Origin of the sequence: Vibrio hannami (assembly GCF_029589055.1) — a bacterium.
In the GTDB taxonomy this organism is placed as follows: domain Bacteria; phylum Pseudomonadota; class Gammaproteobacteria; order Enterobacterales; family Vibrionaceae; genus Vibrio; species Vibrio hannami.
Genome location: NZ_JARQZP010000007.1, coordinates 749,179 through 806,849, shown reverse-complemented (window position 1 = coordinate 806,849; position 57,671 = coordinate 749,179). Strand labels below are relative to the sequence as shown.

General features: G+C 42.7%; 61 protein-coding genes (2 of these 61 only partly in view). 37 read left to right on the top strand and 24 right to left on the bottom strand.

The features are described 5' to 3' along the window. Positions 1-392 carry the end of an ethanolamine ammonia-lyase subunit EutC gene (eutC, locus tag P7F88_RS18130; protein WP_277827002.1) on the top strand. 493 nt of this gene lie to the left of the window's left edge, so the window shows 392 of its 885 coding nt (coding positions 494-885); the start codon falls outside the window, past its left edge; it ends in the stop codon at positions 390-392. A 26-nt stretch (positions 393-418) separates the two neighbouring features. Here the strand turns inward: eutC and P7F88_RS18125 are convergent, their stop codons facing one another. Then, positions 419-631 (bottom strand): hypothetical protein, encoded by a 213-nt coding sequence (locus tag P7F88_RS18125; RefSeq protein WP_277827000.1) that lies wholly within the window; start codon positions 629-631, stop codon positions 419-421. Positions 632-934: 303 nt separating this feature from the next. Beyond that, entirely contained in the window at positions 935-2,095 is a 1,161-nt protein-coding gene (locus P7F88_RS18120) for an iron-containing alcohol dehydrogenase (protein ID WP_277826998.1), read from the bottom strand. A gap of 310 nt (positions 2,096-2,405) precedes the next feature. Here P7F88_RS18120 and P7F88_RS18115 point away from each other — a divergent pair, with 310 nt between their 5' ends. Then, positions 2,406-2,948, top strand: a complete 543-nt coding sequence (locus P7F88_RS18115; RefSeq protein ID WP_277826996.1) for a hypothetical protein — start codon at positions 2,406-2,408, stop codon at positions 2,946-2,948. A gap of 91 nt (positions 2,949-3,039) precedes the next feature. Here the strand turns inward: P7F88_RS18115 and P7F88_RS18110 are convergent, their stop codons facing one another. Genes P7F88_RS18110 through P7F88_RS18090 form a run of 5 tightly spaced genes read right to left on the bottom strand, consistent with a single transcriptional unit; the run spans position 3,040 to position 6,787 of the window. After that, positions 3,040-3,888, bottom strand: coding sequence for a sugar phosphate isomerase/epimerase family protein (locus P7F88_RS18110; protein WP_277826994.1), 849 nt, complete (start codon positions 3,886-3,888; stop codon positions 3,040-3,042). Between the two features lie 10 nt (positions 3,889-3,898). Beyond that, positions 3,899-4,687, bottom strand: coding sequence for a triose-phosphate isomerase (locus tag P7F88_RS18105; RefSeq protein WP_277826992.1), 789 nt, complete (start codon positions 4,685-4,687; stop codon positions 3,899-3,901). Next, positions 4,684-5,319, bottom strand: a complete 636-nt coding sequence (gene dhaL / locus P7F88_RS18100; RefSeq protein WP_277826990.1) for a dihydroxyacetone kinase subunit DhaL — start codon at positions 5,317-5,319, stop codon at positions 4,684-4,686. Before dhaL (P7F88_RS18100) ends, P7F88_RS18105 begins: the two co-directional genes overlap by 4 nt. Positions 5,320-5,321: 2 nt before the next feature. Continuing rightward, positions 5,322-6,320 (bottom strand): dihydroxyacetone kinase subunit DhaK, encoded by a 999-nt coding sequence (locus tag P7F88_RS18095; RefSeq protein WP_277826988.1) that lies wholly within the window; start codon positions 6,318-6,320, stop codon positions 5,322-5,324. A gap of 11 nt (positions 6,321-6,331) precedes the next feature. Then, positions 6,332-6,787, bottom strand: a complete 456-nt coding sequence (locus P7F88_RS18090) for an RpiB/LacA/LacB family sugar-phosphate isomerase (RefSeq protein WP_277826986.1) — start codon at positions 6,785-6,787, stop codon at positions 6,332-6,334. Between the two features lie 437 nt (positions 6,788-7,224). Here P7F88_RS18090 and P7F88_RS18085 point away from each other — a divergent pair, with 437 nt between their 5' ends. From P7F88_RS18085 to P7F88_RS26485, 16 genes are all read left to right on the top strand, one after another. Continuing rightward, a complete protein-coding gene (locus P7F88_RS18085) occupies positions 7,225-7,878 on the top strand; it encodes a GntR family transcriptional regulator (RefSeq protein ID WP_277826984.1) in 654 nt (217 codons plus the stop codon). A gap of 64 nt (positions 7,879-7,942) precedes the next feature. Next, positions 7,943-8,767 carry a transketolase gene (locus tag P7F88_RS18080; protein WP_277826982.1) on the top strand — a complete coding sequence of 275 codons (825 nt, stop codon included), beginning with the start codon at positions 7,943-7,945 and terminating at the stop codon, positions 8,765-8,767. 24 nt (positions 8,768-8,791) lie between these two features. Continuing rightward, positions 8,792-9,757, top strand: coding sequence for a transketolase family protein (locus P7F88_RS18075; RefSeq protein ID WP_277826980.1), 966 nt, complete (start codon positions 8,792-8,794; stop codon positions 9,755-9,757). Between the two features lie 64 nt (positions 9,758-9,821). Further along, positions 9,822-10,790 (top strand): sugar phosphate isomerase/epimerase family protein, encoded by a 969-nt coding sequence (locus P7F88_RS18070; protein ID WP_277826978.1) that lies wholly within the window; start codon positions 9,822-9,824, stop codon positions 10,788-10,790. An 83-nt stretch (positions 10,791-10,873) separates the two neighbouring features. Then, entirely contained in the window at positions 10,874-11,884 is a 1,011-nt protein-coding gene (locus P7F88_RS18065; protein ID WP_277826977.1) for a tripartite tricarboxylate transporter substrate binding protein, read from the top strand. 87 nt (positions 11,885-11,971) lie between these two features. After that, positions 11,972-12,805, top strand: coding sequence for a tripartite tricarboxylate transporter TctB family protein (locus tag P7F88_RS18060; protein ID WP_277826975.1), 834 nt, complete (start codon positions 11,972-11,974; stop codon positions 12,803-12,805). A gap of 46 nt (positions 12,806-12,851) precedes the next feature. After that, positions 12,852-13,025, top strand: a complete 174-nt coding sequence (locus tag P7F88_RS18055) for a hypothetical protein (protein ID WP_277826973.1) — start codon at positions 12,852-12,854, stop codon at positions 13,023-13,025. Then, positions 12,985-14,379, top strand: coding sequence for a tripartite tricarboxylate transporter permease (locus tag P7F88_RS18050; protein WP_277829221.1), 1,395 nt, complete (start codon positions 12,985-12,987; stop codon positions 14,377-14,379). The genes P7F88_RS18055 and P7F88_RS18050 overlap by 41 nt, the downstream gene beginning before the upstream one ends. Before the next feature lie 32 nt (positions 14,380-14,411). Then, the gene (locus tag P7F88_RS18045) at positions 14,412-15,374 is read left to right on the top strand and encodes a D-2-hydroxyacid dehydrogenase (RefSeq protein ID WP_277826971.1); all 963 of its coding nucleotides are present in this window, start codon (positions 14,412-14,414) and stop codon (positions 15,372-15,374) included. A 58-nt stretch (positions 15,375-15,432) separates the two neighbouring features. After that, positions 15,433-16,458 (top strand): aldose epimerase family protein, encoded by a 1,026-nt coding sequence (locus tag P7F88_RS18040; protein ID WP_277826969.1) that lies wholly within the window; start codon positions 15,433-15,435, stop codon positions 16,456-16,458. A 188-nt stretch (positions 16,459-16,646) separates the two neighbouring features. After that, positions 16,647-16,979, top strand: coding sequence for an MBL fold metallo-hydrolase (locus tag P7F88_RS26490; RefSeq protein WP_422128192.1), 333 nt, complete (start codon positions 16,647-16,649; stop codon positions 16,977-16,979). Next, positions 16,873-17,376: an MBL fold metallo-hydrolase gene (locus tag P7F88_RS18035; protein ID WP_277826967.1), complete on the top strand. Its 504-nt coding sequence runs from the start codon at positions 16,873-16,875 to the stop codon at positions 17,374-17,376. The genes P7F88_RS26490 and P7F88_RS18035 overlap by 107 nt, the downstream gene beginning before the upstream one ends. Positions 17,377-17,619: 243 nt before the next feature. Further along, positions 17,620-18,669 (top strand): polysaccharide lyase family 7 protein, encoded by a 1,050-nt coding sequence (locus P7F88_RS18030; RefSeq protein WP_277826965.1) that lies wholly within the window; start codon positions 17,620-17,622, stop codon positions 18,667-18,669. A gap of 198 nt (positions 18,670-18,867) precedes the next feature. Further along, a complete protein-coding gene (locus P7F88_RS18025; protein WP_277826963.1) occupies positions 18,868-19,458 on the top strand; it encodes a hypothetical protein in 591 nt (196 codons plus the stop codon). An 8-nt stretch (positions 19,459-19,466) separates the two neighbouring features. Further along, on the top strand, positions 19,467-19,787 hold the full coding sequence (locus P7F88_RS18020) for a GGDEF domain-containing protein (RefSeq protein WP_277826961.1): 321 nt from the start codon (positions 19,467-19,469) through the stop codon (positions 19,785-19,787). Further along, entirely contained in the window at positions 19,762-20,034 is a 273-nt protein-coding gene (locus P7F88_RS26485) for a GGDEF domain-containing protein (RefSeq protein ID WP_422128565.1), read from the top strand. The genes P7F88_RS18020 and P7F88_RS26485 overlap by 26 nt, the downstream gene beginning before the upstream one ends. A gap of 18 nt (positions 20,035-20,052) precedes the next feature. Here the strand turns inward: P7F88_RS26485 and P7F88_RS18015 are convergent, their stop codons facing one another. From P7F88_RS18015 to P7F88_RS18000, 4 genes are all read right to left on the bottom strand, one after another. After that, the gene (locus P7F88_RS18015; protein WP_277826959.1) at positions 20,053-20,553 is read right to left on the bottom strand and encodes a hypothetical protein; all 501 of its coding nucleotides are present in this window, start codon (positions 20,551-20,553) and stop codon (positions 20,053-20,055) included. A 94-nt stretch (positions 20,554-20,647) separates the two neighbouring features. Beyond that, positions 20,648-21,817 carry a GGDEF domain-containing protein gene (locus tag P7F88_RS18010; protein WP_277826957.1) on the bottom strand — a complete coding sequence of 390 codons (1,170 nt, stop codon included), beginning with the start codon at positions 21,815-21,817 and terminating at the stop codon, positions 20,648-20,650. Positions 21,818-21,845: 28 nt separating this feature from the next. Then, entirely contained in the window at positions 21,846-24,983 is a 3,138-nt protein-coding gene (locus P7F88_RS18005) for a hybrid sensor histidine kinase/response regulator (protein WP_277826955.1), read from the bottom strand. Further along, on the bottom strand, positions 24,973-26,451 hold the full coding sequence (locus P7F88_RS18000) for an extracellular solute-binding protein (RefSeq protein WP_277826953.1): 1,479 nt from the start codon (positions 26,449-26,451) through the stop codon (positions 24,973-24,975). The genes P7F88_RS18005 and P7F88_RS18000 overlap by 11 nt, the downstream gene beginning before the upstream one ends. 64 nt (positions 26,452-26,515) lie before the next feature. Here P7F88_RS18000 and P7F88_RS17995 point away from each other — a divergent pair, with 64 nt between their 5' ends. Together P7F88_RS17995 and P7F88_RS17990 are read left to right on the top strand one after the other, a co-directional pair. Next, positions 26,516-27,115: a winged helix-turn-helix domain-containing protein gene (locus P7F88_RS17995; RefSeq protein WP_277826951.1), complete on the top strand. Its 600-nt coding sequence runs from the start codon at positions 26,516-26,518 to the stop codon at positions 27,113-27,115. Continuing rightward, the gene (locus P7F88_RS17990) at positions 27,097-27,600 is read left to right on the top strand and encodes a hypothetical protein (protein WP_277826949.1); all 504 of its coding nucleotides are present in this window, start codon (positions 27,097-27,099) and stop codon (positions 27,598-27,600) included. The genes P7F88_RS17995 and P7F88_RS17990 overlap by 19 nt, the downstream gene beginning before the upstream one ends. On the opposite strand, the gene P7F88_RS17985 is transcribed toward P7F88_RS17990, so the two are convergent. The 3 genes from P7F88_RS17985 to P7F88_RS17975 form a co-directional block, all read right to left on the bottom strand. Next, complete coding sequence (locus P7F88_RS17985) at positions 27,539-28,345, bottom strand: Crp/Fnr family transcriptional regulator (protein WP_277826947.1); 807 nt, start codon at positions 28,343-28,345, stop codon at positions 27,539-27,541. The genes P7F88_RS17990 and P7F88_RS17985 overlap by 62 nt on opposite strands. Positions 28,346-28,465: 120 nt before the next feature. Next, the gene (locus tag P7F88_RS17980) at positions 28,466-29,677 is read right to left on the bottom strand and encodes an EAL domain-containing response regulator (RefSeq protein WP_277826945.1); all 1,212 of its coding nucleotides are present in this window, start codon (positions 29,675-29,677) and stop codon (positions 28,466-28,468) included. Continuing rightward, a complete protein-coding gene (locus P7F88_RS17975) occupies positions 29,670-29,873 on the bottom strand; it encodes a hypothetical protein (protein ID WP_277826943.1) in 204 nt (67 codons plus the stop codon). Before P7F88_RS17975 ends, P7F88_RS17980 begins: the two co-directional genes overlap by 8 nt. Before the next feature lie 130 nt (positions 29,874-30,003). Here P7F88_RS17975 and P7F88_RS17970 point away from each other — a divergent pair, with 130 nt between their 5' ends. Next, a complete protein-coding gene (locus P7F88_RS17970; protein WP_277826941.1) occupies positions 30,004-33,414 on the top strand; it encodes an ATP-binding protein in 3,411 nt (1,136 codons plus the stop codon). Then, complete coding sequence (locus P7F88_RS17965; RefSeq protein ID WP_277826939.1) at positions 33,387-34,790, top strand: PAS domain-containing protein; 1,404 nt, start codon at positions 33,387-33,389, stop codon at positions 34,788-34,790. Before P7F88_RS17970 ends, P7F88_RS17965 begins: the two co-directional genes overlap by 28 nt. A 128-nt stretch (positions 34,791-34,918) precedes the next feature. Here P7F88_RS17965 and P7F88_RS26480 read toward each other — a convergent pair whose 3' ends face one another. The 4 genes from P7F88_RS26480 to dhaK all read right to left on the bottom strand — a co-directional run bounded on the left by P7F88_RS26480 (position 34,919) and on the right by dhaK (position 38,207). After that, a complete protein-coding gene (locus P7F88_RS26480; protein WP_422128564.1) occupies positions 34,919-35,029 on the bottom strand; it encodes a hypothetical protein in 111 nt (36 codons plus the stop codon). After that, positions 35,017-36,420 (bottom strand): dihydroxyacetone kinase phosphoryl donor subunit DhaM, encoded by a 1,404-nt coding sequence (gene dhaM / locus P7F88_RS17960; RefSeq protein WP_277826937.1) that lies wholly within the window; start codon positions 36,418-36,420, stop codon positions 35,017-35,019. Before dhaM ends, P7F88_RS26480 begins: the two co-directional genes overlap by 13 nt. A 76-nt stretch (positions 36,421-36,496) precedes the next feature. Then, positions 36,497-37,123 carry a dihydroxyacetone kinase subunit DhaL gene (dhaL, locus tag P7F88_RS17955; protein ID WP_277826935.1) on the bottom strand — a complete coding sequence of 209 codons (627 nt, stop codon included), beginning with the start codon at positions 37,121-37,123 and terminating at the stop codon, positions 36,497-36,499. Between the two features lie 19 nt (positions 37,124-37,142). Next, entirely contained in the window at positions 37,143-38,207 is a 1,065-nt protein-coding gene (gene dhaK, locus P7F88_RS17950) for a dihydroxyacetone kinase subunit DhaK (protein WP_277826933.1), read from the bottom strand. A gap of 409 nt (positions 38,208-38,616) precedes the next feature. On the opposite strand from dhaK, the gene dhaR reads away from it, so the two are divergent. Genes dhaR through P7F88_RS17935 form a run of 3 tightly spaced genes read left to right on the top strand, consistent with a single transcriptional unit; the run spans position 38,617 to position 41,436 of the window. After that, positions 38,617-40,572 carry a dihydroxyacetone kinase operon transcriptional regulator DhaR gene (gene dhaR / locus P7F88_RS17945; RefSeq protein ID WP_277826931.1) on the top strand — a complete coding sequence of 652 codons (1,956 nt, stop codon included), beginning with the start codon at positions 38,617-38,619 and terminating at the stop codon, positions 40,570-40,572. Next, entirely contained in the window at positions 40,573-41,133 is a 561-nt protein-coding gene (locus tag P7F88_RS17940; protein WP_277826929.1) for a hypothetical protein, read from the top strand. A gap of 36 nt (positions 41,134-41,169) precedes the next feature. Continuing rightward, positions 41,170-41,436 carry a DUF5062 family protein gene (locus P7F88_RS17935; protein WP_277826927.1) on the top strand — a complete coding sequence of 89 codons (267 nt, stop codon included), beginning with the start codon at positions 41,170-41,172 and terminating at the stop codon, positions 41,434-41,436. Here the strand turns inward: P7F88_RS17935 and P7F88_RS17930 are convergent. Beyond that, positions 41,428-43,443, bottom strand: coding sequence for a sensor histidine kinase (locus P7F88_RS17930; protein WP_277826925.1), 2,016 nt, complete (start codon positions 43,441-43,443; stop codon positions 41,428-41,430). The genes P7F88_RS17935 and P7F88_RS17930 overlap by 9 nt on opposite strands. A 140-nt stretch (positions 43,444-43,583) precedes the next feature. Between P7F88_RS17930 and P7F88_RS17925 the strand changes: the two genes are divergently transcribed. The 5 genes from P7F88_RS17925 (at position 43,584) to P7F88_RS17905 (ending at position 47,054) form a co-directional block, all read left to right on the top strand. Then, positions 43,584-44,417 carry an AraC family transcriptional regulator gene (locus P7F88_RS17925; protein ID WP_277826923.1) on the top strand — a complete coding sequence of 278 codons (834 nt, stop codon included), beginning with the start codon at positions 43,584-43,586 and terminating at the stop codon, positions 44,415-44,417. Between the two features lie 55 nt (positions 44,418-44,472). After that, the gene (locus tag P7F88_RS17920) at positions 44,473-45,096 is read left to right on the top strand and encodes a LysE family translocator (RefSeq protein ID WP_277826921.1); all 624 of its coding nucleotides are present in this window, start codon (positions 44,473-44,475) and stop codon (positions 45,094-45,096) included. Between the two features lie 133 nt (positions 45,097-45,229). Next, positions 45,230-45,844, top strand: a complete 615-nt coding sequence (locus P7F88_RS17915; protein ID WP_277826920.1) for a hypothetical protein — start codon at positions 45,230-45,232, stop codon at positions 45,842-45,844. Positions 45,845-45,940: 96 nt separating this feature from the next. After that, a complete protein-coding gene (locus tag P7F88_RS17910; RefSeq protein WP_277826918.1) occupies positions 45,941-46,912 on the top strand; it encodes a serine hydrolase domain-containing protein in 972 nt (323 codons plus the stop codon). Next, complete coding sequence (locus tag P7F88_RS17905; RefSeq protein WP_277826916.1) at positions 46,887-47,054, top strand: hypothetical protein; 168 nt, start codon at positions 46,887-46,889, stop codon at positions 47,052-47,054. The genes P7F88_RS17910 and P7F88_RS17905 overlap by 26 nt, the downstream gene beginning before the upstream one ends. Positions 47,055-47,146: 92 nt before the next feature. Here P7F88_RS17905 and hpaR read toward each other — a convergent pair whose 3' ends face one another. Both hpaR and hpaA read right to left on the bottom strand, forming a co-directional pair. After that, positions 47,147-47,572, bottom strand: coding sequence for a homoprotocatechuate degradation operon regulator HpaR (gene hpaR, locus P7F88_RS17900; RefSeq protein ID WP_277826914.1), 426 nt, complete (start codon positions 47,570-47,572; stop codon positions 47,147-47,149). Between the two features lie 53 nt (positions 47,573-47,625). Then, positions 47,626-48,537 carry a 4-hydroxyphenylacetate catabolism regulatory protein HpaA gene (gene hpaA / locus P7F88_RS17895; RefSeq protein WP_277826912.1) on the bottom strand — a complete coding sequence of 304 codons (912 nt, stop codon included), beginning with the start codon at positions 48,535-48,537 and terminating at the stop codon, positions 47,626-47,628. Positions 48,538-48,764: 227 nt separating this feature from the next. Between hpaA and P7F88_RS17890 the strand changes: the two genes are divergently transcribed. The 4 genes from P7F88_RS17890 (at position 48,765) to P7F88_RS17875 (ending at position 53,024) form a co-directional block, all read left to right on the top strand. Continuing rightward, a complete protein-coding gene (locus P7F88_RS17890; protein WP_277826910.1) occupies positions 48,765-49,934 on the top strand; it encodes a p-hydroxyphenylacetate 3-hydroxylase oxygenase component in 1,170 nt (389 codons plus the stop codon). A gap of 241 nt (positions 49,935-50,175) precedes the next feature. Continuing rightward, positions 50,176-51,201, top strand: a complete 1,026-nt coding sequence (locus P7F88_RS17885) for a TRAP transporter substrate-binding protein (protein WP_277826908.1) — start codon at positions 50,176-50,178, stop codon at positions 51,199-51,201. Positions 51,202-51,204: 3 nt separating this feature from the next. Beyond that, on the top strand, positions 51,205-51,729 hold the full coding sequence (locus P7F88_RS17880; RefSeq protein WP_277826906.1) for a TRAP transporter small permease: 525 nt from the start codon (positions 51,205-51,207) through the stop codon (positions 51,727-51,729). Next, positions 51,726-53,024 (top strand): TRAP transporter large permease, encoded by a 1,299-nt coding sequence (locus tag P7F88_RS17875; protein WP_277826904.1) that lies wholly within the window; start codon positions 51,726-51,728, stop codon positions 53,022-53,024. The genes P7F88_RS17880 and P7F88_RS17875 overlap by 4 nt, the downstream gene beginning before the upstream one ends. A 92-nt stretch (positions 53,025-53,116) precedes the next feature. Here the strand turns inward: P7F88_RS17875 and P7F88_RS17870 are convergent, their stop codons facing one another. Continuing rightward, a complete protein-coding gene (locus tag P7F88_RS17870) occupies positions 53,117-53,770 on the bottom strand; it encodes a cupin domain-containing protein (RefSeq protein ID WP_277829220.1) in 654 nt (217 codons plus the stop codon). A 26-nt stretch (positions 53,771-53,796) separates the two neighbouring features. Further along, complete coding sequence (locus tag P7F88_RS17865) at positions 53,797-53,964, bottom strand: hypothetical protein (protein ID WP_277826902.1); 168 nt, start codon at positions 53,962-53,964, stop codon at positions 53,797-53,799. Positions 53,965-54,176: 212 nt separating this feature from the next. Here P7F88_RS17865 and P7F88_RS17860 point away from each other — a divergent pair, with 212 nt between their 5' ends. Beyond that, entirely contained in the window at positions 54,177-55,550 is a 1,374-nt protein-coding gene (locus P7F88_RS17860; protein WP_277826900.1) for a diguanylate cyclase domain-containing protein, read from the top strand. A 58-nt stretch (positions 55,551-55,608) separates the two neighbouring features. On the opposite strand, the gene P7F88_RS17855 is transcribed toward P7F88_RS17860, so the two are convergent. After that, entirely contained in the window at positions 55,609-55,887 is a 279-nt protein-coding gene (locus P7F88_RS17855) for a hypothetical protein (RefSeq protein WP_277826898.1), read from the bottom strand. A gap of 207 nt (positions 55,888-56,094) precedes the next feature. Here P7F88_RS17855 and sbmA point away from each other — a divergent pair, with 207 nt between their 5' ends. Together sbmA and P7F88_RS17845 are read left to right on the top strand one after the other, a co-directional pair. After that, positions 56,095-57,366: a peptide antibiotic transporter SbmA gene (sbmA, locus tag P7F88_RS17850; RefSeq protein WP_277826896.1), complete on the top strand. Its 1,272-nt coding sequence runs from the start codon at positions 56,095-56,097 to the stop codon at positions 57,364-57,366. Positions 57,367-57,522: 156 nt separating this feature from the next. Then, a protein-coding gene (locus tag P7F88_RS17845) for an FAD-binding and (Fe-S)-binding domain-containing protein (protein WP_277826894.1) crosses the window boundary here: on the top strand, positions 57,523-57,671 show its beginning. Its footprint extends 2,680 nt past the window's final position; the window shows 149 of its 2,829 coding nt (coding positions 1-149); its start codon is at positions 57,523-57,525; its stop codon lies off the right edge, out of view.

The following is a 57,671-nucleotide window of genomic DNA, read 5'->3' as shown; positions in this document are numbered from 1 at the left end:
GGTCACTGGCACCAATCACAATAGCCACGCAAGCCAGAGTAGCAATTGGAGACGATATCGGTGAGTGCCTGAATGCTAAGATAGTCTTGATCTTAATCGGAGAACGACCGGGGCTCACTTCACCAGACAGCATGGGGATCTATATGACATGGAGCCCCAAACGCGGCGCTAAAGAGTCGAGCAGGAACTGCATATCAAATATCCGCCCTGAAGGGCTCGGCTATGATGACGCGAGCAACAAAGCGTTCTACTTGCTGGGTGAATCCCTCAAGCTTCAGATCTCAGGTATTGAACTAAAAGATCGTTCGTCAGTGAGCGATGACAAAGCAGTTCCAGCCATTGAATCCGCTTCAACAGCTAACTTTATGATCGCTCAGGATATACTCAAGTAATGTAATTCAGGGCCAGATACTGATGTTCAGTGCCATCTGTCACTAACCCAACCACCGATTTCCTGATCGAAGTGGTGTCCAGAAAAATGGTGCGAGGTGAGGTCGTTTTTAATCTCTGGTCTCTCTGTCAACAACTGGTCAATGTGTTGGGTCATGGGGTCTTCACTTTGCCTGCGGCGCTGTCTTTCCACGGTCTCTTTGATCAACTGTAGGCGGTAACCTTTACTGTTTCTTTTCATCAGAATTTCCCCATGTTTTTGAAGTGGTAATTAAACATAGGAATGGATATTCGAAACGTCAAAATAGTCTAAATCACTAGTTAAAAAACAAAAGTAAGAATAAAAAACTAGATAATAATTAGGATAAAACGAGGTAAACAAACACAACCTGTTCAATATACGAACAATTTATGCACTCACACTTTTATTACATAAATATTAATTGCAAATATTTTAGAGACTATTTCTGTTTCTCATATATAAGAAACAGAAATATTTTTATTAAATATCCAGCAGCACACTATATAAGCAAACTCAAAAGACCTAACAACGACTCTCCAGCAACGCTATTATCTCGCTTTCTGATAGGTGAACCGGAGAGTTCTTATCTGCACTCTCTTTGGCGATTCTCGCGATATTAGCAGCGGTTATACCATAGTCCGATAGGCTTCCTGGAAGGTATTTCTCTCGCGATAACTTAAGAAACTCGATAAGTTTGTGACTGCCCTGGAGTTTGATTAAAGTGTCATTTTCATCTGAAATCAGATCAACTAACCTATCGAGCTTTTCACGCGTAATACACTCAGAAGGCAATTTTTCCACGATAAGTTGTAAGGTTTCAGGGAAAATCATCGCAACCGCAACGCCATGCGGGATATCAATCTCGCCACCAATGGGACCTGCAATCCCATGAACATTAACCAGGCCAGCATTTGCTAACCCAACACCGCTTAAGAAAGATGCGATAGCCATTTTTTCTCTTGCCTGAATATCTCTGGCTAAATCATTGCAAACGATAGGGAACACATCAAATGCATGTTGCAAGCCTTCAAGACACGCTTCGTCAGTATATTTAGTCGCTTTTGTTGAGATATATGCCTCAAGTAGTTGTGCTATTGCATCAAAACCGCAAGCCGCGGTGACCAAAGGCGGGCAACCTAAAGTTAAGAGAGGATCAAGGATAACCACATCGGGAATATAAGAATCATGACGAATCGACTTCTTATAGCTAACTTTACCTTGCTTTATGAACACGGCGTTTTTTGTTGCTTCACTACCTGTTCCCGAAGTCGTAGGGATGGCGTAAAACGGCACCTTTCTCGGTAAAGGCACTAAATCACCAATCCCTTCCAGATAACGCTCGAGGCCTCCTTCAGAAGTAAGCATCGCCGCAACAGCTTTTGCACAGTCGAGAGCACTACCACCACCGATACCCAAAACAAGATCTTGAGGCTCTTCCAGCGAGTCAACAATCGAGTCTACAACTTCAACTCTAGGTTCAGCGCTCACAACAAAACGGTTGAGTTTAATTTTAAGATCGCGGCACTGCTGTTCAAGCAGAGCATAGCTGGCACTTGAAACAAAATGACTACCTGTAACAAGAGCGATATTCTTGGCCCCTGATGGTAACTCATCAAAAACCTTGAGCAGAGAATTCTCACCGATAATCACTTTACTGCTGGTTTCTGTCTTTATTTTGATCATTCGTTATTCCTCGTTCTCCGTGGTGACGTGCTTTCTGCCAAGCCTATACTCAACTATCCATATTAACCTGTGCTCCCCTGCCCCATTTTGATGCAGATCGTACCATTAAAGAGCAGAGATAAATTCCCCATAATGAATATTTATGCAGAGTTATTAACCTAAAAATCAAAATCACTCCAGCACCAATCCCTAGTCATCAAAAAATGGACAAAATGAACCACCAAATAACTTTTCTCCATTTGTGGCACGCTAATTGTATTAGTTCATACGTTACCAATGTTTCATTAGTTGAATTTTAAGGATGTGAACTATGAGTGAATTTAGCTATTTAAAAGAAGAAAGCAGCACTAGGCTTACTAACAACCTGTTTGTAAAGAGCAATATCGAGCAGCGTATTAATGAACATCTGGTAAACGTGGCAAGCCAACAGGTTATCTTCTGTGGCAACGCTTCTGTAGCGTCTCAATTGAGCAGCCGATTCAATATCACTCTTGTTTACAGTGGCAACAAAGCACGACACCAGATTGCCGAAACCTATCCGGCGATAAGCAAGGTGTATAAATCAGATGTACTTGATTTTATTTTCTTTAACGCAGCACCAAACCTGGTTATCTCTTCAGATACGACGGTGAACTGGAGTCACTCGTTCCAGTACGAAAAACTGGTAAAAGCAATAGAGCGCAACCGTTACGACGTCACGATTGTCGAGTTCATTGACGAAGAATCTTCGTTAAAGCTGGTTAAACAGATAAAGTCTGCACTACCAAAACTAAGTGTTCAGGTAAAACAAACAACGACTGGCTCAGTACCTTGTTCTACGGTCATCGTTGAAAGAAGAAAGCTTCGACGCTGAGATAAATCGTTAAGATAAATCCCCCACCAATAATCCTGTGTATCGGGCTATCACTGATACACAGGATTATTTTTAATCAAGCGTGCAAACACTAAAAGCTGAAACACTCTTCTATTACCTGTACCGACCGACCCAACTTATCTTCTATCTCTGCTAAAGAAGGTACTTCAGATACGGGCTTGAGAACTGCGCTGCCATCCCTTTTTCGAATCAATGAAAATGGCGCTTCAATGCTAAAGAACGGCATCTCGTTGTTTATTAAAGCGTATTCAAACAGAGCCGGATATTCACATATCCCCTCACCTATCGCGCAGAAGTGATAATCTTCTCCATCAAGATGAAGATCTTTGATATGGATATGTTCTGCCGACTTGAGACTTCTTATACTGTCGAACAACAGGTCATTTTCTGGACGATGTGAAGCAAGGTTGCCCGGGTCAAAGTTGATACCTAAGGCTGCTGATTTACACTCACCTTTCACTACCTCAAAGTCATCAGAGTCATTGAGCATATAAGGCTTCTGGTCGCCAACATTCTCAATGAGAATTTGGATGCTGAAACCCTCTGCTGCACGAATCGCACTCTGAGCTTTACTCTGAAAGTCAGACAGATTGCAATCTCTTGGCGCATACAAAATCAACCTGGGACAATCGAGCATATTGGTTAACTGGACTCGTTTTAGCAGCAACGATTCACAGTTATCCAGATTCATATCGCAATGAGCTGCTAAAGAGGTACAACGCATGCCTCTTTCAAGCAATAACCTGCGAATATAACGAACATACTCCTCAGAGATACCATCTTCATCCAGTCCATGAACAGCCCCCTGAATCAATGCCAACTCAATGTTTTTCACACCCAGTGAACTTATCGAATCAAGTGCCTGATCGATAGGATAACCGGAGTATGCGACCGTACTGATGGAAAAGTTATCTTTCACACTGCACCTCCTAGCTAGTATATCGGGAAGCGATTGACAAAATTTCGGCATAGCCCTCCGGTTGCCAGGCTGCACGACCGATAAACAACCCATCGATGGTCGGCTGTTGAATAAGCTCCTCTGCGTTATCTTGATGAACACTTCCTCCATAGAGAAGCGTTACTTTGTTTGCATCAAGTTCTCCATACACGGACACAAGCGCATCATAAATAGCTTTCAGCCCCTCTTCTGCTTCATGAGGTGTTGCCGGAATACCGTTCTCGCCAATTGCCCATACAGGTTCATAGGCAACTAACACACGCCCAAGCTCAACTTTTTCTATACCGTAAAGCGCGATTTTAACCTGACGAACAATCGACTCTACCGACACACCCCACTGTTTTTCATCGGCTGTATCACCAACACAAACGAGTGGACTTAGCCCGCTGTCGAGCGTAGCCCTGACCTTTTTGTTTACCGTATCGTCGGTTTCACCGAACCAGTAACGGCGCTCTGAGTGACCAATCTCAACAATACTCGCACCGATATCTTTTGCCATCGCACAAGAGACTTCACCCGTGAAAGGCCCTGACTCTGCCCAGCAGATATTCTGAACACCAATACGGGTTGTTACGCTTTCTAGCTCCTGAGCAACTTTCTGTGCGTAAGGAAATGGCGGGATCAGAAAGCTCTGGATTTGATCAGGCAAATCGTTCAGTACTGGTAGAATTTGCTCACAAAACCTCTCCACCTCTGAAGAGGTCTTGTTCATTTTCCAGCTAGAACCGATCCATAGTTTTTTACCGCTGGATGTTTTCATGCTGCTACCTTTGAATGACAGTACTCAGCCATAAACTTCAGAATTAGAGACATTGATATTGCACCCGGATCTGGATGACCAAGTGAGCGTTCACCAAGGGTTTTTGCTTTACCTGTTGTCGCAATCATATCTTTGGTTTTTTCCACGCCGTTTTCTGCCGCTTCTGTCACGCCCACGATTGCTTCATCAAACTCAACACTGCTGAGTTCCTGTGCTTTTCTGACTGCTGGCGCAAGTGCGTCTATCATGGTCTTAGCGCCTTCACTTGCACCGCCTCGCTTGGAGATACCCTCTAGGCCCGCTTCTAAAAATCTGGCAAGCACTTCAGTCGTTAGTTGCTCTTCACCTTTAATCGCTTTGCCGCCTGCTCTGAAAAGCGTCCCGAAGATCGCACCAGAAGCACCACCCATTGTCGACATAAGTTTTGTACCGATTTTTACCATCGCATCGCCGACATCACTTGCCGAAAAGTTGTCGTCGAGCAACGCTACTACATTGCTAAAACCACGCTCTATACCCAAACCATGGTCACCATCACCAATAGTCTGATCATACTTAGTTAACATTGGTTCGCTCGCGACCATTCCTTTAGCGACCAGTTGCATCATTTCAATTGTTTCACGTGTGTTCATTGTTATTTCCTTAGAGCGAAAGAGTGACATGGGTTGTCGTAAAGACGGGTAAGCTGGTCATCGAGTTTAAACAACGAAATAGAGTAACCAGACATTTCCAGCGATGTGCAATATCCACCCACCAGGCTGTCGTGAATACCAATACCTTTTTCAGCCAGGTAATTGCTTACCGCGCGATTAGCAATCAACAATTCCATCTGGGTAGAAGAACCAAGGTTGTTAACCAGGACACAAACGTTGTCACCAGATTCCAGCTCCAACTCTTCAACCAATCTATCCATTAGCTGAGGTACCGTTTCATCGGTTGTCGATAATTTCGATTTACCTACACCTGGCTCGCCATGAAGCCCCATACCGATTTCCAGTTCGTCGTCTGCGATATCAAAGTTGAAGCTTTCATTTCTTGGAATAGCACATGGGCCTAGCGCCAGACCAACTGATGCTGTGTTTTTCAGCGCTTTCTCTGTTGCAGCAACAACATCGTCGAACTCTGCGTACAACTGGGCTGCTGCACCTGCTGCTTTTAGTACAAACAAAGCACCTGCGATACCACGTCGCTCAACTTCATTCTCTTTTGGCGCGGAGATAACGTCATCATTGATTCTAACTGTGTGACTCTTAATATCGTCATCTTCGAGTAACTCAGCTGCGATATCGAAGTTCATATTGTCACCAGCATAGTTGCCGTATACGAATATCACACCGTTTTCCGGGTTCAACGCATTACAAGCATCGGTAATAATGTCTGGAGAAGGTGCAGCAAAGACATCACCAACAGCAACCGCATCAGCAAGACCTTCACCAACATAACCGCCGTACATAGGTTCATGGCCTGCACCACCACCAGTTACGATAGCCACTTTAGCTGGATTAAAATCTTTACGGATGGCTGCCGTCACCGAACCCACTTGTTCCATATGTGGTGCGGCTACCATAAATCCATCAAACTGTTCTTTGGCTACTGCATCCGGATTATTAATTAATTTCTTTGGCTTTCTCATTGTTCACCTCGTTAACTAGCTTGTATTGCGCTTTCTAACTGCATGATTCTTTCTACTTTTGGCAGGGATGACTCATCGATCTGCTCAGCTTCCATCCATGCTTTTAAAATGGTTTTTGCCAGTTCAGGACCGATAACTCTGGCACCCATGGTGATAATCTGTGCGCCATTACTTTTTCTCGCTCTAACAGCAGAAAAAACGTCATGACAAAGCGCCGCTCTAATTCCGGGAACCTTGTTTGCCATAATTGATACACCTATTCCGGTGCCACAAATAAGCATTCCTCTTTCATGCTTATTATCTGCAACTGCGCGAGCAACTCTTTCCGCGACATCTGCATATAAATTAGATTCGCCATCTACAGCATCACTGTAATCTGTATATTCGTAACCTAAAGAAGATAAGTAGTTTTTTAAAGTTTCTTTCATTTCAACAGCTGCATCATCACAGCCAATAGCTATATTCATGATCATCTCGCCCTTGTTAATATAACGATTCGTTAATTAAACTAGATTAATTTAATTATTTAGGACAATTAAAAAGAGCAGCTATTTGAGGTTTATCACGAAATATATTTTATTTTATACATTAAAAAATACGTAAGTTAATAATATACACAATAGATCCAGTAATAATTAAATTAATAACAGATAATTAATTACATTTGATAATTATAAGATCTATTTAAAATATTAACGTACTTTTTTTGTACGTTAATATTTATTATAAAAACGTTTATTAGCGTGATTAACTTCAAATTTAAAAGTGATTGGCTAATCTATAATCTCCTCAACTTAACGAATAAATTAAAAAATTTATTAGCGTATGATTAGCAGAAGACACATGGCCTAGGGCTATAATAGAGGTAATAAGCACACTCATACGGATGTAGGTAGAAAGAAAAATGAAGTTATCAGAACAAGCTTACGGAACACTTAAGTCCATGATTCTAGAGAATAAATTTAGAATCAACGAACAATTACTAGTAGAAGACGCCGTAGAAATTTGTGGCTTTAGCCGAACACCAGTTCGAGAAGCCCTACTTCGACTTCAGGAAGATGGACTGATTAAACTTCACCCAAGACACGGTCTAAGAATCTGTGCAATGTCAAGAAGGGATGTTGAAGAGCTATACGAACTGATAGCGCATTTGGAAGTAACGGCAATTGAATTGTGTATTCAACATACTCTAACTGAAGATCAGATAAATAAGTTAAGAGAATATACATCTTTAATGCAGGTAGCTCTTGAAAATAAAGATATTTTTCAATGGGCTGAACACGACAGAGAGTTTCACGAGACAATATTTGAATATACTGGAAATTCTAGATTAATAGAAACAGCCAGAAAATATAATGAGCAAAACAAGCGCTGCAAAGATATTGTTATAAAACTCAGACCTTTACCATGGGACTCAATCGAAGAGCACAATAGATTAGTCGACGCGATTGAGAATAGAGACGCAACAGGAGCGAGAGAAATGCACTTATCGCACTGGAAAGAAGTATCAAAACAATTTATCGAATTTTTAGATAATTATCATTTCCTTGATAGTTAACTTTAGATAACTAATTAAAAAACACATTTTGTAAATTCACTTATTTAGTTAAGGAGGCACTGCTATGCCTAAAAAAAGTGTAGCAGAGCTTTATGAGCTCGCCCGAAATATCCGTACCGATATTTTAGACATGGTTTATAAAGCCCAATCTGGACATATTGGTGGTTCATTCTCAGCAGCAGAAATAGTAACCACACTTTATTTTTCAGAAATGAAGAACCTGGACCCAATGGATCCACGAAAAGAGAATCGTGACCGATTCGTACTATCCAAAGGACACGCATGTCCGGTTTGGTACGCTTGTCTGTCGCAACTTGGATACTTTGATAAAGAACACCTCAACACACTGCGTCAAATCAGCTCGATCCTGCAGGGTCACCCTGATATGAAGAGCACCCCAGGAATCGATACCACGACTGGTTCTCTGGGTCACGGTTGTGCTGCGGCTACAGGTATGGCTTTAGAAGGCAAAATGACAAATGACGGAAGAAGAGTTTACTCCGTTTTAGGTGATGGCGAGCTTAACGAAGGCGTAGTTTGGGAAACCGCTATGGCAGCCGCTAAGTACGAGCTGGACAACCTAGTGTTCTTTGTTGACAAGAACAACCTTCAGATGGATGGCACCAGTGATCAAATCATGCCGCTATTCAGCATTGAAGATAAGTTTAAGTCGTTTGGCTGGAATGTACTCACCATTGATGGCCATGACATTGAACAGATCCTGGACGCTCTTAAATCAGCGCGAGAATTCAAAGGTAAACCTACCTGTATCGTAGCAAATACGGTTAAAGGTAAAGGTGTTAGCTTTATGGAAGACGTTCGTAACTGGCACGGTAAAGCGCCTTCTACTGAAGAGTACGAAGCAGCACGCGCAGAGTTAGTGGCTTAAACAAGATAATTATTGGTAAATATTATGAAAGAGCTAGTGAAATCAAAAAAACCGACTCGATTAGCCTTTGCTGAACGTATGGTTGAGTACGGAGAAATCAATACTGATTTTACCGTTTTTGAAGCAGATATCGGCTATTCAACCAACTCATATCTGTTTAATGAAAAGTACCCTGAACGCTATTTCCAGATGGGTATCGCTGAATTTGGCATGATGGCTTCGGCTTCAGGTATGGCAGCTAATGGTCGCCCGGTTATCGTTGCCGGTTACGGAGTGTTCTTGACTATGCGAGCACTGGAAAGCGTTCGAAGCTTTATCTGTTATCCGAATCTGAATGTGAAACTGATGTCTTCACACGGTGGTACCACCGCTGCTATAGATGGTGTTACTCACCAGGCATCAGAAGATATGGCATTGATGAGTACTCTTCCTAACATGCATGTATTCGCGCCTTGTGATACTGCCTCTACTCGTGCCCTGTTCGACGTAACAATGGAAACCAAAGGCCCTGTTTATTGCCGCCTGATGCGTGACTCTTACTACGAGTTATACGATGAAACCGCAACCTTTAAGTGTGGCGGAAGTAACGTACTTTCTAAAGGTAGTGACCTAACTATCGTGTCCTATGGTGACATCTTGTTCCAGGCTGTTGAAGCTGCGAAGGAGCTCGAAGCTTCCGGTGTCAGTGTCGAAGTTATCGATGCATACAGTGTGAAACCTCTGGACTGGGATACCATCAGCGCTTCTATCAAAAAGACAGGCCGCGTCATTGTTGCTGAAGGACATCAGAAACGAAATGGCATGGCATACGAAATCGCTACCCGCATGGCGAAAGATGGTATCACAGCGAAATTCGATAACCTTGGCCTGGACGACACATTCGCAGAATCTGGTGCGTATCCGTTGCTACTGGATAAATATGGCTTATCGGCGAAGCACATCATCGATTCAGCCAGTGAGATGCTTGTCACTCCAGAAGCTACCGCCTAACACAAATTAAATCGCTAAACAGAGATATATCGGCCTACCAGACGGCAGGCTGCAGGGAGACTTTATGTTTAAACATGCTGTAATCACCCCATTTTTGGGGCAAACAAAGGATCGTTTTTCTGAATATAACGAGCCAAAAACACTGGAGCAGAAGTTCCAGACACTACGAATGATCGAAGGAATGACAGGTGCTGAGCTTATCTATCCTTACGAAGTTAACTTCGACAACCTGGCTGAAGTTAAGCTACTTTTGGCGAAATACGACATCAAAGTCGCATGTATCAACGTAAACGTGAAAGTTGAGCCTGAATTTAAATCCGGCGGCCTGACTTCACCAGATAAAGTGGTTCGGGAACGTGCAGTTCAGTTTATCAAGGAAGCAAAGGACTACGCTGAAGCAGTAGGCGCAGACAAAGTTCAGTGCTGCCCTCTAAGTGACGGTTATGAGTTCTCTTTCCAGGCTGACTACATCGAGACATGGCAACGCCTGTGTGAAACGTTCGCAGCAGCAGGTGAGTACAAGCCAGAAATCCCTCTATTTATAGAGTACAAACCAAACGAAGTTCGTGGTCGTTGTTACCTTGATGATGCGGCGAAGACCATCTGCCTTATTAAAGACATTGGTAACCCTAATATCGGCGTTACTCTTGACTATGGTCACTCACTTTACGGTGACAACAACCCTGCTGAAGAATTGGCGCTTCTGAACTCTCAGGACGTTAAGTACTACATCCACATCAATGACAACGATGGTAAGTGGGACTGGGACTACTTCTGTGGTAGCCGCAGCCTGATGCAATACATTGAGTTCATTTTCTATCTGAAGAAATTCAACTATCAAGGTTGGCTGACTTCTGATACCTCCCCTACTCGCTGGGACATTGTGAAGATGTTTGAAGCGAACGTGAACATGACAAACCGCATTTCAGCTCGTATTGACGAAATTGGTATGTCGAATTTTGAAGAAAGTCTGCGCAAGAAGGAATACATGGACATTTGGGCAGATCTTCAAGGTTACTTTATGAAGTTTTAGTGACCACCCCCTACGACTTACACAACAACAAAATGTTAACTTAAATGAAGTGCTTTAAGCACAGTGGAAAAAAGGTATATAACATGAAACGAAGAACATTACTTGCCGGTGCGGCTATTGCAGCAATTTCTCTGATGTCTAATGTCTCATTAGCAGATGATCGCTACCCTAGCCGCAACATCACGGATATTGTCACCTGGTCAGCAGGCGGTGGTACGGACGTAATCAACCGTGTTGCTACTGCTTCAATGGCAAAGTATCTGGGTACTAACATCAACGTTATTAACAAACCTGGTGGTGTATCTGGTTCTGTAGGCCTACTGGAAGGTTACGGTGCAAAAGCAGATGGCTATACATTTGTTGGCTTATCTGAATCAAACGTAACTGCAGCAGTTATGGGTGGCTGGGAAAATCGCATGGATGTGTTTGATTACTTTATCGTAGCAAGCTCTCCAGACGTGATTTCAGTATCTCAGAGCTCTCCTTTCAACACTATTGAAGAGCTTGTTGCTTACATCAAAGAAAACCCTAACAAACTACGCGTAGGTGCGGGTTCTGCAGGTTCGCTACACCACATCAACTACCTGGCGTTTGCAAAAGGTATTGACGGTGAAATGAATTTCATCCCTTACCCTGGTTCTTCTCGCAGCCAGAATGCAGCACTTAGTGGTGAAGTTGACGTTGTAATCACTTCAGTTGCAGAGCAAAACCAGCTTATCCAGTCTGGTGACTTTAAAGCACTGGCAACGCTTACAGAGAAGCCTTTCACTGTGGGTGAAATCACTATTCCTTCTGGTCTAGAGACTTACCCAGCACTGAATAAATACCTTCCTATTTCACAGGCTATCGGTTTCGCTATGAAGAAAGAAACACCGAAAGACATCAAAGTGAAAGTAGCTAAGGCATTTGCAAGTGCGATGGCGAGTGACGACATCAAGACATACGCGAAAGAAAACCACTACCAGGTAGTTGGTGAGTACGGCAAGAAAGCTAACGAACGTATGGCTCGTCTGGAATCACTATTCAGTTGGACACTTTGGGAACTGGAAGCGGCTAAGGTTAACCCTGAGTCACTAGGTATTCCACGCCCATAGTCAGTAAGTAAAAGGTAGTCAGGGCTTTGGTAATGGCCCTGATTACCAAGTTGTTTTTCATGTTATCTATGTATTACGGGGGTCAGGATGTCTAGTAATACCGTGCACACTAAGGAAGAGTTATCTGACGATAGCAAAGCCTTGGCCGAAGCCATAGAACAGGAAAAGATGCATGGGTGGGACTTTGCATTTTCCCTTGTCGTGATGGTGTTTTCCATCGGTGTTGTTGCTACTTCTCTTACAATGCCATTTTCCGGAACCGTTGGTGGTATCACTACCGAATGGTATGAATCACCGGGGCTTTTACCACTAGTTATTGGCTGCTCTTTATTTGCGGCTGGCCTGTCAGTGTTTGTTCAGAGCAAGCATGAACAAGGTCGCGAAAAGTTCTTTAAATATTTTAAAGAGATTAACCCAAACAGTTTTCTTGTCTCTGCAGGTGGAATCATCAGTTACATCTACGTTTTGATTACCTGGTACGATTTCTTCCTTGCTTCAGCGACGTTCCTTTTACTTTATATCGGTATCTATTATCTGGACGATGATTCTATCACCAGAAAGCTACTGAAAATCTACTACAGCGCAATTGCTCTTTCTCTAGCGGTGTTCCTGAGCGGAATCGACGCAACAATTAACGCTGGATACGCTTTTACTACAGATATGATTCTTGTTGTCACTATGGCAGTGCTGTTCCTTGCTATGTTCAGCAGCGCAAAGAAAACAAGTTCAGAGCTGGCTCGTAAAGTTCGTAAGCTGACGATCATTGCTATCGTTTTCCCTGCGGCATTGTGCCCAATCTTCCGCTACTTCCTGTTGGTGCCGTTACCTAAAGAAGGCATCGTGGTTGAACAGGTGTTTAACTATACCTACTACAACTACATCAATACTGGTACTGAAACGGAAGCAATGAGATCTTTCTGACGAGCAGCTCTCTGAGCTCGAAGATGCGTTTTAAAGGGATTAGCATATGGAAATTTTATCTGTATTCGGAAATATGTTCCTGCATATTTTCACATCCCCTCTACTGATTCTGATTCTGGCGGGCAGTACTTTTCTGGGGATTATATTTGGTGCGATGCCGGGTCTGACAGCCACGCTTGGTGGTAGCACTACTGACAACATTAACTTATGGTCTGGATAACCAGACAGCATTACTTGCACTGCTATCAATCTACGTTGGTGGTGTGTATGGCGGGATGTACACCTCTATCCTGTTAAACATTCCGGGCACAGCGGCTTCCGCTGCAACGCGATGGATGGCTGCAATGGCACAAAAGGGTCAAACGGGTCGCGCATTTGGTCTTGCAACCACCTCTTCACTGATTGGTTCCGCAATAGGTATGGTGTTCGTTGCTCTGCTATCGCCAATGATCGCAAAGGCAGCACTTCAGTTCACGTCATACGAGTACTTCTTGCTGGCTCTATTCGGTATTCTGATTAGTGGTAGCCTGACATCGCCTGAACTGGCGATCAAAGGTTGGATTGCGGGCCTGTTTGGTATCTGGCTGTCGACTATCGGACAGGATCACATGCAAATGTACCCTCGCTTCACTATGGGCATGCATGATCTAGACAATGGCATCGATGTTGTTCCTGTACTGATTGGCGCCTTTGGTATTCCACAAATCATGTCGGTTCTGGAATCGAAGATGAAGATGAAGTCGATGAACGCCAAGTCCATCGGTAAACTTCTGCCAGACATGAAAACCATGTTCAAAAACTCCAAGCTTATCGGTAGCTCTGCGGTAACTGGTGTGGGTATCGGTGCCGTACCAGGTATCGGTGAAGATATCGCAGCGTGGGTAGCTTATGGTATTGCTCGTAAGACAAGCAAAAAACCAGAAACCTTTGGTAAAGGTGCTCCTGAAGGCGTTATCTCGACTTCGGTTGCGAACCAGGCTTGTGTTGGTGGTGCAATGATTCCGCTACTGAGTCTTGGTATCCCGGGTTCACCACCAGCAGTAATGCTACTTGGCGCACTGATGCTTCACAACGTTGCACCTGGCCCAATGCTCCTGAAATCTAACCCAGACTTTATCCCCGAAGTAACGGCTATCCTGTTTGCTGCGGCACTGGCGATGTGGGTATGTGGCATGATCCTATCTAAGCAGGTGGTTCATATTCTTCGTATCCCTCAGACACTGTTTATGCCTCTGATCGCGGTATTGTGTGTTATCGGTTCTTTCGCACTGGGTATGCGAGTATTTAACCTTTACCTAATGGGTGTTATTGGCATTATCTCGTACTTCTTTATGAAGCTGCACGTGCCTATTGCTCCACTGGTGATCGGTGTAATTCTAGGACCAATGGCAGATACATCACTACGTACTGGTCTTAAGACCACAGGTGGTAGCCTGATGCCAATGATTGAGCGACCAATCTCACTAGTACTTGTTTGCATCATTGTAATGATCATCTGTAGTCAGATTCCGTTCGTTAACCGGGCCATAAAGAATCTGTTTTCCAGCGTAAAAAATCGGCTAGCGACGTCCTAGAAAAACGTCGCGAGCACAGGAGAAAATAGTATATGAAAACAATTGTATGCCTTGATGGTTATACTCTGAACCCAGGGGACAACCCCTGGGATCCGATCTCAGAACTGGGTGAGTTCACCTGCTATGACCGCTCAACAGAGAGTACCGAACAGGTTATTGAGCGCGCAAGCGCTGCCAATGTAATTCTGACAAACAAGACACCTATTACTCAGGAAGTAATAGATGCCTGTCCTGAACTGGAATGTATCGCTGTACTTGCAACCGGGTACAATGTTGTTGACGTTGATTACGCCAGACAAAAAGGCATCCCGGTAATGAATGTACCTGTATACGGTACTGATACGGTTGCTGAGATGGTATTTGCTCATGTCATGCAGTTGGCACGAAATGTGGGATTGAACAGCGATAATGTACGAGATGAGCTTGGCTGGACCAATAACATCGACTGGACATACTGGTTAAATCCACAAATCGAGCTAGCAGGAAAAACCATCGGTATTGTTGGCTTTGGTAATATCGGTCAGAGAGTCGGTGAAATTGCGTCGGCGTTTAAAATGAAGGTGATTGCACACGATGACTACGCAAAATCATTCCCTTCATACGCTCATGAAATGAAAGACCTTGATACAGTGTTATCCGAAGCAGACTTCATATCACTTCACTGCCCTGCTCTTCCGGCGACGATCAACATGATCAATAAGGAAAAGCTGGAATTGATGAAGTCAGAAGCATTCTTAATCAATACCTCTCGCGGTCAACTGGTGGTTGAAGAAGACCTTGCTGAAGCGCTCAATGCTGGTGATATCGCTGGAGCAGCTCTAGATACATTGTGGCAGGAGCCACCACAGGCAGACAATCCTCTACTTAAAGCAGACAACTGCGTTATCACTCCACATATCGCCTGGGCGACTCTAGATGCCCGTATGCGCATTATGAATATGGTGGCTGACAACGTGAAGTCCTTTATCAACGGTAAACCACAAAACACCGTGTAACTGATCCAGGGTGTGTTAGTTCAGCGGAATTAACACGCCCTGACACTGGGATAGCAATATGCTCATTGAAAAATATTCATATGGCATCTTTTATAATCAGGATGTCAATAGATTCGTATTGACCAACGATAACGGAATGTCAGTCTCTGTCCTTGAGCTTGGCGGAATCGTCAGCCATCTTTTTGTTCCTGACAACAACGGAAAAATCGAAGATATCGTTCTGGGTTTTGATTCTATCGGTGATTATGCCAAAGATAATCACTACTTTGGCGCAATGATCGGAAGAGTCGCTAACCGTATAGAAAATGCATCATTCAAGCAAGACGACCTGACGATTAAGGTTAATGGCAATGCTTACGATGGCAGACACTGTGTACACGGCGGGAGATTCGGCTACCACAAGAGGGTGTGGAAAGCGGTAAATACCTCTAAAACAGATAGTGAAGTTTCGTTGACCCTTAAACTTCTGGATGCAGACGGTGAAGAAGGCTTTCAGAACAATGTTGAAGTTCTGGCAACCTACACTTTGACCAACAGCAACCGTCTGGAGTTAAGCTATAAAGCGGTAGCCGATGGTCCGACACCAATCAGTATGACAGCTCATAGCTACTTCAATCTGTTTGGTCACGACACTGGTTCCATCAAAGACCATAAACTCACTATCTATGCCGACAAATATCTGGAGCAGAAAGAGGATCGTATCCCGAGCGGCAATATTTTGGATACTGCTGATTCCGGCATCTGTTTCTTACGTCCAACTACGTTAGAAGAAGGCGTAAAAAGTGGTGCGGAGATCAACCATTCCTATGTTATCCCGGACAATGATGGTCTGAAGCTGATGGCAAAAGTTGAAGGCGGTGGCCGTTGCCTGTCAGTTTACTCTAATGAAAGTACACTGCACTTTTATAACGGACACAACCTTGATGGCGTAAAAGGTAAAGCAGATACATTGTATGAAAGATATGCAGGTTTATGCCTTGAGCCTAAGGGGTTCGTTAATGGTGTAAACACTCCCAATTTCCCTTGCACAGTAATCGACAAATCTAAAACCTACGAACATACCATCGTGTATGATTTTGGCTGAGGGTGGCCCTCTCCCCGAAATACCCAACGAATTTCGGGGAGCTTTTTTTCAACAAATACATGTCTAACAACCGCTTCACTAACTTAGGGTCTGTTGACCTTTTGCGGTAAAATGACACACTTCTCTGTCAGTATATGAATTCACTTTTTTTGACCATAACAACATCTGGCCTATTATCATGAAAATCGATGTCCTTTGGAAGCGGCAGCGCATACGCTAAAAACAGCAACACCTCTTCAGTACTGATCAGTGGCCAGTCGGGACACCAACTACTTATCGATTGTGGACCCACTATACCTAGAGCTTTATTAAAGAAAGAAGTGGGAGTTAACGACATAGACGCTATCTTTTTCACCCACATCCACCCTGATCACTGCGCTGGAATCTCAGCACTGCTGAATAACTGGAAAAGCTTTGGCCGCACTCAAACCACTCACTATTTTTTGTCAAAGAGGACAACAAAGCTCTCTGGAGTTCCTGACCTCTTTTGCCAACTGGCCTCAAACCACCTTATGTTTTGAAATAATTTGGCAAGAGATCTCGGACAGTTTTACCTGGAATAACTGGGAAATAAACACCGCTTTTACCCAACATGAAATGCCGAACCGTGCCATATCCATTCACACAGACGGACATCATCTTTTTTATAGCGGAGATGGCAGGCCAACCGCAGATAGCATAGCCCTGATGCAAGGGGCGGATATCGCTTTCCAGGAATGTGCTTGTTTCGCCCCACTAGAAGAAGGTTCCTCTCATGGTGATTTTTACGGCTGTAAAACTCTAGTAGAACAGGCCAATGTAAAATCACTCGGCCTTTATCACTGTTGGGATGAAGAAATCGACCAAATCACCAGACATGCAAAACAGACAGAAAAGATGTTTGTTTCCTACGATGGATTAGTTATCGAACTCACTTAAGAACAACAGCCATAACTGGTCTTATGATATTAAATAATAAGACCATAAAACACATTCAGTAACACCCTTTCAACAGTCATTGTATTGTCCTAATTAACCTTCAATAGTGTTAAGCACTGCCAATTATTTAGAGAGAGTATAGCTAAAAACGTGATCTCGTAAACACATCAAGTTTTATCGCCTTCAAATTCATTCCTGCGCAAATATTATGTATGACAATAATACATAAAACGGAAATGTAAAATGAAAAAACTAAGTGTTATTGCGGGTTCAATTCTGCTTTCTCTACCTTTAACGACTCTCGCTGATGTCACTAATAACGGTGTTTCTTATCCTGTTCCTGCGGATAAGTTCGATATGCGCAACTGGAAGATCACTATCCCTTCGGATATCAACGAAGACGGTAAAGTTGATGAAATCGAAGGTGTTGCAATGTTGAGCTATTCGCATGAAGACTTCTTCTACCTAAATGAGGATGGACATCTGGTTTTCCAGGTTCACAACAAGGCTATTACGACTAAAAACTCAAAGAACGCCCGTTCTGAATTGCGCCAAATGCCTCGTGGTGCAAACTTCGACAATATTCTTACCGATTCAAAACTGAATCAATGGGCACTTTCGAGCCACCCAGATGCAAAAAGTTACAGCGCTATTGGTGGCACCCTAGAAGCGACTCTAAAAGTTGATCACGTATCCATTAACGCTAAGTATCCGGAAAAATACCCAGCACACTCTGTAGTTGTTGGCCAGATTCACGCTAAAAAGCATAACGACCAGATAAAAGCGGGAACGGGTTATGGTCACGGTAACGAGCCGCTTAAGATTTTTTACAAAAAGTTCCCTGGTCACCAATACGGCTCCGTTTTCTGGAACTATGAACGTAACCTAGCTAAAGCCGATCCAGATCGCGCTGATATCGCTTACCCGGTTTGGGGCAACACATGGGAAAACCCAGCTGAACCTGGAAAAGCAGGCATCGCGCTAGGCGAAGAATTTAGCTATAAAGTAGAAGTAAAAGATACCATGATGTATCTAACCTTCGAGACCGAGCGACACGACACAGTGAAATATGAAATCGACCTAAGCAAAGCGGTTGATGAGAAAGACTTCGCAACCGGTTATGCAGAAGATGACTTCTACTTTAAAGCTGGTGCATACGGACAATGTAGCGCTCAGGAAAAACACGCTATTTGGGGCCCTGGATGTGCTGGTACAGGTGATTTCGCTATCGATAAAAAGAATGGCGACTACAACAAAGTAACCTTCTCTGCACTTAAGCTTAACGGCAAATAATTTCGGCGCACAATCAACCATCCACTATCTACAGATAGTGGATGGTTAACTTCTGAACACTCCCTCATATAAACAAACTCATCATTCCTAAGCTTCAATTCGCAAATTCACGATTCTTATCCGATACTTAACCAGTACTCCAAAGTAAGAATCTATATCTTACGGTGTCAGCAACGTTAGACCATTCGCGGGGGAAGAGTGGATTTATTTCAGCTTGATATTAGGACCTTGTCTTTCTTAACTGTGCTCTATTCTTTTGTATTTGGTGCGGGGCTCGTGTTCGTTGCTTTTATGCAAAGCAGCTTTAATGGCATAAGACATTTTGCTTTTGGGCTTATTAGTTTAGGGATCGGATTCTTGCTACTGACCCTTCGGGGCATAGTCCCCGACTACATGTCTATTGTCATTGCAAACATTCTCATTGTGCTCGGTTACGTGCTTCTTAGTTTCGGTCTAGAAAGATTCAGAGGTTTATCAGGTAAGCTCAGTATGTTTGGCTCAGCGATGCTAGTTGCTATGAGTATAGCGTTCATCTACTACACATACTTTGAACCTTCGATATCTCAAAGGCTTATCTGGATCAACACAATTATGGCGATTCAATCAGCCATTTGCGCTTCATGTTTGTTCAGAGGAAAACAAAAAGAGTTGTTGATTGCAAAATGGATGACGGCACTACCCTTTGTTTTTTCAACCGCCTTTTTTATATTTCGTGCGCTTTGGTCATTGGAACAAGGTAACTTTAAAAGCTTTATGTCGGCCGGGGCGTTCATCAAATTGCCTTCATAGTCATGAATATGCTAATCGTGACCAGTAGTTTTGGCTTAATGTGGATGATAAGTACCAGGTTGGAAAATAGGCTTATAAACCAGGCTCGGCAGGATGAACTAACTCAAACCTACAACAGAAGAGCACTGAATGAACTTGCACCGATAGAGGTATCTAAGGCATACAGAAATGGTTTTCCACTAACATTTATCATGTTGGACATTGACCACTTTAAACGAATAAATGACACGTTAGGGCACTCAACCGGAGACATGGTTTTATCGAGTCTTGCTACCCTGCTAAGAAAAAACTTACGTAAAGAGGATCTCATTATTTCGTTTTGGAGGTGAAGAGTTCTTAATTATCGCCCCTCATATAGACATAAAAAACGCGCGCAAACTGTCAGAAAAACTGAAATCCATAATACAAGATGAAGTTTTCTGTAGAGACATGGAGCTAAAGGTGACGGCTAGCTTTGGTATTGCCCGCTTGCACGGTAATGAACATTTTGAGTCAACTCTATTCCGTGCCGATGAGGCCTTGTATAAAGCAAAAGAAATGGGTCGAAATCGAGTCGAGGTTGTAAGCGTTAGATGACCCTGTATAGTCAGCTAATCAAAATGGTACTTCAACCTGAAAAGACACGTGATCGTTAATCATTTCATGCCACTGATAATCGAATCGGAACCTTGGCTTTCCCGGCTCGCCAAAACCAAGACTAAATTGCAAACCATGGCTTCGTAACCACTCGACATAGGTCATATCTGCTATTGACTCTTCTTCATTTGGCTGCCAGAGGCCTAGCCCAAAATGACTTATTTCATCGCCACCAGTTAACACTGGATTATCAACCAAATGTCCGCTCCAATGCGCCCAATAATCCGTGTCACCGATGTATCCAAGCTCATCGAGATCGTAAGTCCAAAATAGCTCAGAACTGTCCGTTACAGGGTCGCATTCACGCATTTCAACGGTTGTAACTAAGCCCCCCATGTCAGGAGCTTTAGTATCACATGCAAAAACAGACGTGCTGATACCAAACGTAATAGCCAAAAGCAGCAGCCGATATTTCCACACAGTTTCGTTCGCGAGTTTTAGCATTGCCCATATGAACACTATTTAACCAAAGGAGCATAAAACTAGCACGCCATTATCAGGCAAAGGTCAAGACAATGAAAAACTATTAACAAAACAGCACCAGCAAATCACGTCAATCATCAAAAAATTCTACTGCTACTACCCTATTTTTACCCTGACGTTTTGCTTCATATAATGCGTGATCAGCTTGCGCAATTAACTCATTAAAATGAGTATTTGCTTTGGGTGTGCTATAGCAAATGCCTATACTAACCGTAAATATCACCGTTTTAAGTTCATTAGATGCACTAGTGTTTAGCGATGCCACTGTTTTGCAAATACGCTCGCCTAACTCAAGGCATTGTCGTTTATCCTGACCCGGCAAAATAATGGCAAACTCGTCGCCTCCGAAACGAGCAACAACATCTGTATCTCTTTTAATTATCGTTTTTAACACTTCACCTAATTTATGGATGCTCACATCCCCAACTAAATGGCCATACTTATCATTGATAAGCTTAAAGTTATCAATATCCAACAACATCACAGCTAATGGAGCGTTTGAACGAGCAGTGAGCTTGGTATGTTGGGACAAAGATTTATTAAAGAAGCTCTTGTTTTTTAACCCACTTAATTCGTCAATACTATTCAGTCTTTCTAACTCTTTCGCATGGTTTTTTATAAACAATGAGTCTTTAAGACCTGTCCAGTATTGCTTATGCTGTTCGCGTGTCACCGAATACATCCCTATCCAATAAATAATAAACACTAGTGTTAAAGCGACATTCTCATATTTGATCACTATTAACGTTATAAATGAAGGGACTAGAAAACAGGTCAATAACCCAATCGTAAGAAACCGTGAGGGTACAAATGCGGCAATGCCTCCCCCAGCGATACCTGCTGTCGAAATAATAATATAAAGCGAATATGGCTCTAACTCGGGCAACGCAAAACACAGTGCACAAAGTAATCCCCACATTAACGCTGGTAATAAAATAACTAACGGAAATCCATTACGCCATAAGCCAGGATAGTTTTGATAGATAAGTTCAAACTTGAATATAAATGGAAGACGTATACAAGCAAGTACGACATAAAAGCAGGTCAAAAATAAGCTAAGTTCAGGAGCAGCACTCCACAAACTTGAACTAAATATTAGAGCAAACCAAATCAACAAATAATTAAAAACACCCGTTATCGATCTCCTAGCAATATCACGGCTTGACAAGAACATCAGTTCATCGCGACTTGCTTCATCAACATCGGGCGTTGATTGGAGTGTTGGCAATATAAAATTCATAATAAAGGCCCGTGTTTTTTGATTTTTTTCATATTCTGGCAGAACCCTTTCTCAACCATTTACTCAATACAGCGTTAAAATGAAGAAGCTTGACGGGTTTAGACAAAAAGTCATCCATGCCGACCTCAAGACACTTCTTGCTCTCACCTACTAACGCATTTGCCGTAAGAGCGATTATCGGTATTCGGGTCCCAGGTTTTTCGTTGTTTCGAATTTCTGCGGCAAGTTGATAGCCATCTATTAGAGGCATATGGCAGTCGGTTAAAACAGCATCGAATTGTTGTGCCTCTGGATCATTCCAGGAACTGATCAAGGCCAACAGGGCTTCTTGTCCGTTATCAACCATGCTGTGCGATAGGTTGAAGTGATTTAACTGATTCGCAATAAGCTTTTGGTTCACCGGATTGTCTTCTGCAACAAGAATATGGAATTCGGACAAATCATCGGTGGCTAACGCTTGTGGTAATTCATGCTCGTCTGTTAACTCAGACCTTTCGGATTGAAGATGCACCTTAAGAGCCTGCATGAACAACGAAGATTTCAATGGATTGTTAACAACAAATGTCTGAGTCTCGGTCCACAGAGTACGATTTGGATGCAATACCAGAATTCGCGCTTCTAATCCGTTAAGCCAATCTTCAAGCTCTTTCTCTGTCTTGTGATTGAGCAACTCCAGAGCACTAAAGTCAATAATGAACAGTCCATGGTCAGCAGTGAACGTTGACAGCTTTTCCAATCCTTCACTCTCTGGAATAACAGCATAGTCAAGGTTAAGTTCATCAAGGTATCGGATAACGCAGTCTAAGGTTGGTGTGTGTGCCCCTACCGTATAGATAGGTAGGTTTCGGTTATTTCGCAGTTTCAGACTAGAACCCACTTTTGCCAGTTCCATAGTCAGAATAAATTTACTTCCAACATTGGGCTCACTCTCAACATCGAGTTTGATACTCATCAATTCACACAGTCGATGACAAATGGCTAGCCCCAGACCAGTCCCACCATACTCCCTTGTGGTTGAAACTTGCGCCTGAGTAAAGTGCTCAAATAGCCGCTCTTTAGTCTCCTCAGAGATTCCTATTCCCGAGTCAGATACTGCTATCGAGATCGATTGAGTCATACTGGTATCAGAGATAACATCAACTTCGATTGCAATATACCCTCGTTTTGTAAACTTAACGGCATTGCTTACCAGATTTCCTACTATCTGACGTAGCCGAACGTCATCAACCACCAATTGCTCTGAAAGCAGGGGCGAGATATATAGACGTATGTCGACACCAGACTTTTTAAGATTCGAGGTGTGCAATTGAGCAACCCCTTCTACAACACCACGTATTTTTGCTGCAACTGGCTCGATGTCCATCTTGCCAGCTTCAATTTTTGAGAAGTCGAGGATATCGTTAATGATAGAGAGCAGAGACTGGCTAGATTCATTAATGGTACTCATATACTCGCGCTGCTGAAAGTTCATATCCGTTAGGCTAAGCATCTCTATCGTACCCAACACACCGTTCAGCGGCGTTCTGATTTCGTGGCTCATGGTTGCCAGAAAGTCTGATTTTGCCTGCGTACTGGCTTCTGCCTGACTTTTTGCTATAGCAAGTTTTTGTTCATAACTCTTTTGCTGGCTTATATTGGTAGAAAGCCGAATCATTCCTTGGCATTTACCGGATTCTGAGACCAAGGGCACAAGTTGAGTCAGATAGTCATGTTTTCGCCCATTGTCGAGGGTCAGTGATTCTTCAAACTCCCTAAACTGACATGGTTCAACATTATCTTTATCACAATCACAGCGGTTTGGATGACAATCCAAATCTTGCCAGCCATCAACTCGCTGACAATAATTATTGGCAAGGATGACTTCTCTATCTGATGAGCGCACAAGAATCAAAGCATTGATCGAGTCAAGAATAGTGTTAAGCAACATCTGTTGCTGATCTTTTGCGTGCTCAGCTTCTTTCGTTCTATGGACATAGGTAGAAAGTACGTCCAACGCCCTCGCCATATCACCAATTTCATCATCTCGTTTCTGATCCAAAGGAATTGCATTTCTGCCCTGCACAATGTCCAGCATCGCAGTTGATGTTTGCCTGATTGGCCCGGCAATACGTTTACCAATAAACCCATAAACAATAATAAAAGAGAAAAGTAACGACCCTAGAGTAGACAAGACGATAGACATGCTGGCGTTTTGCGATCGCACATTCATCTCTGCTGCAGAATTGGAAATATCTTCCTTTATTTGTGTCACCAGTGCATGAGCTCGAGGTGATAAGTCTTCTGCACTGGCTAGGTGACTACGTAATTTCAGCTCAATCAAACCGGAAAAACGCAATTTACGACGTTTTAGTTGAAGCAAAGCCCTTTTACCTGCAACAAAGGGCAGCAGTTCTTTAAATGCGCCTTCCAGATTATCAGCTAAATGATGTTCTCCGATAATCGCGAAGTGATCATCTAGCAGATGTTTGAGTTCGGCTATTTGGAGCTGCAATTTAATCAACTCCTCGTCGGTTGTGGCAGAGATAACCCTCAACATAACCTGGTATAAAGAGTTGAGGTTATAGGTCACCTGGTTGAGCTGCGCCATAATTGGCATATCGTGGAAAACGTCCCTTACCTTTTTAACCTGAACCATAGATGACATGTAGAGTGGACTGTCTACTACACCTGCAGAATCAAAATAAGCCTGAATTTCATTAATCGTCTCAATAATCGCAGGCTCTAGTTTATCTAGCTTCAAGAGCAAAGCGTGTTCTTCTTCCAAAATCATATGCCGGGCATCCAGCAGCCCCTCTACCTCTGATATATCGGCTAAATAGAGGTCAATTCCCTTTGTAATTGAATCGGAATCTAGTTCCGCGTTTTTTAGTACTGGAACAGGGATGGCATTGATGTTTTCCCGTATCAGATTCCATTTGATCTTAAATCGGGCGGGTAACTGCGTAACGTTTTCCTGATCAAGGTTAGCCTTACTACGTATGATGTGATCAGCAGCAGTCTGGACATATAAAGCAGACTCAAGCATGCCAATTTTGTCACCGGTAAGGTCTTCTAAGTTATGGGATAGCCTATGAAGAGATTCATAATTAATATAAGCAACTATCGATGACACCAGCGTGATGGTGAGGAAACCGAATAACAGCTGATGCTGAACATTAATTTTCATTAGGATATGCTTCCAAAGGTGACAATATCATTGGGTGGCGTCCATAAAGGTTCTGGAGCGTACCAATTTTTTTGTTTAACTGAATTAAAGCAAACTCAGGCTTCAGACGTCGTGAAGCAACAGCATAACTTGCCTCTTTCAATTCGTTGTATATGTGCTGCATAGCAATACTGGTGTAATGCCCTTTGTTCTGGAGTTCTCCTCTCCAGCTCATCATCGCTTTGTGCACTTGGCTGAATGAACCACTTATTCTGTGCATTTTCTGTTTCTGGAAAACAGGTAAGGTCACCACATCACTGCGGCATGGCGAACCGGAGTAAACAGCACTCGCAAGCTGCCCTTCAAAAGATGTGATGTATCGCAATAACCAGTATGCACCTTCTGGGTTTGGTGCATCTATAGGAACAGACATGCCGTAAGCACCAAAATAAGGCTTTCCTAATGGTACATGCGAAGCTGCAATTTCGGCATTGGGAATTAGCTCTTCAACTTTAGCGTTCAGGCTCCATAGATTGTTGTATGCAAAAGGAAATAACGCAGTTTTACCTGTCGAAAATTGGATACTCGCCTCATTCCAGGAAGAGTTGATCGCTTGGGGTGGAGCATATTCAAGCAGTTTTAGATAGGTATCACTGGTCTGAATAAAGGCATCATTTTGGTTATTTACCTGGAATCCATTGATGTTACCGCTGTCAGCATCATAAATCGGAGACAACCAACTTCCATCAAACCCCCAAAGCAATGAGGAAAATTCGTCACCAATATGTGGCTCGTAACCTGCCATCAGAGAAACACCAAAAAAGTCTTCTGTTAACACTTCTCCCGCAAGCTTTTCCCCTTTAGAACGTGTAAAGAATTTTGCTACATCAATCAGCTGCTTTTTATTTGCCGGAGGAGCCAATATGTAACCGTACTGCGCTTCAAAGCTTGCCTGTTCATCAGGGTGGTTAAACAGATCTCTTCGGTAGTGACTGACCATGGTGTAGTTGGTATACGGCAAGGCATATAACTCACTGCGATAGGTTAATAATTCGACCAACGACGGATAGATATAGCTAATATGGTCAGCCAGATTGTTCGGTGTATCGAATGTTCTAGCCAAGGTGGCCATCGGTAATAACAAGCCCTGATCAGCCCAGCTACTAACCCAGGATCCTTCTACAGTAACGAGGTCGTATTTGCTTTCTAAATTCTGTAATGAGTTAAGCTGATATGCCCCCATCTGCTCTAGGGTCATTTCAACAATCTCGACCTTGATTCCTGTAAAGCGCTCGAAGTTAGGTACGACATAAGGGAGTAACAGGCTAGAGCCCAAACCTTTTTCGACAACTACCCGCAAAGGCTTTTTATTAGCGATTTCTGGTATATCTGATAGCTGAAATTGTGAGGGAACTGTTTGCAGTTGCTCCTGAACAAAATTATTGACGTTGATTGATTGAGATTTCACCGAACAAGGGGTGAAAGCCAACAGACAGCATACAATTCCTAGACAAAGGTATGGTTGAAAGATACTGTTACTACGCATAGTTTTTATGCCCTCAAAACTTCCTAATAATGTTGAGCTTTATTGTTGTATGTCCGCTATCTACTCTTTAAACGGCTGGGTTATTGACCTTGATACTGAGGTCATCGTCAAAGGTGATATCAGACATAAACTGAGTCACCGGGAAATCGCATTAACCCTTTACCTCTGTCAGCATGCTGGAGAGGTAGTCAAACACGCCGATTACGCTCAGGCGTGCTGGCCAAATCAAGTTGTCAGCTCTCAAGTTGTAAACAATATGGTGTCCAAAATACGCCGACTTTTTTGTCTAACAGAGCCGTATCAACTTGAGGCTATTCGAGGCACTGGCTATCGATTAGAAACAAGTCTGGTGTCTGTAATCCAGGATTCAGACATCAACCCGAATCAAGAAGACCAACCCTATACAGATACCCCTTCAAACGCTGTTCCGGATGTTGTGACTCAACCCTCTCTAAAGCATGACCGCCTAAGCGCTTCGAAAGTGCTCGTTCTTATATTGCTGTTTGCTCTTATCCTGTTTGATATCTCCGTGATTTCTACAAGCGATCAACCTGATATCGAATCTCTATGCCAAAGTAATTCCGAACTATGCGCTTCTCTAAACTAACCGTTATCACTCTTGTTGTTCTTGCCATGAACATTTCAGTGTTGCTATACAGCATCTATCGTTCCTGGACGGTGCAAGCTGTCGGTCAGATAGAAGTACAGTACCAACTTCCAAATGCTCAACGTGCCAAAGAAGTTCAGGACGTCACGATAGAAAATGGGATGATGCGCTCATTCTCTCGCTTCCCAGATCAACCTAACGTCGGTTTTTATTGCAATATGCACTTTCTCAAAGTGCCATTTAAATCATTACTTTTCGCCTATTATTCAAGCTGCGACTTAAGTGACGCGTCGCCCTCTCCGGATATCGACCAGGAACACTGGTTCAGTAACCTGGGCTACCTGCATTCCTCTGATATGTTCGCGCTCTATCAATACAAAACTTATCCAGATAAAGATAAGATTCTGCTTATCAGGCTAAGTCCTAATAATCAGGCTGCAATTTTTCACCTGGCAACAGGCAATGCGATTGATGCTCTTCGGTAGTGAATGGTTCAAAACCAGATTTTTCAGAGCCATTCTCACAACCATGCTTGCGTGGCTTAACAATACTTAACTTCCGTTTACTTTCTGCGACTTCGTTAAGGTGCTTTAGATTACATACATCAATTTTGCACCGCCCAAGTTTTATTAACTTGTTGAATTGAAAAACTTGCAATAATTCATTTATGCTTTGTCTGCGTAACCCTAATAAATCACTTAGTTGATTTTGAGAAATTGAAATGGTATTCGTTTTGTTTCTCTCACTTGAGCATAATGAACATAAAACATGTGCAAGAAGAGCAGTTTTATCTTTTTTTGCCAGAAAGCTACTATGTAGTAACCGCTGAGAACATTGATTACGACAGTTAGATAGCCACATGTTAACTTCCGGAACACCTTCAATTAGTTTTTTTATTTTCTCTCCTTCAAAAACCAATATTTCTGCGTCGTTTAAGGCGGCTATATTTAAAGGGTTATGTGGAAAAGAAGGCAATTCCGTTGTACACCACTGTCCGGATTGGACAACACTACCAATAATGCTTTCCATCTCTTCTGATGGAATAAATAAGTTTAGATAGCCTGACTGAACATAGATCACTGAATAGTCGAGCGAAGTACGATGAAATGACTGGTGTTCTTTTAGTTTTTGTACTTTCGCCAAAGCTATAAGTTTGTTTTTACTTTTTTGTGTTACAGAACAAGGCCAAACAATATCTGTACCAGAAGACTCACTATTGAACGTAGCCATAAAATCCTTTTTTCTACTGCTTTAAGGTAATACCAGCTTATTCCAGCTAACAATACGTCTCTCTAACCGAAGACTAATCGCTGACGAATCACTAGCTAACCAATGTTTATATTGTTGTATTTATTTCTTTTTTTCTAAACCAGTCACTGAGTAATCTCCAAGCCAACTGATAAACTGCCGAGGAGGTAATGCTTGTGAGTAAAGGAAACCTTGAGCCAAATCACACTTGTGCTCACGTAGAAACGCTTCAACACCTACGGTTTCTACACCCTCAGCGACCACTTTTATATCCAGTTGTTTACAGAGTGTGATGGCACATAATGCAGCAGCTTTGCATTTGATGTCTGTTAGGCTTTGTTGAATAAAGTACTGATCTATTTTCAACTCATTAATGGGAATAGAGGTCATTTGAAGAAGTGAAGCATGGCCCGTCCCAAAATCATCTAAAGAGATATTAATCCCGTTGATTCTTAGCCTATTTAACGTATCGAGCATTTTCCCGAGATGAGGACTAAGCTCATTTTCCGTCACTTCTATTGTTAGCAAACTTGGTGGAAACCCTGTTTTACTGATTATCGACAAACATGTGTCTACAAAATTAATATCCGTTAGTTCTGTAGGTGCTATATTTACAGATAGTCCAACGTTGTATCCCTGCTTATACCAGATACTTGCGTATTCAGTAGACCGACTAAGAATCGCTACATTTAATTTATCATTAAGATCGTACTCTTTAATTTTAGGCAGAAATAGATTCGGAGCTATTATTCCTTTACTAGGATGAACCCACCTAGCTAGTACTTCCGAGCTGACTACTTTTCTAGTCGAAATATCTATTTGGGGCTGAAAGAAAGGCTGTATTTCTCCATTTTCTAAGGCGGAAATAATTTCCGTTTTTGTTGGGGTAAACTGGTTATTCTTCCAAGCAGAGTGTTGCTTACTCAGATGGCGTTGCGCCTGTTCCAAAGCGCTCGCGACATCAGACCGAATCAAAGGCTTTGACAGGCTTATCGCCTTACTCATTCCATATGAGTATGTCATTTCCCGAACAGAACTAATTACTTCCGGAGCGGCGGCACTGACCAAAATTACCACCGGATCGAGGTTTTTGTCTGCCAGAGCTCTAAGGAGTTCAACGCCATCAAGGTTAGGCATGCTAATGTCACAGATAATGACATCAATTGACTCTAGTTGAGTTACTTGTTCAAGTGCATCAATTCCATCTACCGCAACCGTGATGTTTGCTTTAGTAACGCTGCCTACTATTTTTTTTACAAACAAACGCTGAAAAGGCTCATCCTCAACAATCATTATCTGTTTGATTTTATCCATGCCCAATCACCTCAACTGCAGAATGGAAGCGCGTAGACGATGCCTGCTCGCTACCATGACATCTTTGCCGGAGGTCAAAAGCCTGATTCAGCATCGAACACTCCAGAATTGCTTTTGGTGCGATTTGAAAGACCGGGCTATCGTCTACTATCATAATCGGACGTTTATCGTTAAACGCCACTATTTCAGTGCTCATACTGCCTCAATCCTGACTCCTCATAATCACTTTAACCCAGCTAGATATAGTATTCCGTCCGGTTTCGGACAGAAGGAATAGATAAAAGACATTACTATGAGTCCAACAGTGTATTCAGGAACAAAGCAAAATGCGCAAGTGTTTGATTCTTCTCCTCTCTTGCTTAAGCTTGGTGATGCCTGCTCAGGCGAGCCAAGGGGAAGGCAGCAACATAAACTCTGCTATCGAACCATATAAATCTAAAACCTTGTTACTTGGTATTCCCGCATTTGATTACAGTTACTCATGGGCTCGCGATTATTTGGGAATGGTAAACGCGGTAAAAGAGTTCTGGCGTATATGGGCAGATAAAAAAGGAGTTCTGATTAAATTTGTTGATGTAGAACCAAGCCTTGGTACAACAGCTATTGACGCTAATCAAGTAGATCTTGTTTTAGCTGTGATGCACCCAAGACACCCTAAAGGCGACTACGTGTTTAGCCTTCCCTACATCGCGATAGCACCGACACTGTACTTTCGCAAAGAGAAAACAACACATCTGTCTCAGCTACCAACTGTATTAGATATTAGTGCTTCTGGGGCCGCGGATCGATTAATGATCGATCATGAAGTGATTGATATTTCAGAGTATTCTATTTCTGATGTCCTGCTTTCCGGTGCTAAACCAGATGCTATTTTAAGTCTTTCTGAGAGCGAACTGGACTATACGCTGTCTCAATTGATTATTCATGACCAATACCAGAAGTACACTGCTCCCTTACCGAAGGCACTTTTCCGGGTAGCTGGGGAAAAACAACATACCGCATTGATAAAAGAGATAAACCATGACTTCAGAACCATAATGAAGCCAGTAGCGAAGCGTCTAACAGATAAATTCTTCTTAACAGACACGCTTGAGTTCGCAATCAGTGACCTAGCAAGCCATATTCCTGAAGAGCAATCCGAATACTTGTTACACAACCCTATCGCTAATATCGCGTTAGATAAAGGGATAGAGCAACCTCCATATACTGTTTCCGAAAAATGGAATTATTCTGGTATCTCAATAGATTTTCTTACTCAACTTTCACAAGCGACTGGAGTAGAACTTGTTGCCGAGCATGTAGATAGGTTTCCATCCAGTATCGAAAGTCTTGCTAAGGGCGAAACTACTATTATGCCTTCACTTTACCGAACAGAAGAGCGCGAGCGGAAAGTTAACTATCTGGCTAGGGTTGACCAGGGAAAATCTAAGATGGTTGTGAATAAAAGCATCGGATTGGATAGCAATGAAGCATTACAAGACTTAACCAACCACACTCTTGCAATAGTAGACAACTATGCCGAAACGGAGTATTTGCTACGATATTTTCCAAGGACGGAAGTAATCTCCTTCCCAACCGTAGAATCCGCTTTACATGCTGTCGACTCAGGGATGGCCGACGCCTACATTGGTCAAGCAACCAATATAACAGTATGGAGAAGTCTTCGTCACTACAACAACATTACCGAAGCAAAAATCGATTTACCGGAAGAGTTTGATCGAATGTTTGATATATACATCGTGATGTCACCAAAGTATCCGGTACTTTTCGATATTTTCAGTAACGCGGTATCATCATTTGACGCTGATTTCACCTCAATGATTAAAGAGCACTGGGTACATAAAATCACTCAACGTTCAGCTCATGAAGAGCATTTCCATACAATCTGGGAACAGCAAAACCAAAACAAATACTTAGTAACTTCATTTAGTGTCGTTATTTTTACGCTACTGTTTCTTTTGGGTCGGTCTTATTTCAGCAACAAGAAACTTCAAAGACATATCATCAACACGGAACAAAAATGGGTATCAGAAAGCGATAAAAGCCAGCGACAGTTTTTAGCTAAGATGAGTCACGAAATCAGAACACCAATGAATGGTGTATTAGGCATGTCCGAGAGTCTCTCCTTTACCGCGCTAAACAATGAACAACGTGAGTTCGTTAGCGTTCTGAACCGGGAAGCTAATAATCTGATGTCATTTATCAATGAGCTGATCGATCTAAGTCATTTAGATCAGCCAGAATTTGAGTTCGAAAAATCGAGCATGCGGCTTGATAACCTAGTCACTGCGTGCTTCGAAGGTCTTGCCCCTAGAGCTCACAACAAAGGACTGGATTATAGGCTCACCCTATCTAAAGAGATAGAAAAACAGTTTTATAACGCTGACAAAGTAAGAGTTATCCAGCTAATCAATAACCTATTAAGCAACGCCATCAAGTATACGTCATCTGGCTTTGTAGAAATGAACGTTAGTATCATAGAAAAAACCGAAGAGACACATTTGGTCCTAATTGAAGTCAACGATAGTGGCATCGGTATAGAGCCGGATATGCAAGAGCAAATCTTTCAACCTTTTAGCCAATCCGAAGAAGGAACTGAGCGTGTCCATGATGGCGGGGGAATTGGCCTTTCTATCTGCAAACTAATCGCAGAAAAAATGAATGGAAAAGTTACGGTTAGCTCTATAGTGGGTGAAGGCAGCTTATTTAGTATTCAGCTCCCTCTAATCAAATATGACAAAAACACAGTATTTGATACCCCTCCTGACTTCAGCCATATCAGAACACTTGTAGTTGAAGATAACCTGATGAATCAAAAGGTGTTGTTACAACAGTTGTCTAGGACAGGGGTCGAAGCTGAGTTAGCGGAAAATGGGGCTGAAGCACTTGATATTATTAATACTGTTGGTTTGAATTCTTTTGACCTAATCTTGTCTGACTGTCATATGCCAGTGATGGATGGTTTTCAGTTTGTTGAACGGGCTAATAAAATGCGAGGGACAAATACCCTACCTTTGCTTTTCGCAGTTACCGCAGATTCCCTGGCTGCAGCGGAACACAGATGCCAGGCTGCTGGCTTTGACAATGTGTTATTAAAACCATGTAGCGAGTTAAAATTATTGGGCATACTGGAAGAGTGCGACAACATACTATTGCAAAGTCAGACTCAACATTCCAACGCCAGTACCAAATATTTCCCCCAAGAGTCAAGTCTACACCCCCTCCCACCTTCTAGTGTATTGGCAGATATTGTCGATTTAGTTGAGCCTGCGCAAGAACAAGAAATTACTGTTCCCGAGCTTTCTGAAGTCGAAGAGGAATTACTAGCTCTTACTCAGCAAGAGCATGATGTACTTAGAGATTTTGATATCCTCCAATACAGCGATAAAGAAAACTACTTCAGTAGAGAAGAAGTTCTTGAGCTCTCAATGGGCTCAATTCCAGTATTAACGGAAATTCTTAATGCATTTGTGCAGTCTGCACAGTTAGATATGGACAGAGTTCAGGACGCATATCAAAATCGTCAGTGGAAAGAAGTTAAAGATACCATTCATCGAATCAAAGGAAGCGTCAGCTACCTAGGTGCACACGAAATAGCAGAACATGCGCTGCATATTGAGCGGTTAGCAGAAAATAAATCTGTAGAACTTGATACGCATATACCCGCTTTTAATTTTGCTATGACCTTACTTGTTGAGGAGGTGAAAGAGTGGATATCTCAACAAACAGAATCATAGATTTCTTTACAGGCAAAAGCTTCGGTAAAGTTGAATCGCGCGCCCTTGGATACGCTGTATTGCTGATGTTAACCACACTTGTGATTATCATATCCTGCATATACTCGCTGTTAATACATGAACAACGAGTAAAAAAAGAGCAAGTAGAAGAAAATGTATTAACTACTATTTCGAATGCATTCTACGCCGAGTCAGATAATTTGCATTATGCTCTGACCCAAAGTCATTCTAGATTGATAAATTTAAAACCACACGAGTGGAACAACTACGGTGTTGCAAATAGTGTCTTGAGTTACACAGCTGAAGATGTTCTGCCCATTGAGTTTACTGTAGTAGATAGCAAGTTCCATACTATCTGGCAAAGCAAAGAAAGAAGCAACAAGGCATCTGTTAGTGCGCGAACAGCATTGATTGATTACCTAAAAAAACATATGGATAGCCAACAAAAATGTGGATACATCGGAAACGTTAACAATATTTATTCCTTCTGCGTCAAGGAAATCTACGCCTCGCGAAATATAATAAAAGGCTACTCACTCGCACTGTTGCCAAAACCCAAAAACATTCTTGAACAGCAAAATGTGATCGTCACCATAACGTTTAAGGGCATCGGTGATCAGTATGAGGTAATTCCGGTTCTGAATAAAATCAGTTACCAACTCCTTGCACGAAGTTCGCAGGATAAAAACATTTGGCTCAGCCATTTTCAACTTACAACGGATAAAGTAACGAACATCGTATTTAAGATGCGTTATCTCGTCACACCTATGGCCTTTGACCGTATCTATACCACCATAGTTATATTCCTAGCTTGTTCCTTTATATGGTTACTGTATCTGCGTTTTTCTTTCCGCACCTTGATTACAAATCCGTTAAGAACTACAGCAAATGCAGTGATGAAACCCCATCGTTGGCACGAAGAAACAGTCTCAAATATTGATAGCGCTAATATTGGAGACATTTGTGTGACCCTTACTTCGGTTATGAAGAGAAGAAGAGATGAGCTATCCATTTTACATGGATTGACTAACGCGATGATGAACATCGTTGGGAACATCGTCTTTGTTGTTAAGCCAGATGGTTCGGTGATTAACTCTAGTCAAGCTGCTATCGATTGGCTTGGATATACAGAAGGTGACGTAAACAACTCTAACTTGAGATTTTTGGTCTCTCTACGCGATGAAAGTAACAACAAGTCTATAAATTCTATTCTCACTGACACATTTAAAGGTGGTGGCGTAGTAGAGGAAAAAGGGGAAATAAAAATTCGCAACCGAGACGCTCAATTAGCTACGGTCACCGCTTCTTGTTTTACCGATAAAGATGGCCCGGCAAAACGTGCGGTGGTTATTATTAAACTAGATACTCCTGCATAATTATTAGCGTACTTTGGCTTCTAATATCCTGGAGTAGTGCTGACCGATTGTATGACGACGGGAATATGAAAATGCGACCACCAATCCCACGTGTGATGGCCGCATTAACATATATAATATTTTCGTCTCTAACGACTGTCCTCAGCGAGCCATATTTTACCTTGCCCTCCATCCAAGGTTATTGACTCCCCATCTTTGCAACGCAGCAAGATATCTTCAATACCTGTTACAGCAGGAATACCAAGCGAACGTGCAATAATGGCGCTGTGAGAAGTGGCTCCCCCTTTTCAAGGCAAATGCCTTTAATGATCTCCGGATCAAATTGCGCAGTATCCGAAGGATAGAGTTCCGTGGCCGCCACGATTACTGGCTTATCATAGACAACCTGACTAACCACTTGACCTGTCATTAGCCTCAACACACGCCTGCCAATATCACAGATATCGTTTGCACGTTCAGAAAGGTAGGTGTCGGGGATCATTCGATAGGCTTGTGCCATTTCTTCTATTTCCTCTGCCCACGCTTGCTCTGCAATTATCTGCTTCGCTATTATTGAATCCTGCACCGTATCTCTTAACTCTGGATCAGAGAGCATTTCCTGATGAGCTCTGAAAATATCCGCTTCTGAATCTGATGCTTTTTTCAGTATCTCGGCAACCAGCTCTGTTAACTCTTTATCGGCCTGTGTCAACGCTGCTTCTAACCTGTGTAGCTCTTCAACTTCAGAAGAAAAAATTCTTTCAGGGAAGCTTAAGCCGTTTGAGTTAAGAAACTTAACCGGAGCAACTGAGATACCATCTGATACCGCAATACCCTGAATAGAGCCATCATTTTCCGGACTAGCTTCAGGCTTTTTATCCTCTACTGCTGCCACATTATTGGTTTCAGTATCGATATCATCACCGAAGTGATTCTTTGCCAGCTCAGAAAAAGCGTCGATTGCATCGGAGGCGTCATCGCCCCTTGCGATACAGGTTATTGTGTCTTCCTTCTTCACTCCAAGCAGAGTGATATTGTTCATACTCTTGGCACTAACCTGCTTATCGCCTTTAATCAGCCACATCTCTGAAACAAATTTAGTAGCAACCGAAACAATGGCTGAAGCAGGTCTTGCATGAATTCCATTTGGATTTTCGATTACCCAGCTAAAAGTATGGTCACTGTCTAACTCGACTTCAGACGTTAATTCATCTGATCCTTTGGATACTGGTAAAGCGTCTGATTGTTCCAGTGTCTCGTATTTTGCGAATATCGCCGAGTGTGTTTCTTTTAGCACCTCTTCCATCGGCATTCCGCCCGCAGCCGATACTGCTGCTGCCATCGTGCCTTCTATCAGCGGTGCGGCACAAACATGAACCGACTCTGCCATATCTGGGTCAATCAATTCCAGCGCCATATCGGTATTTAGGATAGCACTTCCCATGTCCACCAGAACTAACACTCCTTCTGGTGTAAAGACTTCTTCAATCGCTGACATAACGGCGATCGGGTCTGTTCCAATCGGATTATCCGGGTCGTCAATGCCCGCCGCTATCGCCATTTTCACCTTGCCCTGAGACATCTGAGAAGCAAGCTCAAACACCCCTTCAGCCAGGCGTTTACTGTGCGAAACTATTACTAAACTTACCATCTTAACTACCTATACAGAGGTGGCTTTCGCCACCTCACGCTTAGTTACAAACGCATTTGCTATTTACTTCGCCACTTTATGACTTAACGACCTTGCAAAAGGTATCAAACATTAGGTATGCCGATGTTGCACCAGGATCCTGATGACCCGCAGAACGCTCACCCAGATAGCTGGCACGCCCTTTTTTAGCAATCATAGGAATAGTTCCTTTCATCGCTTCTTCTCCGGCGCTCGCCGCTTTTGCTAACGCATCAGTCAACTCGTCATCCTGAGAGGCTTTAAGGGTTGTTACGATAGCACTCATGGTATCTACCATGGTCTTATCACCTATCTCAGCTTTTCCGCGTTGAACAACACCTTCCATTGCATCACTGAACATTTTCTCTACTTCAGCCAGAGTAAGTTCTTCCTTCGCCATTACGCTAGTAGCAGCACGGATAAAGAAAGTGCCATATAGCGGGCCACTTGCCCCACCTATACTGGAAAGAAGTGTCATGCCTGTCGTTTTGAGGATATTGCCAATACTCTTATCCGCAACGCTTGGTAGTTTTTCCATTACCTTACGGAAACCACGGTTCATATTTAAGCCGTGGTCAGCATCACCAATTTCACGGTCCAGGTCGGTTAAAAAGTCTTGATTCTGTTCGAAAACAGCAGCTGACGCTTCTAGCCAGGCAACAATATGCGCTTTTGTAACTATCATTTTTTACTCCTGAATCAGATTAGATTCCCCAGCGAAGCGCTGGTGTTTTCACTGGTGCATCCCAAAGTTTTAGCATTTCATCGTCAACTTTCAGAACTGTTACCGACAGGCCTTGCATATCCAAAGAGCTACAGTAAGTGCCTACTAAATTACGCTCTACTTTAATGCCTTGAATTTCTAGTAACTCAACTACTTTGCGATAAACGATATAGAGCTCAGATTGCGGTGTAGCACCAAGGTTGTTCACCAGAACGATCACTTTATCACCCTGACCTAAAGACTCGGTTGTCCAGCTCTCGTCACGCCAGTCTCCGGCTTCAGCATCCCACTGGCGAACCACTCGCTCATAAGGCGCATTGTCAAAGATCTGCGCCATCATATCGGTCACAATCTCATCGCCACTGGTAAACTTACGACGCTCGATACCTGGCTCACCATGGATACCAATACCAAATTCAAATTCATCATCAGCCAGTTCGAAGCTAGGCTTACCTGCAGCAGGAACAGTACATGCGTCAAGAGCGACACCAAAAGAGCGACCACGGTTGGTAATGCGTTTTGCCAGTTCAGTACACTTCTCTAAGCTATACCCTTCTTCTGCTGCTGCACCCAAGATTTTTTCAGCTAGTACTGTTGTTGCTACACCACGGCGACCAGCGGTATATAAGCTGTCTTTTACTGCTACATCATCATCCAGTAATGCCGCCTGAACTTTCACACCGTCACCGTGTAGCAGTTCAACTGCAGTCTCAAAGTTTAGTACGTCACCTGTGTAGTTTTTGATTAAGAACAGTACGCCTTCGCCTGAATCTACTTTCTGGCCGCATTCGTACATTTGATCTGGTGTTGGTGAAGTAAACATTTCACCCGGACAAGCACCGTCTAACATACCAAGACCAACAAAACCGCCATGCATTGGTTCGTGACCACTGCCACCACCGGAAACTAACGCTACTTTTGGCTTCTCTGTGCCACGCGTTACATAGTAAGGTTCCATGTTAACTTCCAGCTCCGGGTGAGCCGCAGCGACGCCTTGTAGGGTTTCTTTTACGACATCATCTACGTTGTTGATCATCTTTTTCATGTTCTAGTCCTTGTTATTGTCTGAAGTTTCACTTCTGTTTCGTACGTTATTTTCTGTGTGCATTTATGTGGCTTGTTTTTGTTATTGCTTTACCCGCTTTATCCTACCGGGAATAAGTTAACTTAAAGCTGGGGCTTTCGAAAAAGCATGGACCAGTGATTCAATTTGAAACACCAAAAGGACACTTATGTTTCATATTGATACAAAAATCTGATTCTGATGAAATTTATTTGAACAGCTTCAATATTCATAAACTGTTAATTGGTCCTCATTTTTAATTGTGCCCACTCACTTCTGTGTGGGTTGCCAACAAATCTAATGAATAAATTCAACCTTTGTGCAGTTGATCAAATTTGTGGCAGGAAAACAATGTTTCAATATGAAACATTAAATCTTCTGAGCGCTTGCGATGATACATTCCACAGACCACGCACAAAAAATCTGGACAAAATACATAGCTGAAGACAACAGTCTTGAGTCGGAAGGTAGTGAGCTGGATCCTTATCTGAAGGAAGTATGGGATAGATGTAAGCGCAGGCAGCGGTATGATCACTGGCCACCGCTTAGCTATGCCAAAGGCGTTACACTTGCCTCATTAAAAAGGAATAAGTCCTATCTGATCGATGTGGCGATTCCGGTTATAGAGGACATTTGTGAGTTTCTGGAAGATAGCTGCTCTGCACTATTAATTACCGATGAAACTGGTTGTACTTTGGGCCTATGCGCCAGTGAAGAGATGCGAGAACTGCTACGCCCTTATGGAATATATGAAGGTGTTTACTGGCGTGAAGCCACTATGGGGAACAATGCCATAACCAGTGCAATTAGCCTGGCACAAGCCACCAAAACTGTCGGCCATGAGCACTTTAAACAACCACTTCACCAGTTCGCCAGCTATGCCGCACCTATATTTAACAGCCAGGGAAACATTCTCGGGACCGTGGCGCTTATCATGCCTTACGAACTCGCAAGCCCAACATCTCAGGGGCTGGTGTACTCAGCGGCAAAAGAGATCGCCAGTAATATGTATGCCGAACACTGCCTCACTGAGTCGAACCAGCACCTCAGCGAGGTTTACGTATTGCTTGAAGGTGTGGAGGAAGGTGTACTGGCGTGGGACACGCAGGGAGTTGTTCATTACCTGAATAAGAAAGGGAGTACACTGCTCGACCTGGAAAGTAACAAGGCGCTTGGCAACAAGGTTGACTCATTGATCCACCTACCTCAAAAAGTCAGACATGCTATTGAGAGTAAACAAGAGCTGGAAATGTTCGAAACAACGGTGGAAAGCAACCAGAAACTAATCTCGCTATTGATGTCGCTCCGGCTGGTGAAAGATGAGCAAAACCACGTCCACTCGTATATCGTACTCATGCACCCTATCGAGCATATCCGACAGTTGGTTCACCATCACTCGGGCAACCTGGCGCATCTAACATTTGATGATCTGGTGTTTAATTCAGATGGAATGCAAAAAGTCCTTCGCCTAGCAAAACACGCCGCAAAAGGGCGTGGTTCTGTGCTGCTTAGAGGTGAAGAAGGCCTGGGTAAAGCCGACCTTGCCCAGGCTATCCATAATGCAAGTGAACGACGGGATAAAGCGTTTATTGCGATAAACTGCCAAGCGATTCCTCATGTATCTATGATCGCGGAATTTCTTGGCTCAGATGCTGACAGCGATAACCCCTTCCCTTCCAAGTTTGAACTGGCAAATGGAGGGACGCTTTTTCTCGACCATATTGAATATCTGACCAGCGAAGTACAAGCTGCCTTGCTCCATCTTCTAAAAACTGGCCTAGTAAACCGGTTGGACCACACAGTTGTTCCGGTAGACATTCGTATCATCGCAACTTCCGGTTCTGACTTAACCCAATACGTGGATGAGAAGCGGTTTGGCCGCCAACTAATGTACGAATTACAGTCATTTGATATCGAGATCCCACCTTTGAGAGAGAGAGCTGAAGATATACCAACGCTGGTGACAAGGTATCTCAAGTTTCTCAGAGGCAGCACAGGAACTGACATCTCACTCAGTAATGACACAATGATGCAGCTTCAGCAATATAGTTGGCCGGGGAATAACAGAGAGCTGAGAAGCGTGTTAGAACGGGCACTCAGCTTTAGCGATGGAGAAACCATAAGCAAAAACGATCTGCCTGATTCTGTGTTGAGGGATAGATCCGAGAATGCTGATAACATAAGACAAGACCTGACACTGGCTCAGGTTGAGAAGCAGGCGATTCTTCAGGCAGCTAAAGCCTGCCAGGGAAAGCCTGGTAAGATGTGTGCTCTGCTCGACGTAAACCGCACCACCCTTTGGCGCAAGCTAAAAAACTACCAGATCAATTTAGAGGATTTTCATTAGATGAGTACGCTGACAACAGAACAAGAAATCGCAATCGCTACACTCAAAGAGAATCTTCACTTACCGGGAAATGGTTTTCACTCGTTGATAATTGCTCAATGTAAGAAATACCAACTTCCTTTTCAGGCGGTAAGAACCGTTTTTATGCAATCTCAGACTTCAATAGAATCGCAAATACGTACTGATTTCGACGCTCTTGCCCCTGAGCAGTTAACCTTTGAGCGCTGGTTTGCGCTGATCGAAGTAAAGCTGAGTGATATGGCTAAGAGTAACGTTCCGGTTATGGAAAGCCTTAAAACCGGAAAGCGCTATCAAGAATTGCAATCCCTATTAACAACTAATAATGACGCGGCTCCTGACCAAGAGCAGATAAATAATCTGCTTGAAGATATTTACGAGTTTGAAGTCGCTAAACCTTTAAAGGCGATGCTGCGAACAACCAAATTGTTCTGGTCGGTAAAAAACAGTTTGTTTGAGATGACCACAGAACAAAGAGAAAAATTTAGTGACTACCCTCAACATATGGAAGCAATAGAGCATCTTCTTTCCCTAGCTGATTGATATACTGAGAACAACGTATAAAAGGAAGGTAACGCTATGTCAAAAACAACCAAAATAATGAATGAAGACAAACTGTTCAAAAAAGCGTTGGAAGTCGGATGCAAGATGGCAAAAATGCAAGGATTTGAACTAGCGGATCAAGGAACATCACAACCAGTAAAGGCTAAAGCGGTTTATCTGTTTCTCGTTGAAGTGAAGCAAATTACCCCACTCCCGGCAGATAAATTAGACGGGAAAAATATTAAGAAGAGGCTCGCGTTATGGCTGCATAATGTTCTGCCCGATGATGACCCACTAAAGTAACTTATCTTCTGGTAGGGTGATAACAAATTGAACCCAGTCACCCTGGGGCTGAGTGCACTCGATACGTCCATGTAATTTATTCGTTACGATATTATGGACGATATTCAGCCCTAAACCTGTACCACCTTCCTCACGATTGGTTGTGAAAAATGGTTCAAAAATCTTCGACTCGTGCTCTTCTGGTATTCCTACACCATTGTCTTCGTAAATAAAAACCAGGCCGTTGTCGGTACGATTGACGCTGATTCGGATATTATGTTCACGATCAACGATAAATCCATGGCGAATAGAGTTCATAATCAGGTTGGTGAGCACCTGCGCAAGATAGCCAGGCTGGCTTTTAATTTCAATGTTCGTATCACAGAAAACGTCAACCTGAACATTGTTTTTCTTCGTTATATTTCCAACACTTAATAGAATTTCCATCAGGTAATCGTGAACATTAAAGCGTCGCTCTTCTTCAGTAGCCTGATCAACAGATATCATCTTGAAGTTTTGTATTAACTTGGCTGTTCTATCCAGATTGAGAAATACGATTTCAGACGTCTCTTTAACCCCAGCCAAATACCCTCGAAAATCATCTGACGTGAGCGACTGTGCTTCAAACTTAGCGTCAATATCTTTAGTAATATCATCCAGGTGTGTTATCCCAGTGATACTTATACCGACCGGGGTGTTAATCTCATGAGCTACGCCTGCGACTATCCCCCCTAAACTGGCGAGTTTAGCTGATTCAACCAGTTGATTTTGCATATCTTCTATATCTTTAATTTTATTGTTCAGGTCTTTGGTTCTCTCTTTGACCTGTACTTCAAGATTCTGATTTAGGGCATTCAGCTTTTCAGTTTTTTCCTCTACTTTTTCTTTATAAAGATTAAATCGACTTTTTATTAAGTTGGAATAGAAGAGTGTGATTACAAACAGGACAACAAAGACAATCAGACATAATGAAATAATCTGAATAATTTTCTCACGATTCCCCTTATCTAACGCTAATTTTTTCTTTTCTATCGCCTGTTCAATTTCATCTAGATAGCTACCGGTCCCTATTGCCCACCCCCAATCACTGTAACCTTTAACGTAGGAAATTTTTCGGGCAGGATTTCCTGTATCTGGTTTTATGGTTCCGATATAAGAAATATATCCATCACCTTGTTTAGCTGTTTTGATGATCTCTTTGGTAATATAAACACCGTTCTTATCAACCAGGCTTATTCTATTCATTCCGATATATTCTTTTTTAATATGACTTAAATATACCCCTACTTCGTCGATAACAAAAATATACCCATTGACGCCATATCTAACTCTGTCGATCTCTCTTAATATCTCTTCTTTTAATTCTTCCTCAAAGTCTAAGACGTAATCACCTGTCCCTATAAACCAGTTAAATGGTTCAAATTTTTTAACAAATCCAATTTTATTATATTCATTCTCAACATCATTTGGTTTGGTCCACCACCATTCATAAAAGCCATCGCCATTATTCTCAGCAATAGAGGAGAGTTTCCGGATAACATAGTCTCCTTTTACATCTTTAAAATCCCAAAGATTTCTTCCCTCAAGGTGTTTTAAAATAGGATGCATAACATTTTCCCCATTCATTTCATAGGCAAAATAATATCCTCGCCCATCGCTAAATCGAATATTTTTCAAAGCATCGATAATAATTTCTTTAACTTCTTCTGGATTTTTATCATTATTGTTCTGATAAATAGACTCAGCTATAGAATGAGCTTCATTTACTCTCTTTTTTATATTGTTTTTTATCCTCTGTATCGTGCTCTCTCGTTTGTATTGAATGAAGTCAATCACCTTATTCACTTCATTTTTTATTAAGTTCTTTTTTTCATGTGTTGCAGATGCATAAATATTATCAACCTCTTCTTGAAAGTTGGCTTTATTATTAATAACAACAACAAAAATAGTAGCTAAGGAGAATAGAACGATCACTAACGGCGCCAGTCTTATCACCCGTAATATTTTGAGCTCGTCCTTATTTAACATATCCACTCCAATCGCTAATCTTCTTTAAAAGTAGACGAACTATAGTGGCTTTTCAATTAGCTAACTTATTGATACACATTGTGCTATATCCAGGAGTAATCTAGGATACGTCTGCGCGGGTTCACGATAGGAGAGTTCTTTTGAGCACATATGTTCGAGATATCGATCAACACTTTTGGAGTAATAATCAGGTTTCTCACCTGACTATTCGCCGAACTATAAGCAGCGTTCAGGGATATAAAGCACATAGCCATGATGAGCTTTCAATCGGACTTATAGAATCAGGGACAACCTGTTCAACAATAGGTGGACGAGAAGTACTCATACACAAGAATGAAGGAGTCATAATCGCTCCAAACGTTGTGCACGCTTGCAACCCTGTCAGCAACTTACCGCGCAGTTACCAAATGCTTTATATCGATAATAAGTGGTGCTGCGACGTACTATCCCGGCTATATGACCTAAGTGTTACCCAATTTGAGTGCGAAATCGACGTTCTAAAGGATACCGGGATAACTAAAAAGCTGTCCTCTTTATGTTTATCCCTTATAGAGAATGTAACTCAGGAGACCATATCTGAGATAAATCACCATCTGTATAGTATCATCAGCCGTTACTGCGCGCCTTCACTACAAGATAGCGATAGGGACAAAATCGCTTATCAGGTCAAAGCCCGCTTGTTGGACGATTTTATCAATCCACCTTCTATACTAGACATTTCAAAGGAGCTTTCCAGACCAACTGAGTCGTTGATTAGAAGCTTTAAACGCCAGTTTGGTACTACACCAAAATCCTTCCTCAACAGCCATAGAATTGAGAAGGCAAAATTGCTATTGAAGAGCGGGATGAATATCGTTGATGTTGCCTGCGAAGTGGGGTTTTCAGATCAAAGTCAGTTTCACAAAGCTTTTGTCAATTACACCGCTTCAACGCCCAGGCAATACCAGGCTACCAGCGTCAATTTTCGACAATAAACTAAACTAAGTCTTCCCTATAGTTACGGTTCGATTCAACTGTAGAGAAACTCTAATGTCTTTATCCACTTTTCTGCCAGCTGCATTTCCAGCTCTGGCTCTCGCTCACTTAGTTGCCTTACTCAGCCCTGGCCAGGATTTTTTTCTAATTGTGGCACACTCTATTCGACATAATTTAAAGGGCAGTTTTTACATATGCGTAGGAATTGCGCTCGGAAACGCCTTGTATATAGCTATCGCTATTTTGGGCTGGACGAGCATACGAGATAACTCAACGCTGTTCTCTATCGTCGAAACTTTAGGAGCTTTATATCTGCTTTGGATAGGCTCTCAGTTACTGCGCAGCCGGAAGAATAATGACTTGTTGCAAACAGAGGACGTCAAAGCCCCCTCTCCTGCTAAACAACTGATTCTCGGTTTAAACAGTGCGGTTCTTAACCCGAAAAATGCACTTTTTTATATGAGTCTAATGACCGTTATTCTTGGTAGCAACGTGACTTTTACTCAGCAAATTGCATGCGGTTTATGGATGTTCCTTGCTGTTCTTGGTTGGGACTTACTCATTGCTTCGTTAATTGGTAGACCCCAGGTTCAACTTCACCTGAAACAAAGCGTACACCGCATTGAAAGGGGGGCCGGAGTTGTACTTATATTATTTGGGGTTGGGCTATTTTTATAGGCAGTCATCTTCCCGGCCTAAACGATCTGACTTCACAAATTCAATATTTGTATTTTATATGTATTATACAAATAAGAGGTTTTGTATTAACCTAAATGTCAATTGATGAATTTTGACAACAAGGGAAACTCCGATGATTAAAGTACTTTGGCCTATTGCAGCACTACTGTTCTTCGCCTGGTTGTCCCCTGGGTTAGTCTTCGTCTATTTATTGCTAGGAATGATCGTGAAAATTGGGCATCTGTTCTTCAAAGATGAACACTTTGGTGCAGGCAAAGAGCCGGTGTTTCACTCTGGATTTGGATTGGTGGTTGAAGTTTATCGTATCTTAACCTGGCCAGCCTATTTCAAAGACGCCAGCATCCAAACATTAATTAAAATCACAGGAGCCACTATCTGTGTTATCTCTGTAATCTCAGGAGCATTCTACTACAGAGGCTCTGAAGCGCTCGTCCCACAACCTGTGATAGAGAAATACCAGATAATGCTATCTAACACTGAGTTCTCTTTATCTGAGCCAGTAAAAGAAGAGATAACAAGTCACATCGACACAGGATTCAAATATCCCGATTTTCTGTGGGCTAAAGCTCAAATCCTTAAATCATGTGGAAAGGAAGAGCAAATAGAATCTTCATTTGCTCGTTTTACCTCCATTATGAAGGCAGGGATCTTTAGCTTAAAGCCAGGACTGACTGATAGTCTTATTATTGTTGAACATGCGAAAGCTAGTCAGAGTTGTATTCACTAAGGTTCTAGACTGAAAACAATGCTAATTGACGCTAAATCACATAACGTCATTGTGATATAATTGCGAACGTTAAGTAATTTTATATCGGTTTCATTAATGTTTCGTCTTATCTTAGCGCTACTTCTTAGTAGTGCTTTTTCATGCCAGGCCCTAGAACTCTCTCCTATAACGCGCGATCTCGATAGCTATTTCTCTAAGCAATTAAAGAAAAACAAAGTACCTGGCGGTGCATTGGTTGTTGTACAAGGTCAAGAAGTAAAACTATTAAGCTTTTATGGTGTACGTAAACAAGGTGCCAGCCCAAAAGTTGATAAAAACACTGTATTCAGGCTCGCTTCCGTCTCCAAAACTTTTTCCGGAGAGTTAGCAGCAATAATCGTCGAAGAGCAGAAGTTAAGCTGGGATGCCCCGTTAACCTCATATATGCCTGAGTTTCGTTATAAAGATCTTGAAGCAAGCAATCAGCTTCAGGTACAACACCTGTTGAGTCACACCACAGGTATGGTTCATAACGTCTATGACAATCTGCTCAACGCAAATCAGCCACTGAATAAAATCTACCCAATGTTTGATAGGCTAGAACCCTTATGTGAGCCCGGCAACTGTTATGGCTATACCAACCTAATGTTCAGCATGATCGAGCCTATACTGGAGCAATCGACCAACAAAGGCTTCAGTGAGCTTATGCAGGAGAAAATCTTTGACCCGCTAGAAATGAACGACGCGTCATTGGGGATGCAAGGTTACCTGAACAATGACAACAGAGCCGCACCTCATGTTCGGGGCAAGAATCGTTGGTATCCGAGAAAAGTTAAACCAAACTACTATCGTGTCTCTCCAGCGGCCGGAGTAAATGCCAGCATCAGTGATATAAGCCAGTGGCTAAAGGCTCAGTTAGGGGGGTATCCTGCCGTGATATCACCTAAAGTTCTCGAAACGGTAACCACACCACGCATCGAAACCAAGCGAGACATGACCCGCAAGTACTGGCGCAAAAAACTTAAGCGTGCAGACTATGCTCTGGGTTGGCGACTCTTTAACTATGGGGGAGGAGCTCGTCTACCATAGTGGTTGGGTTAAAGGTTTTTCAGCTGAACTCGCATACTCCAAAGAGCACAATATCGGTATTGGTTTACTGATCAACGGTGAATCTTCAGTAGGAAGTCAGGTGGTGACACATTTCTGGGATAGCGTTCTTAAACAACTTTGAGATAGTAAAATTCAACAAGCCTGAGCATAAAATAGGAGATGTTAAGCGGATGCTTATCACCTCCTATATGCCCTATATACCAAACTGAACAATCACTCTTCCCGCATCTGAATTAACTCATCCAGCAATGTCGTAAGCTGATTAAACTTCTCGGTACCGTACTTCTCTTTAAGCTTGGCATACTGTTTATCGATCTCTATCTTCATCTCTTCGACAAGCTTGTTGGATTGTTCAGTCAGGCGAAGATTGACACGTCTCTGATCTTCTTCCGATTTTATTTTGCAGACAAAACCCTGCTTTTCTAGCCGGTTAATAATACCGGTCAGGCTTGGACTTAAGATACAACACTCTTTGGATAAGCTTGTAAAATCAATCTCTGTATAAGAGTGAATCACTCGCATCACTCGCCATTGCTGTATGGTTAACTCATACTCAGACAGTACCGGCCTGAAATAATCTAAAGCCACATCCCTGGCTTTTATTAGTTGTAGTGGTAATGAATCCTTAAACTCACTCATTTGATCTTTTTCCTTACCTAATCGTCAAAAATATTAAAGTTCAACTGTAGTTATTATTGTTGTTCGATATCTGAATCAGAAACAGTTGGGGCAACACTCTGTACCTGATTTCGGTATTCCGAGGCCGTAATATCGGAGTACTTCTTAAAAAATCGTGCGAAATAAGCAGGATCTCTGAACCCAAGATCGTAGCCAATTTCTGAAATACTAAGAGAAGTAAACTGTAGTGATCGCCTCGCTTCCTGCATTAAACGGTCGATGATGACTTTTTTCGACGACAACCCGCTGACTCTGCGACAGATATCATTCAGGCGAGAGACCGAAACACCCATTCTCTCAGCGTAATCATTGAGAGGCCAGTGTTCCCGATAATGAGATTCTACGAGGTGGTTAAAATTATGAAAAACACTCACATCAACGCTCCGTTTGTTGGCATCCGTATGGTTACGGTTTTCCAGCCTCATCACTTCAATAAGAATAAGCTGTAGCAAAGATTGAGTCGCTCGCTCTTTCATAATTCCTGCGTTATCCAACTCATCACGCAGCAACACCAACAGCCTGAGTACCGGGTTATCTTCCGGCACATTGGTACAAAACGCGCCCATCTGATCCACCATCATACTATTCAGGCCACTGTCCATTTCGAGTAAACGCCAGACCAGTTGCTGCTGCATGGTCAGGACAAAACCGTGAGAGCTGGATTCTGTGACAAATGAATGGGGAACGGCGGGAGGAGTAAAGAAGAGCGTGATGCCTTCATTAGTATAATGCTTATCATCCAGGTGAACATGGGTCGTGCCACTTAGGATCACATGCATCTGATAAAAACGATCATGATAATGGACCGGCATATTACGTCCGAAGAAATCCGCCAAATTGTCCAAGTGCTCGAAATGCAGCTCAGCATTCTCGTATTTTTGATCGTATACCTTACCGATATTTATATTGGGTATCGTCCCTGCCACAGCTTACTCCCTTTATATTTCTACCAGTTAACGCCTTAATCATGCACTGCGTCACATTTAACGCTCAATTCTATTAACATATTAACTAATTCTACGAAAAGTGCAATTGTTATCGCGGTTAATCCATTTAAACAACGATTAGTTAACATGATAATAACATCCAAGAACACACAATACCCTACATAAACATCAGCCAAGTGCGGGTTCTTGATTAAAAGGAAGTGACAATGAAACGAGCGAATCCACTACTAGAAAAACTTCAGGAAGTCCTACCAAAAATTGCAGAAAATGCTGCGGAAGCGGAACAACTGCGTACGCCACCAGAAGAGAGCATTCGTCTGCTACGTGAAATTAAGTTCTTCCGTGCTTTCCAGCCAAAGAAGTACGGTGGTCTTGAAATCTCATTACCAGAATTTACCGACTGCGTAGCAGCACTTGCCGGTGCATGTGGCGGTACAGCATGGGGCGGAAGCCTTTTAGCAACACACAGCCATCAGATGGCTATGTTCTCTGAAAAAGCACAGGAAGAGTTTTGGGGAGATAATCCAGATGCAACAGCAAGCAGCAGTATCGCACCTTTCGGTAAAACAGAAGAGACCGAAGGCGGTGTTATCTTCAACGGCGACATGCGCTGGAGTAGCGGATGTGACCACGCAGACTGGGCAATCCTCGGCTTCAACCGCATGGACAGCGAAGGAAACAAAGTCTACTGCTTTGGCGTGGTACCAAGAAGCGAATACACAATTATTGATGACTGGTATGCCGCTGGTATGAAGTCTTCCGGTACAAAAACGCTTGTACTAAAAGATGTGTTTATCCCGGAACATCGCATTGAAACCGCGAAAGGCATGATGGAAGGTAAATCTGCAGGCTTCGGGCTATACCCGGACAGTGACATCTTCTATACCCCTTATCGTCCATACTTCGCCTGTGGTTTCGCAGCAATCAGCCTTGGTATCGCAGAGCGTATGCTTGAAGTATTCAAAGAGAAACAACAGAACCGAGTTCGTGCCTATACCGGTGCTAACGTAGGTGCTTCAACGCCTGCACTTATGCGCCTGGCAGAATCAACTCACCAGGTGTTTGCTGCTCGAGCTATGTTGGAAAAAACCTGGGAAGATCATAAAGAACACGGTGAACGAAAAGAATACCCTACCCGCGAAACGCTAGCGTACTGGCGCACCAATCAGGCATACGCAGTGAAAATGTGTATCGAATCCGTTGATCGCCTGTTCGATGCAATGGGTGGACAAAGCTGGTTCCTGGACAACGAAGGCCAACGCCTGTTCCGCGATTCACACATGACAGGAGCACATGCCTACACTGATTACGATGTATGTAAGCAGATTCTTGGCCGCGAAATCATGGGGCTGGAACCGGATCCAACGATGGTTTAAATATCTTTGGCACTCAGGAAATTATAGCTGAGTGCCTGTCTTATTTAGTGATGAAATAAATAAGACCAAAGTCTAAGCGATAAACTGAAGAGAAATTGGGCAAACTTGATCTAATTAACATATTAACTAATTTAAATTTGCTAAATTGTTAACATGTTATTGAATTAACGTAACAGATAAAAACAACACATAAAAATAAGTCAGCCTTAAACATAAACAACCCTATATACAAGGATGTGTCATGATTAAATCAAAGATCACACGACTAGCAAGTACCGGACTACTGGCTCTTGCAGCAATGAGTGCAAACGCTGCACCAGAAAAAGTTCTGAAAATCAGCTCATGGGCGTCACCAAACCACGGTATCAACAAAGTAGTATGGCCGACATGGGGCGAATGGGTAGAAGAAGCAACGGAAGGTCGTGTAACCGTCAAGATTGAATACGATTTGGCACCACCTCAATCTCAAATTGACGTTGTAACCGATGGTATCGGTGACGTTACCTGGATTTTCCACGGCCACAAGGCAGGTCGCTTTAAACTAACACAGATGCCAGAAATCCCAACATTTAAAGAGGGTGTAAGCTCTGAACTGGCATCCAAAGCGTACTGGAACACTTACGAAAAGTACCTGAAAAACGGCAAAGAGCACCGTGGTGTAGAAGTTCTGGCATTGGGTGTACATGGCCCTGGTCAGCTAATCACTAAAGAGAAAGTGACTTCACTTGGTGATGCTAAAGGTAAAAAAATCCGTGTTGGCGGCGGCGTTATCTCAACCATCGCAAAAGAGATGGAAGTAACCCCTGTCTTTATCCCAACCCCTAAAGTGTATGAGTCTATCTCACAAGGTGTAGTGGAAGGTACCTACCTTCCAGTTGAATCTCTGAGCAGCTTCCGTCTGGCAGAAGTAACGAATAATACGTTGATGTTCCCAGGTGGTCTGTACCGTGGCAGCTTTGCTATCGTAATGAATCGCGATGCTCTGCGTGGCGTATCGAAAGAAGATCAAGCAGCCATTATGGCAGTGTCCGGTGAAAAATTGTCTCGTCTGTTCGGCAAAATGATGGACGACTACGATAAAGCCGCTTACGACAAAGCTGTCGCAAATGGTCACACCTTTACCAATGCCTCTCCAGAGCTGATTTCTGAAGTGAAAGCGAAAAGTCAGAGCCTGATTGATAACTGGTACAAAACAGCGAAAAAGCGCAAGGTGGATGGTCCTACTGCATTCGAATACTACAACGAGCAACTAACGAAAGGGTTGTAAATTATGACAGTCGCTGAAAATGTTTCGGTAGCTGTAAAGCGAGGGTTAGAAACCCTCGCTGCTATCAGCTTATTTCTTATGATGGCTATTACATTTGTCGATGTTTTCGGGCGATACTTTTTTAATTCACCGATAGATGGCTCGACAGAGATGATAGAGGTTCTGCTCGCTGTCATGGTATTTATGGCTTTCCCATTAGTATCGTGGAAAGAAGAAAATATCTGCGTCGACCTGCTTGATGCTTACTTCCCGGATAAATGGATAGATCTGCGTCAAGCGGTAATCAACTTAATCTGCTCTGTGTCGCTGGTACTGGTTGCTTTGACCAACTGGAAACTGGCTGGCCGCTCTCTGGAATATGAAGAAGTATCAGAAATACTGGAAATCCCACTTGGATATGTCACATATCTGATTTCAATAACAGGATTTGTAGGTGGCGTACTGACGCTTCTGAACGCAGTGATATACGTTTCTAAGATGTCATTCTTTAAAACTGCGCCAACAGTTTCCGAGGGAAGTAGCAAATGATTGAATCCATTATCGGTTTTACCGCTCTTATTATCATGGTTTTCTTAAGGCTTCCCCTCGCCTTTGCTATGGGTGTGGTTGGCTTTATAGGCTTCTGGTATATCAACGACTATAACTGGACTGCTGCGATGTCAATGGCAGCAAGACGCATTATAGACACAGGCCAGGACTACGGTTTATCGGTTATTCCACTGTTCATTCTTATGGGCAACTTTGTTACCAAGTCAGGGTTATCCAGCGAATTATACCGCGCCTGTAACGCTTTTGTCGGGCATCGTCGTGGCGGTCTGTCCATGTCGACCATTTTGGCGTGTGGTGGCTTCTCTGCTATCTGTGGTTCTAGCCTGGCGACATCGGCAACCATGTCTAAGGTCGCCATGCCACCGATGCGTAAATATGGTTACTCCGATGGCCTGGCTGCAGCTTCTATCGCAGCTGGTGGTACCCTAGGTATTCTCATTCCACCTAGCGTCATGCTGGTGATTTATGGCCTGCTTACTGAAAGTAGTATTCGTGAACTTTTTGCCGCAGGCTTTTTACCCGGCCTGATGGGAATTGGCCTTTACCTGCTTGCGGTTCGTTGGGTTGTATTCCGCACTCCAGATCAGGCACCTCCAGGTGAAAAAACAAGCTGGGGAGAGCGCTTTGTTGCACTGAAAGGTATTCTGTCTACACTACTGTTGTTTACGCTTGTGATGGGCGGGATCTATGCCGGCATATTTACACCTACAGAAGCTGCTGGTATTGGTGCAACAGGCGCATTTTTCTTAGCACTCTACAGAAGAAAACTGACCTATGACGTTCTGCGAGACATTCTGGTTGATACAGCAAAAACGTCTGCGTCTCTGTTTGCTGTTGTCATTTGTGCATTGATTCTATCTAACTTCGTTAACCGGGCTGGTTTACCTAGCGCCCTTATCGACCTGATTCAGGTTGGTGATGTATCGCCAATGATGGCGATGGCTATCATACTGCTGATTTATATTGTTCTCGGCTGTGTGTTTGAGAGTATGTCGATGATGCTACTTACAGTGCCAATCTTCTTCCCGGTTGTGGTGTCACTTGGTTTTGACCCAATCTGGTTTGGTATTGTTGTTGTGGTAGTAACAGAAATCAGCCTGATTACACCACCTGTCGGATTGAACGTATTTGTACTTTCCGGGCTAGTAAAAGACATCAGTACCGGCACCATATTTAAGGGCATATTCCCGTTCTGGGTAGCAGATATGCTAAGGCTAGCGCTAATAGTACTGTTTCCGGCAATTGCTCTACTGTTGCCGGAAATGATGTACTAGCGTCTGTTATCTATGGTTTACCTTCGTTTCATTTCTCATATGAGGTTCATAGTGATGTACTTTAGCTTTGGGTTCCGACCCAAAGCTATTTTTTATATTGGTAAATGACCGGTTTTAACAAGAATAATGGTCTCGTCATCGACATAGGGAAGATGCCTACTCATATGAGGGCTACGTAGCCAGGTACCTACGGGATAAGATCCGTATTCATCTTTAAGTTCACCAGAGAGCACCAGAATTTCTTCCCCACCAAAATGAGCATGTGATTGGAACTTCTCCCCTCTCGGCCATTTAACTAACGCAACATGTTCACCTTCATAATTATGAAGCGGCATCACTTGTAGATTCCCGTTTCCCGGAAGCCACTCAAGTTCGGTTGTCGTTATTCGCTTTTGCTCAAGATCCAACTCGTTGAACTGGTTCAATTTGACGAAGATAGTACAGCCGGCGTTGCTAAACGGAGCGTGGCGACTTCCTGGTGGATTGCGGATATAGGTTCCTGAAGGAAAGTCCCCTGTTTCATCTGAGAATACTCCATCTAATACAAAAATCTCTTCTCCCAATGGATGCAGATGAGAAGAAAATTTCGAGTTCGGGTCATAGCGAACAATGCTGGTTGTATGACCTGATTCTGCCGCTTCTCTTTCAAGAGGTTTTCGCCAGACACCCGCAAGTGGACTGGGAGTCCATTCTTGCTGTTCGGTATCTACTGCCACTCTAACTTGAAAGTCCATACGTAAATTCATCTTATCCACTCTCCCTACCCTGGATTTCATTCAATTCTCGATATCGCCTTGATTACCTCATTAACGATAAGGTCTGGCTTTTGCCAAAGAACAAAATGCCCTTCTCCTTCTAGTACAGACAATGTCACATCATTTGCTACAACAAAAATAGATAAACATAGTGGGAGCGCAAAATGAGACCAAATGTGTTTCATTCCAAATTCCATGTAGGTCACTTGAGTATATAAATAGAAAGGCAAAGCACATAAAAAATTTCGACTAACGCAAACTAACTAACGGATTAGTAATAAGTTATTCCCATAGCCTAATTAGAAAATTGTGAACTATGTTCAAAAAATCATCACTAGGCAGAAAATTGTCGTCTATTCTAAATAGATAGAAAACTATCAATATCCACTAGGTGCCGATGAAGTATGTTTTTGGAGTTCGTCTTGTTGTTGCGTTATTCGTTGCAGTATTGTGTGCTATTGCGGTCTCAATTATCGAATATCAGCATTCTCAACAACTCAAGTTTTCACGAGACCAAATCTTAAAAACAGCGCAAAGAGAGCTGACGGTTATTCGTTCGAATCTTGAAGCTGACATATACTCAGATATTTTCTTTGCAAATAGCCTGGCCACAATTGTTAGTGTTACTCCTAACTCTTCCCAAACCCAATGGCACAATGCTGCGAAGGAACTATTTAATAAATCAAGCCACCTTAGAAATATAGGCTTAGCGCCAGACGATATCATTCAGTTTGTATACCCTCTACAGGGTAATGAAGCTGCACTAGGTTTGGATTTTCGAACCATCCCGGTCCAATGGGAAACAGTCAAAAAAGCCAGAGAGCTAGAAGCCATTTTCATAGCTGGCCCTGTTAACCTGGTTCAGGGTGGTATCGGACTGATAGCGCGAACCCCTATCTTTACCGACCCTCCTCTTAACACTCAGTACTGGGGAACATGTAGTGTCGTACTAGATATAGAGAGTCTGTTTACTCACGCTGGCATTTACGAGGTGGAGAAAAGGTACAATTTTGCAATCAGAGGTAAAGACGGAAAGGGGTCACAAGGTGAAGTATTTTGGGGAAATGCATCTGTATTTGACTCGATATACGCTAGCGAAACTGTCGTGATACCGTCCGGTTCGTGGGAAATGGCTATATCACTGGAGTCCTTATACGAACAAATACCATTTTATGAAAAATATGGAAGCCGCCTGTTTGGTTACCCTATCACCGGCCTGATTATTTTTGGGTTGCTAATGGTTTATTACTTCTATCACCGAGCTCACGATCTCTCGATTCATGACGAACTTACTCATCTACCAAACCGTCGGTACTTTTTTTATACGCTAGAGCAATTGGTCAGTGATACGCAAAATCGGAGCGGAGGATTCGCGTTACTCAATTTAGATTTGGATGATTTCAAATCCGTGAATGATACCTATGGTCATGCCGTTGGGGACAAACTACTAATCGAAGTCGCCAAACGAATCAAAAAGGCAGTCCGTTCTTCAGATATCGTGGCGAGAATGGGCGGAGATGAGTTTTTGGTGATTCTTCCAAGGGTGTCCGAACTGGAGCATGTTGAGCAAATCATAGCTAACGTAAAAGATTCTATATGCAGCAAACCATACCAATCTGGTCAAAAACGAATATATATTGAAATAAGTATCGGACATGCAATCTGTACGAACTCCGATCTTTCCGCAGACACTCTGCTTACTCTTGCAGATAAAAGTATGTACAAAGATAAGGAAAACAATAAAGCAGGACAAGAAAGCAACTTTGACTGAACGAAAGATTTCTGAAAACCAGAGCTAGCTGGACAAGCATCTTCTTGCCCAACTCTTCTTACGATGAAACCTCTGTGTGTTTCATTTGCTCGTAACGCTCCTTGGCTTCCTTTAAATTGACCCTTGTTCGCACAAATAAATACAGCAAAAAAGGACTCGCCATTACATTTAAGATCAAAAATATAAAACCCATTAATCTGGCAGTATTACTGATATCAGGCACTAAATAGGTGGCAACAACAGCCAACACAGATAGTGCAATACCTAACCACGCAACAAAGCCAATAACCCTGGTTCTTATCCTCCATCGCGAATAATTCTCTTCTTCAATACCCATAGATCCAATCCCTGATCATTGTCTAATTTTTGAATATGGGTTTATTCTACGGGATACCACTTTTGGGCTACTGATCCCAATCAAGTTCTGGAAACATCCTGTTTCCTTTGCTCTTCTGATCAAATTAATCTCTTCACTAAACCAATCTCAAATTGTATTGTCTCAAGTACATTGTTCTGTAATAAGAATCTTTTAAAGGTAAGAGTCGTGTTTAGTTCTTTTTTTCCAAACCCCAAATGGTTTTTTCTTAGTTTTGTTCTTTGGGCTCTATTATGTGTTGTGGGTTGGTACACAACCATCGAAGACCTGGGGCACTATTTCAGCCTTGCGCATCTTGTAGGTATTGAGTATCCGTCAGCTTTGCCTGTCGACGCGACAGATGCACTGAAAGCAGAGTTTCAGCTAGCAACCGAAACCGCAAATAACGCCTGGTTGTACCAATTTATGACGCTATGCTATGCGGTGTTTATTGGTGCATGGATGTATCTGGGCGGGCAAAAATGGGCGAAGTGGTCTGTTTCAGGCTCTGCCCTGATAGTATTTATCACCTGGTTCCAGGTTGAAGTCAGCGTTATGCTGAACGAATGGTATGGCGACTTTTATAACCTAATTCAAAAAGCGCTGACCGCTCCGAACAGTATTACTCTGTCTGAATTCTACTCGGAACTTTCAACAGTGATGATCCTGCTTATGGTTGCCATCATGGTCGCGGTTGGTAACTCCTTCTTTGTCAGCCACTTTGTTTTCCGCTGGCGTACTGCGATGACAGAATACTACACATCGAAGTGGGAGCATGTTCGTCATGTTGAAGGCGCGGCGCAGCGTATTCAGGAAGATACCATGCGCTTTGCAACCATTATGGAGACGTTAGGCGTTAAGTTCCTGAACTCGGTGATGACTCTAATGGCATTTCTACCGATTCTTTGGGGGCTTTCTGGCTATGTCACAGCGCTGCCAATCGTTGGTGAAGTGCCACAAGCTCTGGTTTTCGTCGCCATTCTATGGTCGATTTTCGGTACTGTTTTGCTGGCGTTTGCAGGTATCAAACTACCGGGGCTGGAATTTAATAACCAGAAGGTCGAAGCGGCGTATCGTAAGGAGCTGGTATATGGAGAGGATCATGAAGACAGAGCGCACCCGCTAACGTTAGAAGAGCTTTTTGGTAATGTTCGCCAGAACTACTTCAAGCTTTACCTGCACTACGTGTACTTCAATGTGATTCGTTATGGCTACCTTCAGTTCGGAGCGTTTATTCCGTTTATCGCATTAGCACCCTCTATTGTGGCGGGAGCTTTTACATTAGGTGTAATGCAGCGCATCATGAACGCCTTCGGTCAGGTTGAAAATTCTTTTCAGTACTTAATCAACTCATGGACCACTATTGTAGAGCTGATGTCCATCTATAAACGTCTGAAAGCATTTGAAAATATCTATAAAGAGAAAGCATTGGAGATGAAGGAAGCTGAAGAATTAGGTTAAAAAATTACAACACTCCCTCTAATTAAGAATGTTTTTGCAACAATAATGTTCATTCAAACATTCTAATTAGAGGGCGGTAGATCTGCTAACCTGTTAGAAAAATAAAATTATAAATAGGGTCTATTGCCCTTACCCTTACACTAACAGGATAACGTGATGCAAAAGCAGGAACTTTACCAGGACTTTATTAGCAAAGCTGCTGAATTTATACCTGAAAAACGAATCATTACAGACTACCTTCGCAAGCTTGCCTACGGCACCGACGCGAGCTTCTATCGCTTGATTCCACAAGTCATTGTACAAGT

Bases quoted from the DNA above. Each gene is read 5' to 3' on its own strand.
- P7F88_RS17920 (WP_277826921.1), top strand. From the start codon at position 44,473: ATGTCTTTATCCACTTTTCTGCCAGCTGCATTTCCAGCTCTGGCTCTC.
- dhaL (WP_277826935.1), bottom strand. From the start codon at position 37,123: ATGATAGTTACAAAAGCGCATATTGTTGCCTGGCTAGAAGCGTCAGCT.
- P7F88_RS18040 (WP_277826969.1), top strand. From the start codon at position 15,433: ATGCTCATTGAAAAATATTCATATGGCATCTTTTATAATCAGGATGTC.
- P7F88_RS17905 (WP_277826916.1), top strand. From the start codon at position 46,887: ATGGGGGAGGAGCTCGTCTACCATAGTGGTTGGGTTAAAGGTTTTTCA.
- dhaR (WP_277826931.1), top strand. From the start codon at position 38,617: ATGATACATTCCACAGACCACGCACAAAAAATCTGGACAAAATACATA.
- P7F88_RS17860 (WP_277826900.1), top strand. From the start codon at position 54,177: ATGAAGTATGTTTTTGGAGTTCGTCTTGTTGTTGCGTTATTCGTTGCA.
- P7F88_RS17855 (WP_277826898.1), bottom strand. From the start codon at position 55,887: ATGGGTATTGAAGAAGAGAATTATTCGCGATGGAGGATAAGAACCAGG.
- P7F88_RS18085 (WP_277826984.1), top strand. From the start codon at position 7,225: ATGAAGTTATCAGAACAAGCTTACGGAACACTTAAGTCCATGATTCTA.
- P7F88_RS17935 (WP_277826927.1), top strand. From the start codon at position 41,170: ATGTCAAAAACAACCAAAATAATGAATGAAGACAAACTGTTCAAAAAA.
- dhaL (WP_277826990.1), bottom strand. From the start codon at position 5,319: ATGAACACACGTGAAACAATTGAAATGATGCAACTGGTCGCTAAAGGA.
- P7F88_RS18105 (WP_277826992.1), bottom strand. From the start codon at position 4,687: ATGAAAACATCCAGCGGTAAAAAACTATGGATCGGTTCTAGCTGGAAA.
- P7F88_RS18005 (WP_277826955.1), bottom strand. From the start codon at position 24,983: ATGAAAATTAATGTTCAGCATCAGCTGTTATTCGGTTTCCTCACCATC.
- P7F88_RS18120 (WP_277826998.1), bottom strand. From the start codon at position 2,095: ATGATCAAAATAAAGACAGAAACCAGCAGTAAAGTGATTATCGGTGAG.
- P7F88_RS18075 (WP_277826980.1), top strand. From the start codon at position 8,792: ATGAAAGAGCTAGTGAAATCAAAAAAACCGACTCGATTAGCCTTTGCT.
- P7F88_RS17865 (WP_277826902.1), bottom strand. From the start codon at position 53,964: ATGAAACACATTTGGTCTCATTTTGCGCTCCCACTATGTTTATCTATT.
- P7F88_RS17880 (WP_277826906.1), top strand. From the start codon at position 51,205: ATGACAGTCGCTGAAAATGTTTCGGTAGCTGTAAAGCGAGGGTTAGAA.
- P7F88_RS18030 (WP_277826965.1), top strand. From the start codon at position 17,620: ATGAAAAAACTAAGTGTTATTGCGGGTTCAATTCTGCTTTCTCTACCT.
- P7F88_RS18020 (WP_277826961.1), top strand. From the start codon at position 19,467: ATGCTAATCGTGACCAGTAGTTTTGGCTTAATGTGGATGATAAGTACC.
- P7F88_RS18045 (WP_277826971.1), top strand. From the start codon at position 14,412: ATGAAAACAATTGTATGCCTTGATGGTTATACTCTGAACCCAGGGGAC.
- P7F88_RS17985 (WP_277826947.1), bottom strand. From the start codon at position 28,345: ATGGCTACGTTCAATAGTGAGTCTTCTGGTACAGATATTGTTTGGCCT.
- dhaK (WP_277826933.1), bottom strand. From the start codon at position 38,207: ATGAAAAAGATGATCAACAACGTAGATGATGTCGTAAAAGAAACCCTA.
- P7F88_RS18080 (WP_277826982.1), top strand. From the start codon at position 7,943: ATGCCTAAAAAAAGTGTAGCAGAGCTTTATGAGCTCGCCCGAAATATC.
- P7F88_RS26490 (WP_422128192.1), top strand. From the start codon at position 16,647: ATGTCCTTTGGAAGCGGCAGCGCATACGCTAAAAACAGCAACACCTCT.
- P7F88_RS17980 (WP_277826945.1), bottom strand. From the start codon at position 29,677: ATGGATAAAATCAAACAGATAATGATTGTTGAGGATGAGCCTTTTCAG.
- P7F88_RS17995 (WP_277826951.1), top strand. From the start codon at position 26,516: ATGCCCTCAAAACTTCCTAATAATGTTGAGCTTTATTGTTGTATGTCC.
- P7F88_RS18070 (WP_277826978.1), top strand. From the start codon at position 9,822: ATGTTTAAACATGCTGTAATCACCCCATTTTTGGGGCAAACAAAGGAT.
- P7F88_RS17875 (WP_277826904.1), top strand. From the start codon at position 51,726: ATGATTGAATCCATTATCGGTTTTACCGCTCTTATTATCATGGTTTTC.
- P7F88_RS18010 (WP_277826957.1), bottom strand. From the start codon at position 21,817: ATGAATTTTATATTGCCAACACTCCAATCAACGCCCGATGTTGATGAA.
- P7F88_RS18055 (WP_277826973.1), top strand. From the start codon at position 12,852: ATGGAAATTTTATCTGTATTCGGAAATATGTTCCTGCATATTTTCACA.
- P7F88_RS17970 (WP_277826941.1), top strand. From the start codon at position 30,004: ATGCGCAAGTGTTTGATTCTTCTCCTCTCTTGCTTAAGCTTGGTGATG.
- P7F88_RS17915 (WP_277826920.1), top strand. From the start codon at position 45,230: ATGATTAAAGTACTTTGGCCTATTGCAGCACTACTGTTCTTCGCCTGG.
- dhaM (WP_277826937.1), bottom strand. From the start codon at position 36,420: ATGGTAAGTTTAGTAATAGTTTCGCACAGTAAACGCCTGGCTGAAGGG.
- P7F88_RS17885 (WP_277826908.1), top strand. From the start codon at position 50,176: ATGATTAAATCAAAGATCACACGACTAGCAAGTACCGGACTACTGGCT.
- P7F88_RS18125 (WP_277827000.1), bottom strand. From the start codon at position 631: ATGAAAAGAAACAGTAAAGGTTACCGCCTACAGTTGATCAAAGAGACC.
- P7F88_RS17870 (WP_277829220.1), bottom strand. From the start codon at position 53,770: ATGAATTTACGTATGGACTTTCAAGTTAGAGTGGCAGTAGATACCGAA.
- P7F88_RS18065 (WP_277826977.1), top strand. From the start codon at position 10,874: ATGAAACGAAGAACATTACTTGCCGGTGCGGCTATTGCAGCAATTTCT.
- hpaR (WP_277826914.1), bottom strand. From the start codon at position 47,572: ATGAGTGAGTTTAAGGATTCATTACCACTACAACTAATAAAAGCCAGG.
- P7F88_RS18090 (WP_277826986.1), bottom strand. From the start codon at position 6,787: ATGAATATAGCTATTGGCTGTGATGATGCAGCTGTTGAAATGAAAGAA.
- P7F88_RS17990 (WP_277826949.1), top strand. From the start codon at position 27,097: ATGCGCTTCTCTAAACTAACCGTTATCACTCTTGTTGTTCTTGCCATG.
- P7F88_RS17975 (WP_277826943.1), bottom strand. From the start codon at position 29,873: ATGAGCACTGAAATAGTGGCGTTTAACGATAAACGTCCGATTATGATA.
- P7F88_RS18095 (WP_277826988.1), bottom strand. From the start codon at position 6,320: ATGAGAAAGCCAAAGAAATTAATTAATAATCCGGATGCAGTAGCCAAA.
- P7F88_RS18060 (WP_277826975.1), top strand. From the start codon at position 11,972: ATGTCTAGTAATACCGTGCACACTAAGGAAGAGTTATCTGACGATAGC.
- P7F88_RS17930 (WP_277826925.1), bottom strand. From the start codon at position 43,443: ATGTTAAATAAGGACGAGCTCAAAATATTACGGGTGATAAGACTGGCG.
- P7F88_RS17910 (WP_277826918.1), top strand. From the start codon at position 45,941: ATGTTTCGTCTTATCTTAGCGCTACTTCTTAGTAGTGCTTTTTCATGC.
- P7F88_RS17940 (WP_277826929.1), top strand. From the start codon at position 40,573: ATGAGTACGCTGACAACAGAACAAGAAATCGCAATCGCTACACTCAAA.
- P7F88_RS17890 (WP_277826910.1), top strand. From the start codon at position 48,765: ATGAAACGAGCGAATCCACTACTAGAAAAACTTCAGGAAGTCCTACCA.
- P7F88_RS18115 (WP_277826996.1), top strand. From the start codon at position 2,406: ATGAGTGAATTTAGCTATTTAAAAGAAGAAAGCAGCACTAGGCTTACT.